This window comes from Pseudomonas sp. H9 (genome assembly GCF_004353925.1).
In the GTDB taxonomy this organism is placed as follows: domain Bacteria; phylum Pseudomonadota; class Gammaproteobacteria; order Pseudomonadales; family Pseudomonadaceae; genus Aquipseudomonas.
Genome location: NZ_SMOK01000019.1, coordinates 1 through 57542, shown reverse-complemented (window position 1 = coordinate 57542; position 57542 = coordinate 1). Strand labels below are relative to the sequence as shown.

Annotated in this window: 49 protein-coding genes, 2 rRNA genes and 1 pseudogene (1 of these 52 running past the window's edge); 19 read left to right on the top strand and 33 right to left on the bottom strand. The window is 57.6% G+C overall.

Annotated elements, in window-relative coordinates; translation table 11 throughout:
- Window positions 1-752 carry the 3' portion of a methyltransferase gene (locus E1573_RS15595; protein ID WP_133215237.1) on the top strand. Its footprint begins 373 nt before the window's first position, so the window shows 752 of its 1125 coding nt (coding positions 374-1125); the start codon falls outside the window, past its left edge; the stop codon is at window positions 750-752.
- A 300-nt stretch (window positions 753-1052) separates the two neighbouring features.
- Here E1573_RS15595 and E1573_RS15590 read toward each other — a convergent pair whose 3' ends face one another.
- Genes E1573_RS15590 through E1573_RS15580 form a run of 3 tightly spaced genes read right to left on the bottom strand, consistent with a single transcriptional unit; the run spans window position 1053 to window position 3671 of the window.
- Window positions 1053-1208, bottom strand: a complete 156-nt coding sequence (locus E1573_RS15590) for a DUF2474 domain-containing protein (protein WP_133215235.1) — start codon at window positions 1206-1208, stop codon at window positions 1053-1055.
- Between the two features lie 12 nt (window positions 1209-1220).
- Window positions 1221-2228 (bottom strand): cytochrome d ubiquinol oxidase subunit II, encoded by a 1008-nt coding sequence (gene cydB / locus E1573_RS15585; protein ID WP_133215234.1) that lies wholly within the window; start codon window positions 2226-2228, stop codon window positions 1221-1223.
- Between the two features lie 3 nt (window positions 2229-2231).
- A complete protein-coding gene (locus E1573_RS15580) occupies window positions 2232-3671 on the bottom strand; it encodes a cytochrome ubiquinol oxidase subunit I (RefSeq protein ID WP_133215233.1) in 1440 nt (479 codons plus the stop codon).
- A 355-nt stretch (window positions 3672-4026) separates the two neighbouring features.
- Between E1573_RS15580 and E1573_RS15575 the strand changes: the two genes are divergently transcribed.
- From E1573_RS15575 to trmA, 3 genes are all read left to right on the top strand, one after another.
- Entirely contained in the window at window positions 4027-5247 is a 1221-nt protein-coding gene (locus E1573_RS15575; protein ID WP_133215231.1) for an MFS transporter, read from the top strand.
- Between the two features lie 226 nt (window positions 5248-5473).
- Window positions 5474-6769, top strand: a complete 1296-nt coding sequence (locus tag E1573_RS15570; protein WP_133215229.1) for an NCS2 family permease — start codon at window positions 5474-5476, stop codon at window positions 6767-6769.
- Entirely contained in the window at window positions 6766-7851 is a 1086-nt protein-coding gene (trmA, locus tag E1573_RS15565) for a tRNA (uridine(54)-C5)-methyltransferase TrmA (RefSeq protein ID WP_133215227.1), read from the top strand. The genes E1573_RS15570 and trmA overlap by 4 nt, the downstream gene beginning before the upstream one ends.
- Window positions 7852-7919: 68 nt before the next feature.
- Here the strand turns inward: trmA and E1573_RS15560 are convergent, their stop codons facing one another.
- Window positions 7920-9092 (bottom strand): alkaline phosphatase family protein, encoded by a 1173-nt coding sequence (locus E1573_RS15560; protein ID WP_133215225.1) that lies wholly within the window; start codon window positions 9090-9092, stop codon window positions 7920-7922.
- Window positions 9093-9251: 159 nt separating this feature from the next.
- On the opposite strand from E1573_RS15560, the gene E1573_RS15555 reads away from it, so the two are divergent.
- On the top strand, window positions 9252-10112 hold the full coding sequence (locus tag E1573_RS15555) for a shikimate dehydrogenase (RefSeq protein ID WP_133215223.1): 861 nt from the start codon (window positions 9252-9254) through the stop codon (window positions 10110-10112).
- A gap of 54 nt (window positions 10113-10166) precedes the next feature.
- Here the strand turns inward: E1573_RS15555 and E1573_RS15550 are convergent, their stop codons facing one another.
- Window positions 10167-10835: a TetR/AcrR family transcriptional regulator gene (locus tag E1573_RS15550; protein ID WP_133215221.1), complete on the bottom strand. Its 669-nt coding sequence runs from the start codon at window positions 10833-10835 to the stop codon at window positions 10167-10169.
- 77 nt (window positions 10836-10912) lie between these two features.
- A complete protein-coding gene (gene quiC / locus E1573_RS15545; protein ID WP_133215219.1) occupies window positions 10913-12817 on the bottom strand; it encodes a 3-dehydroshikimate dehydratase QuiC in 1905 nt (634 codons plus the stop codon).
- A 301-nt stretch (window positions 12818-13118) separates the two neighbouring features.
- Between quiC and E1573_RS15540 the strand changes: the two genes are divergently transcribed.
- Window positions 13119-14459, top strand: coding sequence for an MFS transporter (locus E1573_RS15540; protein WP_133215217.1), 1341 nt, complete (start codon window positions 13119-13121; stop codon window positions 14457-14459).
- On the opposite strand, the gene E1573_RS15535 is transcribed toward E1573_RS15540, so the two are convergent.
- The 3 genes from E1573_RS15535 to E1573_RS15525 all read right to left on the bottom strand — a co-directional run bounded on the left by E1573_RS15535 (window position 14456) and on the right by E1573_RS15525 (window position 17044).
- Window positions 14456-15334, bottom strand: coding sequence for a DMT family transporter (locus tag E1573_RS15535; protein ID WP_133215215.1), 879 nt, complete (start codon window positions 15332-15334; stop codon window positions 14456-14458). The two genes, E1573_RS15540 and E1573_RS15535, sit on opposite strands and share 4 nt — an antisense overlap.
- Window positions 15335-15349: 15 nt before the next feature.
- Entirely contained in the window at window positions 15350-16165 is an 816-nt protein-coding gene (locus E1573_RS15530; protein WP_133215213.1) for a sugar phosphate isomerase/epimerase, read from the bottom strand.
- A 102-nt stretch (window positions 16166-16267) separates the two neighbouring features.
- Entirely contained in the window at window positions 16268-17044 is a 777-nt protein-coding gene (locus E1573_RS15525; protein ID WP_133215211.1) for an IclR family transcriptional regulator, read from the bottom strand.
- Between the two features lie 176 nt (window positions 17045-17220).
- On the opposite strand from E1573_RS15525, the gene E1573_RS15520 reads away from it, so the two are divergent.
- A complete protein-coding gene (locus tag E1573_RS15520; RefSeq protein ID WP_133215209.1) occupies window positions 17221-18939 on the top strand; it encodes an FAD-dependent oxidoreductase in 1719 nt (572 codons plus the stop codon).
- Window positions 18940-19001: 62 nt separating this feature from the next.
- Here the strand turns inward: E1573_RS15520 and pcaG are convergent, their stop codons facing one another.
- On the bottom strand, window positions 19002-19607 hold the full coding sequence (gene pcaG / locus E1573_RS15515) for a protocatechuate 3,4-dioxygenase subunit alpha (protein WP_133215207.1): 606 nt from the start codon (window positions 19605-19607) through the stop codon (window positions 19002-19004).
- Between the two features lie 10 nt (window positions 19608-19617).
- A complete protein-coding gene (gene pcaH / locus E1573_RS15510) occupies window positions 19618-20337 on the bottom strand; it encodes a protocatechuate 3,4-dioxygenase subunit beta (protein ID WP_133215205.1) in 720 nt (239 codons plus the stop codon).
- A 200-nt stretch (window positions 20338-20537) separates the two neighbouring features.
- Here pcaH and E1573_RS15505 point away from each other — a divergent pair, with 200 nt between their 5' ends.
- Window positions 20538-21419: a neutral zinc metallopeptidase gene (locus E1573_RS15505; protein ID WP_133215203.1), complete on the top strand. Its 882-nt coding sequence runs from the start codon at window positions 20538-20540 to the stop codon at window positions 21417-21419.
- Between the two features lie 200 nt (window positions 21420-21619).
- Window positions 21620-23539 (top strand): methyl-accepting chemotaxis protein, encoded by a 1920-nt coding sequence (locus tag E1573_RS15500; RefSeq protein WP_133215201.1) that lies wholly within the window; start codon window positions 21620-21622, stop codon window positions 23537-23539.
- A 71-nt stretch (window positions 23540-23610) separates the two neighbouring features.
- Here the strand turns inward: E1573_RS15500 and ggt are convergent, their stop codons facing one another.
- The 3 genes from ggt to E1573_RS15485 form a co-directional block, all read right to left on the bottom strand.
- On the bottom strand, window positions 23611-25278 hold the full coding sequence (ggt, locus tag E1573_RS15495) for a gamma-glutamyltransferase (protein WP_133215199.1): 1668 nt from the start codon (window positions 25276-25278) through the stop codon (window positions 23611-23613).
- A gap of 117 nt (window positions 25279-25395) precedes the next feature.
- Window positions 25396-26292, bottom strand: a complete 897-nt coding sequence (locus E1573_RS15490) for a LysR family transcriptional regulator (protein WP_133215197.1) — start codon at window positions 26290-26292, stop codon at window positions 25396-25398.
- 67 nt (window positions 26293-26359) lie between these two features.
- On the bottom strand, window positions 26360-26950 hold the full coding sequence (locus tag E1573_RS15485; protein ID WP_133215195.1) for an NAD(P)H-dependent oxidoreductase: 591 nt from the start codon (window positions 26948-26950) through the stop codon (window positions 26360-26362).
- A gap of 196 nt (window positions 26951-27146) precedes the next feature.
- Between E1573_RS15485 and E1573_RS15480 the strand changes: the two genes are divergently transcribed.
- Complete coding sequence (locus E1573_RS15480) at window positions 27147-27461, top strand: putative quinol monooxygenase (protein WP_133215193.1); 315 nt, start codon at window positions 27147-27149, stop codon at window positions 27459-27461.
- On the opposite strand, the gene E1573_RS15475 is transcribed toward E1573_RS15480, so the two are convergent.
- Window positions 27451-28215 carry a sulfite exporter TauE/SafE family protein gene (locus E1573_RS15475; RefSeq protein ID WP_133215191.1) on the bottom strand — a complete coding sequence of 255 codons (765 nt, stop codon included), beginning with the start codon at window positions 28213-28215 and terminating at the stop codon, window positions 27451-27453. The genes E1573_RS15480 and E1573_RS15475 overlap by 11 nt on opposite strands.
- A 77-nt stretch (window positions 28216-28292) precedes the next feature.
- Here E1573_RS15475 and E1573_RS15470 point away from each other — a divergent pair, with 77 nt between their 5' ends.
- Together E1573_RS15470 and E1573_RS15465 are read left to right on the top strand one after the other, a co-directional pair.
- Window positions 28293-29225, top strand: coding sequence for a LysR family transcriptional regulator (locus E1573_RS15470; protein ID WP_133215189.1), 933 nt, complete (start codon window positions 28293-28295; stop codon window positions 29223-29225).
- A gap of 133 nt (window positions 29226-29358) precedes the next feature.
- On the top strand, window positions 29359-29703 hold the full coding sequence (locus tag E1573_RS15465; protein WP_133215187.1) for a cupin domain-containing protein: 345 nt from the start codon (window positions 29359-29361) through the stop codon (window positions 29701-29703).
- Between the two features lie 88 nt (window positions 29704-29791).
- Here the strand turns inward: E1573_RS15465 and mmsB are convergent, their stop codons facing one another.
- Window positions 29792-30679 carry a 3-hydroxyisobutyrate dehydrogenase gene (gene mmsB / locus E1573_RS15460; RefSeq protein WP_133215185.1) on the bottom strand — a complete coding sequence of 296 codons (888 nt, stop codon included), beginning with the start codon at window positions 30677-30679 and terminating at the stop codon, window positions 29792-29794.
- Window positions 30680-30689: 10 nt separating this feature from the next.
- Entirely contained in the window at window positions 30690-32216 is a 1527-nt protein-coding gene (locus E1573_RS15455; protein WP_133215183.1) for a CoA-acylating methylmalonate-semialdehyde dehydrogenase, read from the bottom strand.
- A gap of 137 nt (window positions 32217-32353) precedes the next feature.
- Between E1573_RS15455 and E1573_RS15450 the strand changes: the two genes are divergently transcribed.
- From E1573_RS15450 to E1573_RS15440, 3 genes are all read left to right on the top strand, one after another.
- Window positions 32354-33298, top strand: a complete 945-nt coding sequence (locus tag E1573_RS15450) for a LysR family transcriptional regulator (RefSeq protein WP_133215181.1) — start codon at window positions 32354-32356, stop codon at window positions 33296-33298.
- 335 nt (window positions 33299-33633) lie between these two features.
- On the top strand, window positions 33634-34497 hold the full coding sequence (locus E1573_RS15445) for a nucleotidyltransferase (protein WP_133215179.1): 864 nt from the start codon (window positions 33634-33636) through the stop codon (window positions 34495-34497).
- Between the two features lie 5 nt (window positions 34498-34502).
- Entirely contained in the window at window positions 34503-35267 is a 765-nt protein-coding gene (locus E1573_RS15440; protein ID WP_133215177.1) for a hypothetical protein, read from the top strand.
- Window positions 35268-35289: 22 nt separating this feature from the next.
- On the opposite strand, the gene E1573_RS15435 is transcribed toward E1573_RS15440, so the two are convergent.
- The 3 genes from E1573_RS15435 to E1573_RS15425 all read right to left on the bottom strand — a co-directional run bounded on the left by E1573_RS15435 (window position 35290) and on the right by E1573_RS15425 (window position 37625).
- Complete coding sequence (locus tag E1573_RS15435; RefSeq protein WP_133215175.1) at window positions 35290-35493, bottom strand: hypothetical protein; 204 nt, start codon at window positions 35491-35493, stop codon at window positions 35290-35292.
- A gap of 146 nt (window positions 35494-35639) precedes the next feature.
- Window positions 35640-36539 carry an abortive infection family protein gene (locus E1573_RS15430; protein WP_133215173.1) on the bottom strand — a complete coding sequence of 300 codons (900 nt, stop codon included), beginning with the start codon at window positions 36537-36539 and terminating at the stop codon, window positions 35640-35642.
- 474 nt (window positions 36540-37013) lie between these two features.
- Window positions 37014-37625, bottom strand: a complete 612-nt coding sequence (locus E1573_RS15425; protein ID WP_133215171.1) for a recombinase family protein — start codon at window positions 37623-37625, stop codon at window positions 37014-37016.
- 213 nt (window positions 37626-37838) lie between these two features.
- Between E1573_RS15425 and E1573_RS15420 the strand changes: the two genes are divergently transcribed.
- Complete coding sequence (locus tag E1573_RS15420; RefSeq protein ID WP_133215169.1) at window positions 37839-39047, top strand: hypothetical protein; 1209 nt, start codon at window positions 37839-37841, stop codon at window positions 39045-39047.
- Window positions 39048-39229: 182 nt separating this feature from the next.
- Here the strand turns inward: E1573_RS15420 and E1573_RS15415 are convergent, their stop codons facing one another.
- A complete protein-coding gene (locus E1573_RS15415) occupies window positions 39230-39481 on the bottom strand; it encodes a helix-turn-helix domain-containing protein (protein ID WP_133215351.1) in 252 nt (83 codons plus the stop codon).
- Between the two features lie 153 nt (window positions 39482-39634).
- Here E1573_RS15415 and E1573_RS15410 point away from each other — a divergent pair, with 153 nt between their 5' ends.
- A complete protein-coding gene (locus E1573_RS15410; RefSeq protein WP_133215167.1) occupies window positions 39635-39988 on the top strand; it encodes a hypothetical protein in 354 nt (117 codons plus the stop codon).
- 72 nt (window positions 39989-40060) lie between these two features.
- Window positions 40061-40483 carry a hypothetical protein gene (locus tag E1573_RS15405; RefSeq protein ID WP_133215165.1) on the top strand — a complete coding sequence of 141 codons (423 nt, stop codon included), beginning with the start codon at window positions 40061-40063 and terminating at the stop codon, window positions 40481-40483.
- Between the two features lie 419 nt (window positions 40484-40902).
- Here the strand turns inward: E1573_RS15405 and E1573_RS15400 are convergent, their stop codons facing one another.
- The 4 genes from E1573_RS15400 to E1573_RS15385 form a co-directional block, all read right to left on the bottom strand.
- Window positions 40903-41712 carry a hypothetical protein gene (locus E1573_RS15400; RefSeq protein WP_133215163.1) on the bottom strand — a complete coding sequence of 270 codons (810 nt, stop codon included), beginning with the start codon at window positions 41710-41712 and terminating at the stop codon, window positions 40903-40905.
- 561 nt (window positions 41713-42273) lie between these two features.
- Window positions 42274-42753: a hypothetical protein gene (locus E1573_RS15395; protein ID WP_133215161.1), complete on the bottom strand. Its 480-nt coding sequence runs from the start codon at window positions 42751-42753 to the stop codon at window positions 42274-42276.
- Window positions 42754-42990 (bottom strand): hypothetical protein, encoded by a 237-nt coding sequence (locus tag E1573_RS15390; RefSeq protein ID WP_133215159.1) that lies wholly within the window; start codon window positions 42988-42990, stop codon window positions 42754-42756.
- Between the two features lie 761 nt (window positions 42991-43751).
- On the bottom strand, window positions 43752-44864 hold the full coding sequence (locus tag E1573_RS15385; RefSeq protein WP_256659545.1) for a tyrosine-type recombinase/integrase: 1113 nt from the start codon (window positions 44862-44864) through the stop codon (window positions 43752-43754).
- A gap of 288 nt (window positions 44865-45152) precedes the next feature.
- Here E1573_RS15385 and E1573_RS15380 point away from each other — a divergent pair.
- Window positions 45153-45287, top strand: a pseudogene (locus tag E1573_RS15380) (LysR family transcriptional regulator); the annotation flags it as partial.
- Here E1573_RS15380 and E1573_RS15375 read toward each other — a convergent pair.
- The 8 genes from E1573_RS15375 to E1573_RS15340 form a co-directional block, all read right to left on the bottom strand.
- Entirely contained in the window at window positions 45284-45733 is a 450-nt protein-coding gene (locus E1573_RS15375) for an OmpA family protein (RefSeq protein WP_133215349.1), read from the bottom strand. The pseudogene E1573_RS15380 and the gene E1573_RS15375 overlap by 4 nt on opposite strands.
- A gap of 54 nt (window positions 45734-45787) precedes the next feature.
- Window positions 45788-47059 carry a diguanylate cyclase domain-containing protein gene (locus E1573_RS15370; RefSeq protein WP_133215155.1) on the bottom strand — a complete coding sequence of 424 codons (1272 nt, stop codon included), beginning with the start codon at window positions 47057-47059 and terminating at the stop codon, window positions 45788-45790.
- A complete protein-coding gene (locus E1573_RS15365; RefSeq protein ID WP_133215153.1) occupies window positions 47056-47631 on the bottom strand; it encodes a YfiR family protein in 576 nt (191 codons plus the stop codon). Before E1573_RS15365 ends, E1573_RS15370 begins: the two co-directional genes overlap by 4 nt.
- Window positions 47632-47744: 113 nt before the next feature.
- Window positions 47745-49826, bottom strand: coding sequence for an exodeoxyribonuclease V subunit alpha (recD, locus tag E1573_RS15360; protein WP_133215151.1), 2082 nt, complete (start codon window positions 49824-49826; stop codon window positions 47745-47747).
- Window positions 49823-53503, bottom strand: a complete 3681-nt coding sequence (gene recB / locus E1573_RS15355) for an exodeoxyribonuclease V subunit beta (RefSeq protein WP_133215149.1) — start codon at window positions 53501-53503, stop codon at window positions 49823-49825. The genes recD and recB overlap by 4 nt, the downstream gene beginning before the upstream one ends.
- Complete coding sequence (recC, locus tag E1573_RS15350) at window positions 53500-56979, bottom strand: exodeoxyribonuclease V subunit gamma (RefSeq protein WP_133215147.1); 3480 nt, start codon at window positions 56977-56979, stop codon at window positions 53500-53502. Before recC ends, recB begins: the two co-directional genes overlap by 4 nt.
- A 222-nt stretch (window positions 56980-57201) precedes the next feature.
- Window positions 57202-57317 (bottom strand): 5S ribosomal RNA (gene rrf / locus E1573_RS15345).
- A gap of 136 nt (window positions 57318-57453) precedes the next feature.
- Window positions 57454-57542, bottom strand: a 23S ribosomal RNA gene (locus tag E1573_RS15340); the annotation flags it as partial.

Below are 57542 nucleotides of genomic sequence, written 5' to 3'. Positions count from 1 at the left end.
AACAACTGATTCGCCTGCAAGGCCATCTCGCCCCCGGCGCCCAAGTGATAGCCGGAGCAATGATCAAGCACCTGCCGCGCGCCGCCGGTGATCTGCTGGAAAAATACATTGGCCCGGTCCAGGCATCGCTTGCACGGAAAAAAGCCCGTCTGCTGATTGCCACCGCACAAAACAAGAACACATTCACCTCCCCCTACCCCAGCCGCTACCAACTGGACACACCACGCCTGGAGTTGCTCAACCATGCCAACGTGTTCTGCCGCGAAGGCCTGGACATTGGTACCCGCGCCTTCCTGCCGCACTTGCCCGCTAACCTGGGCAGCGCTCGGGTTGCCGACCTTGGTTGCGGTAACGGTGTGTTGGCCATAGTCAGCGCACTGAAGAATCCGCAAGCGCACTACACCCTGGTCGATGAGTCGTACATGGCGACCCAATCGGCGCTGGAGAATTGGCGGGCGGCGCTGGGCGACCGTGAAGTCTGCGTGCGGGCCGACGATGGTCTGGCAGGGCAGCCGGCACAGTCGCTTGACGTGGTGCTGTGCAATCCCCCCTTCCATCAACAACAAGTGGTTGGCGACTTTCTCGCCTGGCGCATGTTCCAACAGGCCCGCGAGGCGCTGGTGGTTGGTGGAGCGCTATATATCGTCGGTAACCGTCATCTGGGTTATCACAGCAAGCTGGCGCGGCTGTTCCGGGGGGTTGAGCAGGTGGCTGCAACGCCGAAGTTTGTGGTGCTCAAAGCGCGTAAGTGAGCGGTAGCCCAAGGAAAAAAAGGTTCAGCGGGGGAAGCGTTGGCTTTGGTTTTGAGAGCGGAGGGCTAATCCGTTCGGTGCGGCCCGCAGGCTCCTGCATCGGGCTCTACCAGTAGGAGCGGGCTTGCCCCGCGACTGGGCTTTGCATGCTAGATCGCTTCGCGGGGCAAGCCCGCTCCTACCGAGATTAGCCCACGGCACCCATCGCCCTCGACACTCCGTGAAGAACCAAAAAAAACCCTTCGCAACTGTCGTTGCGAAGGGTCAATCCGCTGTAAGGCGGGAGGTGGGAATGATGTATCAGGGGGTACTCAAGCCGGCTGCCGCCATGAACATGCGCATCAGCCAGGCCGCAACCCCCAGTGCCGCGACGCTGCAAACCCAGATCAGGGCCAGCCAGCCGAGTCGCTGCCACAGTGGCTTTTTCTCTTCATCGAAGGTGTGTTTGCCGGTCATCGCCAGGCCCTCCTAGTGATAGCCATCCTCGTGGGTCACCTTGCCGCGGAACACGTAGTAGCTCCAGAAGGTGTAACCCAGGATGAATGGAATGATGAACAATGCCCCAACCAGCATGAAGCCCATGCTTTGCGGCGGCGCGGCAGCGTCCCAGATCGAGATCGATGGTGGGATGATGTTCGGCCACAAGCTGATGCCAAGGCCACTGTAGCCCAGGAAAATCAGCGCCAGGGTCAGCAGGAACGGGGTGTAGTGCGCATTGCGTGCCACCGCCCGCAACAAACCGTACAGGGTCACCAGCACCAGGATCGGCACCGGCAGGAACCAGAACAGGTTCGGCAGGGTGAACCAGCGCGTGGCGATTTCCGGATGCGCCAGCGGCGTCCAGATGCTGACGATACCGGTCACTGCCAGTAGCACCAGGGCCAGTGGACGGGCCAGGTCATGCATCTGCAGTTGCAGCTTGCCTTCGGTCTTCATGATCAGCCAGGTGCAGCCGAGCAAGGCGTAGGCCACGATCAGCCCGAGCCCACAGAACAGGCTGAACGGGGTCAGCCAGTCGAAGGCGCCACCAGCGTAGCTACGGTCGACCACTTTGAAGCCTTCGATGAAGGCCCCCAGTGCTACACCCTGGAAGAAGGTGGCCGCCAGCGACCCGCCAATGAACGCCTTGTCCCAGAGGTGGCGCTTTTCAGCCGTGGCCTTGAAGCGGAACTCGAACGCTACACCACGGAAGATCAAACCGACCAGCATCAACATCAATGGCAGGTACAGTGCCGAAAGCACCACGGCATAGGCCAGCGGGAAGGCACCAAACAGCGCCGCGCCGCCCAGCACCAACCAGGTTTCGTTACCGTCCCAGACCGGCGCGACGGTGTTCATCATCACGTCGCGGTCTTGCTCGCCTTTGACGAAGGGGAAAAGAATGCCGATCCCCAGGTCGAAACCATCCATGACCACGTACATCATGATGCCGAAGATAATGATCACGGCCCAGATCAGTGGAAGATCAATACCCATGACTCAGTTCCCCTTGCTCAGGCTGGTGTGTTCGCCATCGTCATGATCGTCGTCAGCAGCAGACAGCGGTCGCGCTGGCGTACGGTGCTGGCCAGGCCCACCCTTGATGGTTTCTTTACCCTCGCCGGTTTTCGGCCCTTTGCGCACCAAGCGCATCATGTAGCCCAGGCCCGCACCGAACAGAGCGAAATAAACCACTACGAACATCACCAGCGTCACGCCCAATTGGGTGTAGCTGTGATTGGAAACACCATCGGCAGTACGCATCACGCCATACACCACCCAGGGCTGACGCCCGACTTCGGTGGTGAACCAGCCAGCGAGGATTGCGATCAAGCCAGACGGCCCCATCCACAAGGTCAGGTAAAGGAAAGGACGGGAGCTGTAGAGCTTGTCGCGCATACGCAGCCATACGCTCCACAAGCCGACCAGGATCATCAGCATGCCCAGGCCGACCATGATCCGGAACGACCAGAACACTACGGTGGAGTTAGGCCGGTCTTCCTTCGGGAACTCCTTCATCGCCGGAACTTGCTTGTCCAAGCTGTGCGTCAGGATCAAGCTGCCCAGGGCCGGAATTTCCAGTTTGTAACGGGTGGTCTCGGCTTCCATGTCGGGAATGCCGAACAGGATCAGAGGGGTCGGCTCGTCACCGACATTCTCCCAGTGGCCTTCAATCGCCGCGATTTTCACCGGTTGGTGCTTGAGGGTGTTCAAGCCGTGGAAGTCACCGATCACCGCCTGGATTGGCGCCACGATCAGGGCCATCCACATGGCCATCGAGAGCATTTTACGAATCGCCGGGTTGTCACGCCCACGCAGCAAATGCCAGGCCGCCGATGCGCCAACGAAGAACGCTGTGGCAACGAATGCGGCAGTGGCCATGTGCAGCAGACGGTACGGGAACGACGGGTTGAAAATCACCGCGAACCAGTCCACCGGAACCACCACGCCATTGACGATCTCGTAGCCTTGCGGAGTCTGCATCCAGCTGTTGGAAGCGAGAATCCAGAAGGTCGAAATGATCGTACCGATGGCCACCATGACGGTCGCGAAGAAGTGCAGGCCACGGCCTACGCGGTTCCAGCCAAACAGCATGACGCCGAGGAAACCGGCTTCAAGGAAGAAGGCCGTCAGTACTTCATAAGTGAGCAGCGGTCCGGTGATGGAACCGGCAAAATCGGAGAACTTGCTCCAGTTGGTACCGAACTGATACGCCATGACCAAACCGGAGACCACACCCATGCCGAAGTTGACGGCAAAGATTTTCGACCAGAAATGGTAAAGGTCACGGTAGACGCTGTTGTTGGTTTTGAGCCACAACCCCTCAAGCACAGCCAGGTAACTTGCCAGGCCAATGGTGATGGCTGGAAACAGGATGTGAAAGGACACGGTAAATGCAAACTGGATTCGGGCGAGATCTAGAGCCTCTAATCCGAACATAGTGCTTCCTCTGTCAGGTAATCCGGCGTCAGGCGATGCACCTTGGCGCCAACTGCCCCCACGGTAGTTCAGTGCGGCTAGTTGGAGTTGTTCTAAAACTTCACAACGCAGGGAATTCGGCCCTGAGGCCCAACCGTTGCAAATGAAACTATTGATCCAGATCAACGGCTGCCAGAAAAGGATAGTCCTGAAAGGCCTGCGAGGTTGTGTGGTTGATTGCCGCAGATCAGTTACGCTGTTTTTTTGCGCCCCAGAATGGTGCATGCGTACGCGTCACCCGGACACTCCGCAACCTGTTGTTACAAACAAGTGGTAATCTGCACCGCTGTTTCCTCGCCAAGGCTCTGCACTGCTGATGTCAGACCATCCGCCCCTGCTTTTGCGCCACCACCGTCCTTTTCTCGCTTTCTGGCTGGCGCGCGTCTGTACCGCCAGCGGATTCCAGATGCTCACCGTTGCCATCGGCTGGCACCTGTATCAACTGACCGGCAATGTCCTCGATCTGGGCCTGGTCGGCCTGGTGGAGTTCGCCCCACGGGTGTTGTTCATGCTGCATACCGGGCATGTTGCCGACCGCTACGACCGGCGTCGTGTCGCCGCGCTCTGCCAGAGTGCCCAGGCACTGATCGCCCTGGCGCTGGTGATCGCCAGCAGCACCGGCAATGTCAGCCGCGAGATGATCTTCATCCTCGCTTTTCTGCTCGGCAGCACCCGTTCCTTCGAAATGCCCGCCACCCAGGCGCTACTGCCTAACGTTGTACCATCGGCGTTGTTCCCGCGTGCCGTGGCGGCCTCGGCGTCGGCCATGCAAGCCGCCACCATCGTTGCACCGGCAGTGGGTGGCTTTCTTTATGCGTTCGGCAGTGTGTGGGTGTACGGCCCGACCGTTGCGCTGTACGTGACTGCCTGCCTGTTGACCTTGAGCCTCACTGTAAAGCCACAAGCGCCGCGAAACGGTCGCGCCAGCCTGGAATCGCTGCTGGCCGGCATACGTTTTATCCGCAGCCGCCCGGACATCCTCGGGGCGATCTCGCTCGACCTGTTCGCGGTGCTGTTGGGTGGGGCCACCGCGCTGCTGCCGGTATTTGCCAAAGACATCCTGCTCACCGGCCCTTGGGGACTGGGGCTGCTGCGTTCGGCACCGGCGGTAGGTGCGCTGTTGATGTCGCTGTGGCTGGCGCGCTTTCCCGTTGAGCGCAATGTGGGCCGGGTGATGTTCACCGCTGTCGGTATTTTCGGCGTGGCCACCATCGCCTTCGGCCTTTCCACCTCGTTCTGGTTTTCCCTGGCAGTGCTGGCTGTGCTCGGCGCTGCCGACATGATCAGCATGGTGATTCGTGGTGCCTTCGTGCAGCTGGAAACGCCGGATGAAATGCGTGGCCGGGTCAGTGCAGTGAATGGCTTGTTCATCGGCGCCTCGAACCAACTGGGCGAGTTCGAGTCGGGGCTGACCGCGCATTGGTTCGGCACTGTGCCGGCGGTGGTGCTCGGTGGCGTCGGTACGCTGGTGGTGACCGGAGTGTGGATCAAGCTGTTTCCGAGCTTGGCAAACCGCGACCACCTGCACAGCCGCTGAAGCGGCTGTCTGTAGGAGCGGGCTTGCCCCGCGATGCGTTGTGACTGCCATTACTCAATCGCGGGGCAAGCCCGCTCCTACCGTGATCGTGCAACCGCAAGCTTGCTGGTATGATGCGCGGCTTTTTTCCGACTCGATCACATTCCACACGCTGTCCGGTACGGTCTGTGCTTTGCTGATGGGGTCGATACATTCACGGCGCCGGGGCGCGCCACTGGGAGCAGGCATGCTGGAAAGGCTGTTTCAACTAAAAGCGCACAACACCAATGTCCGCACCGAAATTCTCGCGGGCGTGACCACCTTCCTGGCCATGGCCTACATTCTGTTCGTCAACCCGAGCATTCTCGGCGAGACCGGCATGGACAAAGGCGCGCTGTTCGTTGCCACCTGTCTGGCAGCTGCTATCGGCTCGACCACCATGGGCCTGATCGCCAACTACCCGATCGCCCTGGCACCAGGCATGGGCCTGAACGCATTCTTCACCTACACCGTAGTCCTGCACATGGGCCACACCTGGCAAGTAGCGTTGGGAGCGGTATTCATCTCGGCGGTGTGCTTCTTCCTGCTGTCGATCTTTCGTATCCGTGAGTGGATCGTCAACAGCATCCCGCTGCCACTGCGCTCGGCCATCGCCGCCGGTATCGGTCTGTTTCTGGCGCTGATCGCCCTGCATAACGCCGGCATCGTCGTCGATAACTCTGCAACCCTGGTGGGCCTGGGTGACCTCAAGCAACCAGCACCGATCCTCGCCACCCTGGGCTTCTTCCTGATTGTCGCCCTGGAAGCGTTGAAAGTGCGTGGTGCCGTATTGATCGGCATTCTGGCGGTGACCGTTGCCTCGATTGGGTTGGGCTTCACCCCATTCAACGGCGTTGTCTCGATGCCACCTTCGCTGGCGCCGACCTTCCTGCAACTGGACATCCGCGGGGCACTGGATGTCGGCTTGGTCAGCGTAATCTTTGCCTTCCTGTTCGTTGACCTGTTCGACAACTCCGGCACCCTGATCGGTGTGGCCAAACGTGCCGGCCTGATGCGCAAAGACGGCCATATGCCAAAAATGGGCCGCGCCCTGATTGCCGACAGTACCGCTGCCATGGCCGGCTCCCTGCTGGGCACGTCGACCACCACCAGCTACATCGAATCGGCTGCCGGGGTGAGTGCGGGCGGGCGCACCGGCCTGACCGCCATCGTGGTCGCCATTCTGTTCCTGCTGGCACTGTTCTTCGCACCGCTGGCCGGTAGCGTGCCAGCCTTCGCCACCGCACCGGCGCTGTTGTTCGTCGCCGTGTTGATGGCCTCGGGCCTGGCTGAAATAAACTGGGACGACATCACCGAAGCGGCGCCTGTGGTGGTGACTGCCCTGGCCATGCCATTGACCTATTCGATCGCCAACGGCATCGCCTTCGGCTTCATTACCTGGACCGCGATCAAGCTGATCTCCGGCCGTGGCCGCGACCTGAACGCCGCGCTGGTGATCCTCTCGGTGCTGTTCGTTATCAAGCTGGGCTGGTTCAACGCATGAGTGCTGTTTTCGACCCTTCGACCTACACCCAGCAGCTCGACGCCAAGGTCGAGCGCCTGCGCGAGCTGCTGGCGCCTTTCGATGCCCCGGAGCCTGCGGTGTTCGATTCACCGCGCGAGCACTATCGCCTGCGCGCCGAGTTCCGCCTGTGGCGTGAGAACGAGCAGCGCTTCTATGCGATGTTCGCTCCCGGTGAGAAGCACACCCCGATTCTGATCGAAGACTTCCCAATTGCCAGCCTGCGCATCAACGAACTGATGCCGCAGCTCAAAGCTGCCTGGCAAGCCAGCTCGGCGCTGAGTTTCAAGCTGTTCCAGGTGGAGTTCCTCACCACCCTGGCAGGTGATGCGATGATCACCCTGTGCTACCACCGTCCACTCGACGAGCATTGGGAAGCGGCAGCGCAGCAACTGGCTCAGGACCTGGGCGTGAGCATCATTGGCCGCTCCAAAGGCAAACGTGTGGTGATCGGCCGCGATTATGCGGTTGAGGAACTGCAGATCGCCGGACGCACCTTCCGCTACCGCCAACCGGAAGGCGCCTTCACCCAACCTAACGGCGCGGTGAACCAGAAGATGCTCAATTGGGCCTATGAAGCCCTTGGCGAGCGCCAGGACGATCTGCTGGAGCTGTACTGCGGTAACGGTAACTTCACCCTGCCCCTGGCTACCCGAGTACGTAAGGTACTGGCCACGGAGATCAGCAAGACCTCGGTCAACGCCGCCCTGCACAACCTGGACGACAACGCTGTGGACAACGTGCGACTGGTACGTTTGTCGGCCGAAGAGCTGACGGAAGCGCTGAATGAAGTACGTCCGTTCCGTCGCCTGGAAGGTATTGACCTGAAGAGCTATGAGTTCGGTAGCGTGTTTGTCGATCCGCCACGTGCCGGCATGGACCCGGACACCTGCGAGTTGACCCGGCGCTTCGACAACATCCTGTACATCTCCTGCAACCCGGAAACACTGGCGGCAAACATTGCCCAGTTGCACGACACGCACCGCATCGAGCGTTGCGCGTTGTTTGACCAGTTTCCGTATACCCATCACATGGAAAGTGGAGTGCTGTTGGTTCGGCGCTGAGTGGGTGTTACCTCTTTCGCGGGGCAAGCCCGCTCCCACAGCAGGAACATTCTCCCTGTGGGAGGGGGCTACACCCGCGATCCTCTGCACATCAGCAGCGGCACCAACTGATCGGCATCGGTCAATGCGCCATGGTGCCCACGCCACTGGCTGGCATGCTTCTCCACCTGGCTGCGAATAATTCCCCCCTCCCCGGTCGGTACCACAATCAGGTCACCGATCCGCGCTTCGGCCTGACTCAGCATCACATCACCAAACAGCCCCTTGGCAATCGCCTGGGCTTTGGACAGCACCCGGTATTCATCACCTAAACGGTTTTGCCAGCGCTCGTGCACGCGGTCTTGCTGTGCAGGCACATACAGATGGCGCGCACGAATATCACCGGCAATGGCCCGTACGCCCTCCTGCAAAACCGGGTCGAGGTCAAAGTCATGGACCTGAGCGCTGTCCAGCGCCAGCATGCCATGGTCGGCGATCACCATCAGTTGCACAGACTCTGGCAGTTTGTCGGCAATCGCCCGAGCCAACTGATCCGCGATTTCCAGCTGTTTGATCCAGCCTTCAGAGCCAGGGCCGAACAAGTGCCCGGCAAAATCCAGATCGCCGAAATAGGCAAAGCAGAAAGCAGGCCCGCCACCCGCCAAGGCTGCGTTGACCAGCGCCGGGTAGGCGTCATACGCCGGCGCTGGAAGTATCTGCCCTGCTTTGTAGATCGCCTGACTGAACGCTGAATTGGCATAACGCCCAAGCATGACCGTGCTGACGGCAATCCCCTGTGCGCTGGCCAGGCTCCAGGCATCAGGTGGCACGATAAACGCGCCAGGTTCGGGGGCAGCACCTGCCTGCACTTCGGCGTGCAGCGCTTCAGTGGTCCAGGACAGTGGCGACAGCTCGGTCTGTTCATCCAGGGCAAAACTGCAACCGACAATGCCATGAGCACCGCTACCCAGCCCCGATGTCACCGAAGCCAGACTGCAGGCGGTGGTCGCCGGAAAGCCCACGCGAAAACACGCGTCAGGCTGCATCAATGAAGCGAGAAACGGCGCATGCCGGGCATGGGCCTGCAATAGATTCCATCCCAGGCCATCAATCAGCAGCAAGCAGGTCGCCTGCGAGCGATCGAGGTGGAAACTGTTGCGAAAGCCCCGGCCCCCCAAGCTGGCGAAGATCGATTGGGTCAGGTTGGCCAGGCCCGGCCAGGTTTCCCCCATCAACTGCTGATTGTTAAACGGCATTGCCATGTCTCCCTCCGTGGTCAGGTGCAAGCAACAGGTTTAGCACAGGCTGTGCGATCAACGCACACAAAAGCATTGATCGCGGGGGCCACCGATTGACCTAATTAACCATTCGGTACATTTTCAATGCACGTGTCTTCCCAAGAACAATAGTGGAGTTTCCCCATGAATCCGGCTCACCCTACAGGCATCCTCGCCGGCCTGATCGGTGCAGGTATCCAGGCCTCGCGAACCCCAGCGCTGCATGAGCACGAAGGCCATGCCCAGGGCCTGACGTACTTGTATCGGCTGATCGATCTGGATCAGTTGAAACTCGACAGCAGCGCCCTTGAGCAGTTGCTTACGGCTGCCGAGTCGATGGGTTTCACGGGGTTGAACATTACCTTCCCGTGCAAGCAAGTGATCTTGCCGCTGCTCGATGAACTGTCCGCCGAAGCGCGAGGCATTGGTGCCGTCAACACGGTGGTGCTCAAGGATGGCAAGCGCATCGGCCACAACACCGACTGCCTGGGTTTTGCCGAAGGCTTTCGCCGGGGGCTGAGCGATGTGCCACGCCGTCAGGTAGTACAGATGGGGGCCGGTGGCGCCGGTGCGGCAGTCGCCCATGCACTGCTGGCAGAAGGGGTTGAGAACTTGAGCATCTTCGATGTCGAGACGGCCCGCGCCCAAGCGCTTGTGGATAACCTCAATGCTCACTTCGACGGCGGTCGGGCTCGTGTCGGCCATGACCTGGAAAGCGCCATGGCCAAAGCCGACGGTCTGGTCAACAGCACACCGATGGGCATGGCCAAACTGCCGGGGATGCCGGTGCCCAAGGCGCTACTGCGAGCCGGTTTGTGGGTGGCGGAGATCGTCTATTTTCCACTGGAAACCGAGTTGCTGCGCGAAGCCCGCGCGCTGGGTTGCCGTACCCTGGATGGCTCGAACATGGCGGTGTTTCAGGCGGTGAAAGCGTTTGAGCTGTTCAGCGGGCGGGAGGCGGATGCTTCACGGATGCTTGAGCATTTCCATCAAATGGGGAGTTGAGTAGCATCGCGGGGCAAGCCCGCTCCTACCGTGGGAGCGGGCTTGCCCCGCGATTCAGGCTTGCAGGAAGCGCAGCACCGACTCGCAGATCATCTCGCGATGGCGCGCCTTCAGTTCTGCATCTTCGAAATTGACCTGAAAGATCTCACCAAAGGTGTTGCGGTTCGATACTCGATAGAAGCAGAACGAACTGATCAACAGGTGCACATCCAAGGCCTCCAGGCCTTGGCGGAAAACTCCCTCGGCGGCACCGCGGCGCAAAATTTCGTCCAGCGCGATGAGCACGGTTTTGTTCATCGAGCGAATCGCCGCAGAGCGCTTCACATACTCACCGTGGTGCATGTTTTCGTTGCAGACGATACGCACGAAATCGACGTTGCGGTCATGGTGATCGAAGGTGAACTCGATCAGTCGGCGAATCCCCTGGCGTGGTTCCAGCTCGGCTAGGTGCAAGCTGCTTTCGGTGTTGCGGATGTCGCCGTAAAGCTTTTCCAGCACCTCGACATACAACTGCTCCTTGCTGTTGAAGTAGTAGTAGATCATGCGCTTGGAAGTCTGGGTGCGCTCGGCAATAGCATCGACCCGGGCACCCGCCAGCCCTTGCTGGACGAATTCGCTGATTGCCGCCTGGAGAATGTTCTCGCGGGTCTTTTCCGGATTGTTTTTGCGCCCCTTGCGCGCCCCCGCTTCAGGGGTCGGGCAGAGTGCTGGAATAGTGGTCATACGGGACTCGTGGCCAACAGTTAACCCGGTGATTATGAGCCCCGGCGGATAAGGAAGAAAGCCTGCTGCCCCCTCCCCTATAAACGGGCTTGCACCGGTGAGCCTGCCCGCGCCTTGGCCATTGCCGCCAGGCGTACAGCGACGTTGGCGGCACCATAACCGCTGTAGCCGTTGCGCCGTTGCAAGACTTCGAAGAAAAACCGCTCCTCGAACGGTTCGGTGTACACGTGAAACAACTCACCGCCCTGTGCATCACGGTCATAGAGCACGTTGTAGTACGCCAGTTCGCTGAGGAACTCGTCATCGAAATCAAAACGTGCAGCCAGGTCATCGTAATAGTTGAGCGGGATGTCGAGTAACGCCACGCCCGCTTCCTTGGCCTGCTTCACAGCGCTGAAGATGTCGTCGCAGTCGAAGGCAATGTGGTGCACACCCGAGCCACGGTAGTGCGACAGCGCATGCGCAATTGCGGTGTTTCGGTTTTCCGAAATATTCAGCGGCAAACGGATCGAGCTGCAACGACTGCGCAACGCCCGGCTCTTCACCAGGCCATAGGGGTCGGGCAGCACCACCTCATCATCGGCGGTGAAGTCCAGCACGCTCTTGTAAAACAGTGCCCAGCTGTCGAGTCCATCGGCTGGCAAGGCCAGGGCCATGTGGTCAATGCGCTTGAGCCCCAGGCTGTTACCTGCGCTTTGCACCAGGCTGAAGTCGGTGTCGTAGATCGTCCGCCCCTCAGCGTCCTGATCCACCAGATAAATCAGGCTGCCATCCGGCGCCCGCACAGCCGCCAGCTCACGCTCGTTCGGCCCGACCAGGCCACGATAAGGCTGGCCCTGATAAGCCACCGCCCGTGCCAGCGCTTGGGCGCTGTCCTTGACCCGAATGGCTGTGGCGCACAGAGACGGGCCATGGCTCTCAAAAAAGTTGTGGGCAAACGAATAAGGCTCTGCATTGAGAATCAGGTTGATATCGCCTTGGCGCAGCAAACTGACACTCTTTGAGCGATGAGTGCCGACCCGGCTGAAGCCCAAACGCTCCAGCCAGTTGCCCAGCTTGGCGCCGAGCGCATCATCCACGGCAAACTCGAGAAACTCGATGCCATCGTAAACACTGGCTGCCGGTGGCGTAAACAACAGATCGCCAGGCAACTCAACTTGCTGTTCAAGACGTTGACGAGTCTTCTCTTCAAGGTACAGCAACGAGCGCAGACCATCGGCAGCGTTGGCCCGCGGTGGCGCGGCGCGGAATCCATCGTTGAAGATTTCCAGCGACAACGGCCCGCGATAACCACTGGCCAGAATCGGTGCGAGGAAGCCCGCCAGATCGAATTCGCCCTGCCCCGGGAAGCAGCGAAAATGTCGGCTCCACTCCAGCACATCCATAGCCAGCAGCGGTGCGTCGGCCATTTGCACAAAGAAGATCTTATCGCCCGGCACCTGAGCAATGGCGCTGGGGTCGCCCTTGAGCGAAAGGGTATGGAAACTGTCGAGAATCATCCCCAGGCTGGGATGATTCGCTGCCTGAACGATGTCCCAGACTTGCTGCCAGGTGTTCACGTGTCGACCCCAGGCCAACGCCTCATAACCGATGCGCAAATCGCGGGCTCCGGCCCGTTCGGCCAGCAGGCGCAAGTCGTCGACCAGTACCTGGTGCTCGCCCAGCGAATCAGCCGCCACATTGCTGCACACCAGCACCAGATCGGTGCCCAACTCCTGCATCAGGTCGAACTTGCGCTCGGCGCGGTCCAGGTTGCGTGCCAACCGGTCACGGCGACAGCCTTCGAAGTCACGAAACGGCTGAAACAAGGTAATTGCCAGGCCTAGGTCAGCGCAGCGCTGGCGAATTTCCCGCGGGCTGCCGGCGTAGTAGAGCAAGTCATTCTCGAAGATCTCGACGCCGTCGAAGCCTGCGGCAGCAATGGCTTCGAGTTTTTCAGGCAAGGTACCGCTCAAGGACACGGTGGCAATCGAACGCTGCATTTTTATGGCTCCGATGGGTAGGCAAAACCCGGATGCTGCGATTATTGGCGGTGTACACTTTTTGCTCAATCAAAAAGGTACTAACTGGTTAGTTTTGTGTTCGGTTATCGCCCAAAATAGCATTCTGTGAATTGACCCTTTTTTGACCACAGGCGCACCATTTCGACACCGGGCAGAAACCTTCGACACGCCAAAAGCGCTTCGACACCTGCCATTCAAACGACAGCCGAACACCCCGGCGTCCTTTGCGTTGCATTACCCATGCTTGACCCATAAACATAAAAATACGGGTACCCCTCCCATGATCCATTCGCACAGCACCCGCATAGCCCAACCGCTTGCCAGCACCCCGCATGCCGGTATCGGCGATAAAATCCGTGGCGCCATGGCGGTCGGCAAGACCCGTTGGGTCATGTTGGCCCTGGTGTTTTTCGCCACCACCCTGAACTACATCGACCGTGCCGCCCTGGGCGTCATGCAGCCGATTCTGGCCAAGGAAATGAGCTGGACGGCGATGGATTACGCCAACATCAACTTCTGGTTCCAGGTCGGCTATGCCATTGGCTTCGTCCTTCAGGGCCGGTTGATCGACCGCATCGGCGTCAAGCGGGTGTTCTTCTGCGCCGTGCTGCTCTGGAGCCTGGCGACCGGCGCCCATGGCCTGGCCACCTCGGCGGTGGGCTTTATGGTCTGTCGCTTCATTCTTGGCCTGACCGAAGCGGCCAACTACCCCGCGTGCGTCAAGACCACCCGCCTGTGGTTCCCGGCCGGCGAACGTGCCGTGGCCACCGGCATCTTCAACGCCGGCACCAACGTCGGAGCGATGTTTACGCCAATGCTGCTGCCATTGATCCTCACCGTCTGGGGCTGGCAGGCCGCGTTCATGGGCATGGCCGCACTGGGCCTGGTGTGGGTGCTGTTCTGGGGCTTGAAGTATTTCAACCCGGAAGATCATCCAACCGTCAGCAAGGAAGAATTGGCCTACGTGCAAAGCGAAGTGGAGCCTGAGCAGACCCGCGTACCGTTCTCACGCATCTTGCGCATGCGCGGCACCTGGGCCTTCGCCCTCGCGTACTCCATCACCGCGCCGGTGTTCTGGTTCTACCTGTACTGGCTGCCGCCGTTCCTCAACCAGCAATACAGCCTCGGCATCAGCGTCACCCAGATGGGTATTCCACTGATCGTTATCTATATCAGCGCCGACTTCGGTAGCGTCGGTGGTGGCATCCTGTCTTCGTTTCTGATTGGCCGCGGCATGGCACCGGTCAAGGCACGCCTGCTGTCGATGCTGATGTTTGCAATCACTATCATCGGTGTGATCTTTGCCGCAGGCGCCAGCAGCCTGTGGGTGGCGGTGCTGGCCATCTCTCTGGCAATCGCTGCACACCAAGCCTGGACTGCCAACATCTGGAGCCTGGTGATGGACTACACGCCCAAGCACATGATGAGTACGGTGTTCGGCTTTGGCGGCATGTGCGCTGCCATCGGTGGGATGTTCATGACTCAGTTGGTGGGCTACATCCTGACCACCACCAATAACAACTACACCCTGCTGTTCACCCTGATCCCGGCGACCTACTTCATCGCCCTGACCTGGATGTACCTGATGGCGCCACGCAAGGTGCCGAAAGTCGAGGGTTAAGGCTTCCGCTGTAACCAGGCAGCACCCAACCCGCTCAGACAGATCAATGCAATCCCCACCAGCCCGGCCAAGTCCGGGCTGTGTCCGAACAGCACCAGGCCAAGCAACCCGGCAAACACGATCTGACAGTAGCTGAACGGTGCCAGCATGGCCGGCGGCGCGTGGCGGAAGGCCTGGGTCAGAAACAGGTGTGCGGTCATTCCACAGGTGCCAAGCGCCACCGCCATCAATCCATGGATGAAACTCGGCGTCTGCCAGAACATCGGCACAATCGCGCTCATCACCAAGGTATTGAGTACTCCGGTAAAGAAATTGCTGGTGGTCGGACTATCGACACCACTGAGCTTGCGTGTCAGCAGTTGGTAGAAGCAGAAACACAATGCCGAACCAAACGGCAGCAGCACTGCAGGCGTGAACAGCGCGCCGCCTGGGTGAATGATCACAGTCACCCCGACGAAACTCACCAGCACCGCCACCCATTGCCCACGCGTGACTTTCTCCCCCAGCAGCGGCAGCGACAACGCCGTCACCAACAAGGGCGCGAGGAAGTTGACGGCGGTGGCTTCAGCAAGTGGGATGTACTGCAAGGCCGTGGTGAACAACAGGCTGGTACCCAACAGGCACAGGGCGCGCAAAGCCTGCAACCCTGGGCGACGCGTGCGCAGCACCCGCAACCCGGACTGTGGCAGAAAGATCGCCATCATCAGCAGGGTGTGTACCAAGTAACGGGCCCAGACCACCCAGAGTATCGGATAGAACCCGGCCAAGTACTTGGACAAAGCGTCGTGGCTGGCAAACAGGAACGTCGCCAGCACCACCAACAGAATGCCCCGCAATGGCTGGCTGGCATCGTTGAGCGCAGTAGAACGGGGCATGTAGTCGGCTCGCGGTCAGTGCTGCACAAGCAGCTGGTGGGTCTTTTCCAGGGCCATTTGTGCCCGTTGCAGGGCACTGATTCCTTGCTCATACAACTGCCGGGTAGGAATCTCCAGGCTCAGGGGTATTGAAGGCGGCAGGCTGCTCAGCAGCCCTGGCAAGTCACAATCACCGTCCCCCGGAAAACGCCGTTCATTGCGCGCCTGACGCAAGATCTCGGCCATGTCATCGGGCCGTGGCCCTGCCACGTCGCACAATTGAGCATAACGCAGGCGCGACGGTGCAACCTTGCGCAAGTCTTCCAGCGACGATGCCGAGCGGTCGAAATGGAAGGCATCGACCAACACACAGCCATTGTCACGCCCGGCCTGCTCGACAATACGCAAGGCTTGGCCGAGGTTCTTCGCATCGGTCCAGGGCATGAACTCAAGGTGCGGGTGCAAACCGTATTGCCCGGCCAGATCACACAGCGCGGCAAAGCGCTCGCTCAGGCGTTGCTCGTCTGGGTCATTGCCGGCCACCAGCAGCTCACTGGCACCGAACTCAGCGCCCACCGCCAGCAAGGCTTCAAAGTCAGCGACACAGGTGTCTGGTTTCAGCCGCAGGATTTCCACATCGAGCACTTTGATGCCGGTATCACGCAGGCGTGCAGCCGTTTGCCGGCGCAACCCGGCATCGGTCACCAACGGGAAATGATGTTCCTCTGGCGTGGCCGGCTCAAGGCGCAGGCCGACATGGCTGTAACCCGCACGAGCAGCGACTTCGACCATTTCCACGGGCGACAGCTCGAGCACTGTCAGGGCAGCGAGGGACATCACGCGTTGACTCATTGTTCGGATCTCTGAGAGTGGTGTCCGGTTATTTAGAACTAGGTTCCACTTTCAGCGCAAGCAAAAAAGAAAGCATCGCGGGGCAAGCCCGCTCCTACTGTGTTAGGTGAATAGTTCGGATGCGGGGCTTGCCGCCGACAACTCTGCAGCGGCGGCCAACAGGATCGGTGCAAGTTCATGCAGACGCGCCTCGCTCATGCGTGCGCTGGGCCCGGCAATACTCAGCACGCCTACCGCATGGCCATCCACCGGGTTACGCACCACAGCGGCCAGTGCCGAGGTGCCGACCGCCGAGCTTTCGATGACCCAGGCATACCCATGCTCACGCGCCAGGCGCAGGCGCTCGAGCAGTTCGGCATTGGAACGCGGCGCATTGGGGCCGAACGCCTCAGGCTCGGCGATACCCTGGCGCTCGACCAGCAGCAAGGCTTGGGCATCGCTCAGGCTCGACAGCCAGGCATGCCCGGAAGCGGTGTAGAACAACGGCGCATCGCGTCCCATGTCCGGGTCGTAACGCAGGCCTGAGCGAGCGCCCTGAGCCTTGGCAATCCAGGTCTGGCGGTCGCCATCGATCACCCCCAGGCGCACCAGTTCGCCGCTTTGCTGCGCCAAGCGATCAAGGATCGGCTGGACGATATCTGCACCACTGCTGCCCAGGTAACGGAACCCCATGGCCACCAGGCGCGTACTCAGGTGGTAGCGCTGGCTCTCAGGGTTTTGCCGTACATAGCCCAGCCGCATCAGCTCGGCGAGCATGCGGTGGGTAGCGCTCTTGGGGATGTCCAACTCTTCAGCCAGGGTCTGCATCGGCAGGCCACGGGGTTCGCTGGTGAGGCGTTCGAGAAGGCTGAACGCACGTTCGATCTGACTGCCGGCCATGGTCACGGTCCTTGAAAAGTGTGCCGATTCTAAAGAGCCACGAGCAAAGCGCAAAACACTGTCCGATCTTCGCCCACTTTATTGCTTGAGTGCTTGGATGATCAGCGCTTCGATCTTTAGAATTCGGAATCTAGTTCCAGAATATAACAAAACCATTGTTCGAGGAGAGGCTGCCCATGGCTATCGATTCCCCCACGTCGTCACGCGTGGATTGCGATGTACTGGTCATCGGTTCCGGTGCGGCCGGTTTGTCGGCGGCGGTGACTGCGGCATGGCATGGGCAGAAAGTCATCGTCGTGGAAAAGGATGCAGTGTTCGGTGGCGCCACGGCCTGGTCTGGTGGCTGGATGTGGGTGCCATGCAATCCCTTGGCACAGCGGGCCGGCATCATCGAGGATCGTTCACAGCCGCGCACTTACCTGCAACACGAATTGGGCGAACGCTTTGACGCCCCCCTGATCGATGCCTTCCTTGAGGCAGCGCCACGCATGGTGTCGTTCTTCGAGCGCCATACCGCCTTGCAGTTTTCCGATGGCAACGGCATCGCCGATATCCATGGGCGAACTCCGGGCGCCGGGACCGGTGGACGCTCGGTGATTGCCGCGCCCTATGACGCACGCAAAGACGCAAAGCTGCTCAAGCGCCTGCGCAAGACCATGCGCGAGACCTCGTTCATGGGAATGCCGATCATGGCTGGTAAAGACCTGACCGCGTTCCTCACCCTGACGCGCTCATGGCGCTCCTTGCTGCATGTGAGCAGACGGTTCTGCCGCCACCTGCTTGACCTGGCTCTGCACGGTCGGGCAATGCAGTTGGTGAACGGCGTGGCGTTGGTGGCGCGCCTGGCCAAATCAGCGCAAGACCTTGGCGTATTGCTGTGGGAGTCGGCACCGGCCAAGCGGTTGCTGCAGGAACAAGGCCGGGTCACCGGCGCTGTGGTCGAGAGTGCGCGTGGAACTGTCAGTATTTATGCACGCAAAGCCGTGGTTCTGGCTGCCGGTGGCTTTGCCAACGACATTGAGCGGCGCAAAGCGCTGTTCCCACGAACGCCTACCGGCCACGAACACTTGGCCCTACCGCCGCTGGGCGCCAATGGTGATGGCCTGCGTCTTGGAGAAAGTGCTGGCGGCCAGGTTGCGGACGATCTGCACAGCCCGGTGGCCTGGGCACCCGTCTCGCGGATTTCCCATCAAGACGGCAGCACCGGGCACTTCCCGCACATTATCGAGCGCGGTAAGCCCGGCATCATCGGGGTATTGGCCAACGGTAAACGCTTCGTCAACGAAGCCGATGGCTACTACGACTATGTCAGCGCCATGGTCGCCCAGGCGCCCGGCGAAAAGGTTGAATCCTGGTTGATCTGCAGCCACGCCTTTCAACGTCGCTATGGCCTTGGCATGTCCCGGCCGTTTCCGTTGCCCGTCCAGCCGTTCATACGCTCGGGCTACTTGAAGACCGGTCACACCATTGAAGCGTTGGCTACTGCATGTGGTATTGACCCGCAAGGATTGTCGGCCACGCTTGCCGAGTACAACCGACATGCTCGCAACGGTGAAGACCCACTGTTCGGACGCGGCTCCACCCTTTACAACCGTAAACAGGGTGATGCCCTGCATGGCCCGAACCCTTGCGTTGCGCCGATTGAGCAAGGGCCTTTCTATGCGGTGAAAGTCGAGCCCGGCTGTTTTGGTACCTTCGCCGGGCTCAAAACCAACGAACATGCTCAGGTTCTGGACAGCCAGCGCCAGCCCATCGGCGGCTTGTACGCGGTGGGTACTGACATGGCTAGCATCATGGGCGGGTTCTACCCGGCGGGCGGGATCAACCTGGGGCCAGCGGCGACTTTTGGCTACATCGCTGGGCGGCACATTGCCGGAGTAACCGAATACGAATGATCGCGGGGCAAGCCCGCTCCCACTGTGGGAGCGGGCTTGCCCCGCGACAAACTCAACCCCAATCAGAAGTCGAAGAACACCGTCTCACCTTCACCCTGAATACGGATATCAAAGCGATAGGCCAACTTACCGTCCACTTCACAGCGGGTCGCCACCAGGGTCTCGCGCCGCTGCGGCTGCTCGATCAGGTTGAGCACCGGGCACTGGGCATTGGCCTGAGCCTCGTCAGCGAAGTACAACCGTGTGTGCAGGTGAATGTTGATACCACGGGCAAACAGGCTGATGTTGATGTGCGGCGCCATTGGCACGCCCGCGGCATTACGCACGACGCCCGGCTTGATGGTGTGCAATGACCACTCACCAGCATCAAAAGTGGTGGCGGTACGGCCAAAGCTGTTGAAGGGCTGTTCCAGGTCGAAGTTACCGTGGTACTGGCCATTGTGGTCGGCTTGCCAGAACTCCAGGAACGAGTCCCGGACCAGGTGGCCGTTGCCGTCATAGACATTGCCGAACACCAGAATGTGCTCACCCGGTGCGTCCGCGCGGGCCATGCAATTCCAGATTTCCTGGTCGCGGGTCGGGTTGCCGGCAGCCTCCAGGGCCAGGCCGATGTGTACGTAGGGGCCTGCGGTCTGCGAAGGCGTTTCCGGCAGCAATTGAATAGGCATGGGCACCTCCTCAGCAGTTTTCGAAGTGAGTCTTGCGCTGACCGCGCAATACGATGTCGAAGCGGTACGCCAGGCAATCCATCGGGTTGGCGTTGCTCATGTCCAGACGTGCGATCAGGCTTTGCACCGCATCCGGGTTGGCAATCGATTTGACGATCGGGCACATAGGGATCAGTGGATCACCTTCGAAATACAGCTGAGTAATCAGTCGGGTCGCAATCGACGGGCCGCTGATCGACACATGCACATGCGCAGGGCGCCAGTCATTCGGACCATTGCGCCACGGGTACGGGCCCGGTTTGATGGTGCGGAAGCTGTAGTAACCTTCACTGTCGGTCAGGGCGCGGCCAACGCCACCGAAGTTCGGGTCCAGCGGCGCCAGGTAGCGGTCATTCTTGTGGCGGTAACGGCCACCGGCGTTGGCTTGCCAGATTTCCACCAGGGTATGCGGGATCGGCTTGCCGTACTGGTCGCACACACGACCGGCAATAATGATCCGCTCACCGATCGGCAACCCGCCGTGGTTGAAGTTGAGCAACAGGTCATGATCATGCTGGCCAAACTTCAGATGTGAGAAGTCCGGCCCTGTGCTTTCGCTGATCGACTGAGGAATGCTCACCAGCGCCTGACGCGGCGAACGGGCAATGGAAGTTTTGTAATCCGGCGTGAAGGCCTTCGGGTGCCAGTTACGATCACGGATAGCGAAGCGACTATTGTCTTGCACAGACATGCCGTTCTCCTGTCTTGGAATTATTGGAACACCTGAACGTGGCAGGCGAGCTTGCAGTTTCCGATATGTTGGCGCAGGAGAACATTGAAAATAGCCCCCGCACAGATAACCAAATGGTTATGAAAGCTGCAGTAGTCTGACGTAGTGACGCCCGGTGAACTAATCTTTGAGCTCATGTTTCCAAGCTCTGGAGAGCACTCATGCAATGGCGAAAAGGCAGGCGTAGCGACAATGTGGTCGATGCCCGTGGCGAGGGTGGTGGCGGCATGCGCTTCGGCGGTGGCAAAGGCCTGAGCATCGGGGCAATCCTGCTGATCGTCGGCATTGGCTGGATAACCGGACAAGACCCGTTGCAGATCCTCGGCCAATTGACCGGGCAGATGGGCCAGACCAGCGCGCCGGTCAGCACAGGCACCAGCAAAGCCCCCCCGGCCAACGATGAACAGTCCCAATTCGTTGCCTCAATCCTTGGCGATACCGAAGACACTTGGCGGGCGATCTTCGCTCAGGCTGGCCGTCAATACAAAGACCCGACCTTGATCCTGTTCAGCGGTCAGATCAACTCAGCCTGCGGCTTCGCCTCGTCGGCAGTGGGCCCCTTCTATTGCCCGGCCGACCAGAAGGTGTACCTGGACATGAGCTTCTTCCGCGAAATGGAGCAGCGTTTTGCCGCAGCGGGCGATTTCGCTCAGGCCTATGTGATTGCCCACGAAGTCGGTCACCATGTGCAGACCTTGCTAGGCGTATCAGCCAAGGTTCAGGCGGCGCGCCAGCGTGGCGAACGTATGGAGGGCGACAACGGCCTGCTGGTTCGCCAAGAGCTGCAAGCCGACTGTCTGGCGGGTGTCTGGGCCTACCAAGCGCAACAGCGCCTGAACTGGCTTGAGCCGGGCGATATCGAAGAAGCCCTGAACGCCGCCAATGCTATTGGCGATGACCGTCTGCAACAGCAAGGCCAGGGTCGTGTCGTCCCCGACTCGTTCACCCATGGCACCTCGCAACAGCGCGTTCGTTGGTTCAAAACCGGGTTCGCCAAAGGCGACATCAACCAGTGCGACACCTTCACTAGCCGCGCGTTGTAAACCCTCGCTTTTGATCCGTGGCAGCGCTCGCCGCTGCCGCGGAAATACCCGGAAACCTCCCTCGTAAATTTTTGCTGAAAAAGCGTTTCAGCTCCGCCGTAACTGGCCGATACACCTTGCTCAAAGCATCGGCTGGCCATCAAAAACAACAACCTTCCAGCGATATGGATCAAGAAGCACAACGTTCCTGGAGGGATTACATGAATAGATGGTTTGCCAATATCAGCCTTAACCTCAAACTCGGCTTAGGCTTCGGCCTGGTGCTGCTGCTCACCAGCCTGCTGGCCTTGACCAGCTGGAACAGCTTGGGTGGGCTGATTGATCGCAGTAACTGGATGAGCGACATCACCCAACTCAACAGCGACCTGGCCGAACTGCGTGTTACCCGCCTTCAGTACATGCTGACCAACGGCGATGATGCCGCTGCCGGTAATGTCCAGGTCAAACTGAATGCCTTCAGTGAACAGCAGCAAAAGCTGCTTAAAAGCTTCAAGAGCCCAGAGAACGTCAAGTTGCTCCAGGAACTGGGCCAGACCATCAGTGAGTACCAGATTTCGATCAACAAGATGCGCGCGGGCTACAAAAGCAGCCTTGCCGCGCGCGACTCGATGAACCTGGCCGCTGCACGCGCCATCGAACTGGTCGAGGCCATCAACCGCGACATCCTCGCCTTGCCCGAGTCCGATGCCAGCCGCCTGGATCAGTTCCGCACCATCACTCAGGCCAAGGAACAACTGTTCCAAGTGCGTTTGGCCGTACGCAGCTACATCGCGGATATCAGTAGCGAAACCGAACAAATGGCACTGCGTCAGCTCGATGCCGCCCTGGCCGAAATTGTCAGCCTGAACCGGCAGATGCCGGGCGAAGCGGCACGCATTCAACAGTTTGAAAGTGCCGTACTGGCCTACCGTGACGCGGTACGCCAGTTCCGCGATGCCACGGCCGAAGTTGCCGTAGCTCGCCAGGAAATGACTGTGCAAGGCGCGACTATCGTCAAGATCAGCAAGGCGCTGTACAGCCTCCAGATTGAACGCCGCGACAACGAAAGCGCCCAGGCCCGTACCCTGCAAATCACCGCTACCCTCCTGGCCTTGCTGGTCGGCGTGCTGGCAGCAGTAATCATCACCCGCCAGATTACTCGCCCGTTGCGCGAAACCCTCGCCGTGGTTGAGCGCATCGCCAGCGGTGACCTCACCCACAACATGCATATCACTCGTCGCGACGAACTGGGTGTGCTGCAGCAAGGTATTCAACGCATGGGCGCGACCCTGCGCGACCTGATCAGCGGTATCCGCGATGGCGTCACGCAGATCGCCAGCGCCGCCGAAGAGCTGTCTGCCGTCACCGAAGAAACCAGCGCCGGGGTCAACAGCCAGAAAGTCGAGACCGATCAAGTTGCCACCGCCATGCACGAAATGGCCGCGACCGTGCAAGAAGTTGCGCGCAATGCCGAGCATGCCTCCTCCGCCGCCACAGACGCGGATGCACAAGCGCGGGCCGGTGATCAGGTGGTTGCCGAGGCGATTGGCCAGATCGAACGTTTGGCCGGTGAAGTGCACCGTTCCACCGAAGCCATGGCCCTGCTGCAACAGGAAAGCCAGAAGATCGGAAGCGTCATGGACGTGATCAAATCGGTGGCCGAACAGACCAACCTGCTGGCCTTGAACGCCGCCATCGAGGCAGCCCGTGCCGGTGAAGCCGGGCGTGGCTTTGCGGTGGTGGCCGACGAAGTGCGCGGCCTGGCCCAACGCACGCAAAAATCGACCGAAGAGATTGAAGAGCTGGTCGCTGGCCTGCAAAGCGGGACCCAGCAGGTTGCCCATGTGATGCTCGGCAGCCGCAACCTGACCGACAGCAGTGTCGAGCTGACACGCAAAGCCGGGGCTTCGCTGGAAAGCATCACCCGCACAGTGTCGAACATCCAGTCGATGAACCAACAGATCGCTGCCGCTGCTGAACAGCAGAGCGCTGTGGCGGAGCAGATCAGCCGCAGCATCGTTAATGTTCGTGATGTTTCGGAGCAGACGGCGGCGGCCAGCGATGAAACGGCGGCCTCCAGCGTTGAGTTGGCGCGGTTGGGTAATCAGTTGCAGACGCTGGTCAGCCACTTCCGCGTTTAAAAGCATCGCGGGGCAAGCCCGCTCCTACAGACTTCGGTAGGAGCGGGCTTGCCCCGCGACAGATTCACCGCTTACTTAACGACTTGCCCAACTCCACGTCCGCGTGGGTCAGAAGCCGTCTCCAGCGCCGTACCGTTCACGCGAATGGCCTGGATATCGCCCATTTCCCAGCCCTGATCCTCAAGGGTGTAGCCCATCTTCTTCAGCTCATCAGCGACCTTGCCGGTCAGCGGCGCATAAGCGTCGAAGTAAATGGTGTCTTTAGGCAGCAACTGATGATGCACGCGCTGCGCCGCCACGGCTTTTTCCAGTGGCAGGTTGTAGTCGTACAGGCCGTTCAGCACCTGGAAAATCGAGGTGAAGATCCGCGAACCACCTGGAGTACCCAACACCAGAGTGACCTGACCATCGCGGGTCACCAGGGTCGGGGCCATGGACGACAGCATGCGCTTGCCTGGCTCGATGGCGTTGGCATCGCCCCCGACCACACCAAAGGCGTTAGCCACACCTGGCTTGGAACTGAAGTCGTCCATCTCGTCGTTGAGCAGGAAGCCCGCACCTTTAACCACTACACCGCTGCCGTAGTCCCAGTTCAAGGTATAGGTGTTGCTGACCGCGTTACCTTGCTTGTCAACGATAGAGAAGTGCGTGGTCTGGTGTGGTTCCAGGCCCGGGCGCACTTTTTCGGTTTCGGAGATCGCGTTCGGGTTGACCTCTTGCGCACGCTTGGCGATGTAGTCCTTGGCGATCAACTTATCCACCGGCACCTTGGAGAACGCCGGGTCACCCAGGTAGTCGGCACGGTCAGCGAACACACGTTTCTCGATTTCCGCCAGCAGGTGAATGTAGCGCGCCGAGTTCAGCTCAACACCCTTGAAGTCGGCCGCTCGGTTTTCCTTGATGCCCAGCAGCTGTGCCAGGGCAACTCCGCCCGAGCTTGGCAACGGTGCGGTATAGACCATGTTGCCGCGCCACTCGATGCCCATCGGCTCACGCCATACCGCTTTGTAATCCTTGAGGTCGTCTTTGCTGATCAGGCCTTTGTCAGCCTGCATCTGCGCAACCAGCAGGTCGGCGGTTTTACCTTGGTAGAACTCACTGACGCCCTTGTCGGCAATGCGCTCCAGAGTTTGCGCCAGCTCTGGCTGCTTGAAGGTCTCACCCACTTTCATGGTGCCGAAGTAGTCGTTGAAGTTGGTGCTGTCCTTGAACAGGCCCAAGGCATCTTCACGGTATTGGTACTGCTTGGCGGCAATCTTGAAGCCGTTTTTCGCGTAACCCACTGCCGGGGTGATCAGCTCAGCCCACGGCAACTTGCCGAACTTTTGATGCGCCTCCCACAAGCCCATCACCGTACCTGGGACACCCGCGGCGCGTGCACCGACCAAGCTCAGGTTTTCGATAATTTCGCCCTTTTCATCCAGGTACATATTGCGGCTGGCAGCTTTAGGCGCCACTTCACGGTAATCGAGGAAGTAAGGCTTGCCGTCCATGTACAAGGTCATGAACCCACCGCCACCAATGTTGCCGGCTTCAGGGTAGGTCACGGCCAAGGTGAAGGCAGTGGCGACTGCGGCGTCTACCGCGTTACCACCTTTCTTGAGGATTTCAGCGGCTACCTGTGCACCATATTGATCGGGTGCAGCCACCGCGCCACCGTCCAATGTCACGGCGTAAGCCGATGAGCTGGCGATAATCGCGGCACTCAGGGCCAGGGATCGGAACATCACAACGCGCATGAGAGCTTCCTTGGTGTTGTTTTCGTTGAACAGCCATTAAGGCTTATGTGTGAAAACTAATCAAACACCTCAGAAAAGTTCGCCGTTTGCAGAAAGGTTTTGTCGCAAGCCGAACGCTCAGCAGGCGTACACCGCCAACTTGCGCTGGATGAAATCAAGGAAACACTGAATGCGCAGGGCAAGCTGCGAGTTGCGGTAATACACCGCGTTGATCGGCTGGCGATAACCGCTGTTGTGCTCGGGCAACACCACCTGCAGGCGCCCGCTACGGATATCTTCATGGGTCATGAAATGCGACAGGCAGGCGATGCCTTCACCGGCCAGCACCAGTTCGCGCAGTGTCTCGCCGCTGGAGGCCGAGACGCTGGGGCGGATCAGCAAGCGATCACCTTCGGCATGGCGTAACGGCCAGTGATTGAGGGTTTCGGTCTGGGTAAAACCCAACAGCGAATGCGCTTGCAAGTCTTCGACGCGCTCGGGCGTGCCATGCCGCGCCAGATACTCTGGGCTGGCCAACAGGTTCAAGGGGCTGCAACCCAGAGAGCGGGCATGCAGGCTGGAGTCCGCCAACTCGCCAATTCGAATGGCAACATCGGTGCTTTGTTCGATCAAGTCGATGATCAAGTCACTGGTATTGAGCTCTAGCTGGATCTGCGGGTACAACGTGCGAAACTCGCCGACCCACGGCACGATGGCATGCAACATGAACGGCAAGGCCGCATTGATCCGCAGGCGGCCTGAAGGGGTTTGATGATGCGCCGAGAGGTGCTCTTCAAGGTCATCCATTTGCTGCAGAATCGACTTGGCCCGCTCGAAGAAAAATCGCCCTTCTTCGGTCAGGTCCATACGCCGCGTGGTTCGGTTGATCAACGTGGTACCGAGCTTGGCCTCCAGCCGCGACAGCGTGCGACTGATCGCCGACGGCGTTTGCTCACTCAGCTCGGCGGCGGCGGAAATCGAGCCGCACTCGATCACCGAAACGAACACCTGCAATTCATCAGACCTGGCTTTCACGACTGCACCCCGGGTTGAGCAACAGCCGTGATAGATAGCCGCTTACCAAGGCCAGCGCAAGGCCCCATCAGGCCGGGATCTGGAAAACCCGGGCCAGGTGTTGCTCGTAGGCAGCCACGGCGGCTTCGACATTCGGGCGTTTCATCACATCGACGGCCAGGTAGGTAGGCAGTGCGCTCATGCCGAGGAACTCGTTGGCCTTGTGGAACGGGAAATACACCGCATCCACACCTTTACCTTCGAAGAAATCGCTGGGGTCATCGAACGCCTGCTGCGGTGCGTTCCAGGTGAGCGAGAGCATGTACTGTTTACCGTGGATCAAACCGCCGCTGCCGTACTTTTGCGAAGCATCGGAACGGGTACGGCCGTCGTTAGCGTACAGGCTACCGTGACCGGCGGTGAACACTTCGTCCAGGTACTGTTTGACGGTCCAGGGAGCGCCCATCCACCAACCTGGCATCTGATAGATGATCACGTCGGCCCAGAGAATTTTCTGCACTTCTTCGGCGTTGTCGTAACCGCCATCGATGTAGGTGGTCTTGATATCGAAACCGGCGCGATCAAGAAACGCCAGAGCGGCCTCGTGCAGCGTCTCGTTCAAACGGCCATCGGAGTGGGCGAACTTTTTACCGCCATTGAGCAGCAGAACTTTTTTCATCACGTGCCTCATCTGTCGTTCGATCCGCGGCGCTGTCTGGAACGGCCCGGCTCGGTGAATTGGAATGGCGGCAGATTAGGCAAAGCAAAGCGCTGGAAAAACCGTCGGCGGCGCAAAATACTTTTGACTGAAAAGCACGAATCACAAGTACATTGTTGAAATAAAATCAGCTCATCTTCCACCAGAGGTCAACCTCATGAGCGAACCCTACGGCTTCATTCTCAAAGCCAAGACCCGCCCGGAAAAAGCCGAAGCGTTCGAAACCTTGTTTCGTGCCTACGTAGAACCGAGCCGTGCCGAGCCCGGTTGCATCGAGTACCACATGCTGCGTGACAAGGAAGACCCAAGCCTGTTTGTGTTCTACGAGATCTGGGCCAGCAAGGCCGCGCTGGACGAACACTCCGCGCTACCGCACATGCAGGCATTCTTCGAACAACGTATGGACTACCTGGAACGCGACTTTGATATCCAGCTGATCGACATGCTCAGCCCCTCTTCGGCTAGCCGTTAAGCAGCAGGTGCGCGCCGAGCAGTGCCAGGCCGACGAAGAAGCAACGCTTGAACAGTACGGCACTGATGCGCTGGCGCAACCACTGGCCAGCGAGCATGCCCAGCAGGGCCGGCGCCAGCACCAACAGTGATGCACCCAGCGCCTCGGTACTCAGCGCATCTTGCCCAGCCAGGCCCAGCGCCAGCGCAAGGGTCGACACGGTGAAGGACAGGCCCAAGGCTTGTACCAGCTCGTCACGGCTCAACCCCAGACTCTGTAGATACGGCACAGCCGGAATTACGAACACCCCGGTGACCGCAGTGACCACGCCGGTGCAAAACCCGCACAACGGCCCCAGTACGTGCTCCCAGGTCGAGGGCATGCACATGCCTCGCCCGCACAAGCCATACAACGAGTAGGCCAGCAAGGCAGCCCCCAGTGCATGTACCGCCCACGCGCCGCTGTTGATGCCCAGCCCAGCACTGCCTACCAGCGTGCCGACGAAGATCATCGCCAGCATCGGCCACAGACGCCGCAGCAAAGGTGGCAAATGACCGCCCGCCGTTAATTGCCAGAGGTTGGTCAGTGTCGAAGGTACGATCAATAACGCCGCAGCCTGTGCCGGTGGCATAGCCAGCCCCAGCAAGCCCATGGCAATGGTTGGCAGGCCCAGGCCAATAACCCCCTTTACCATCCCAGCCAGCAGAAACGTGAATACCACCAACACTGACAGTGCTGGGCCGAGTGTCTGATAAAAGCCGAATAAGGTCGTCATGGCCCCATCCTGCCTGCGATAGGAGCCGCTGAAAATCTGCCATATACTGAGCCAGACTATTGCTCAGGCAGAGGCACATGCATTTCGATCTGATTGATCTGCAACTGTTCCAGCACACGCTGGAGTGCGGCAACATCACCGCTGGCGCTCAACGCAGCCACTTGTCGCTACCAGCCGCCAGTGCACGCATTCGGGCCATGGAAGCGTCTCTTGGTACGCCCTTACTGGAACGTAATCGCCGTGGCGTGCAAGCCACTTCTGCGGGCCAGGCGTTGCTGCAACATGCGCGCTTGATCGGCCAGCAAGTCGAGCGCTTGCAGTTCGATCTGGCGCAGTACGCGCAAGGTTTGCAAGGTCAGATACGACTGCTGTGTAACACCGCAGCGCTGAGCGAATACTTGCCGGAACGGCTCGCCAGCTTTCTTGCTGCCTACCCTGCCATCACCCTCGACGTTCAGGAACTGCCGAGCCTGCGCATCGTCCAGGCCATTACCCAAGGCGCGGCAGATCTTGGCATCATCTCCACCGCTGCCAGCCACGAGCACCTGCAAACGCTGCCTTTTCGCGACGACCCTCTGGTGCTGATCATGCCGCCGACTCATCCCATGGCGGCGCGCACTGAACTGCGTTTTGCCGACACCCTGGAGCATGGCTTCGTCGGCCTGTCGACTGACAGCGCACTAGCACTGCACCTGGAGCAACAGGCCTTGCACCTCGGGAGGCGTATGCAAGTGAGGGTCAGGGCGGAGAGTTTTGACGGAGCCATCCGCATGGTGGCCCACGGTGCCGGGCTGGGTGTCGTTCCACTGGCAGCAGTGCGTCGCTGGCAGGGTGTGCTGGCGTTGCATAGCGTGGCACTGGAGGACAGTTGGGCCAAACGTCAGTTGCTACTGTGCGCCCGTGATTTTTCTAGCTTGCCCGGTCATGGCCAGGCATTGGTACAACATTTGAGCGCCACGCCTGAAGATAGGAACGGGCTTACCCCGCGAAACGATGTGACTAGCGGATAGCTATCACAGGGAAAGCCTGTTCCCACAAAAGTATGGGTACGGCTTTTGAGCGCTCGACGTCGGGCCCAGACAAGTCCTCCCGCCAGATCGGCCCTATGGTGACAGGCCTCTCACCCAATCCTTTGGAGCTGACATGTCCGACTTCATCACCGTACTACGTGATACCTGCCCTACCCCAGTACTCAACGCGACCAAATGGAAACGCATTGGCGGCGACCCACATACCGTGAACCTCAACGCCTACCTGTCTGAAGACGGCAGCAAAATCATGGGTACCTGGATCTGCACACCGGGCAAATTCGAAGTGAATTACGAAAAGTGGGAATACTGTCATTTCCTCGACGGCTACTGCGTAATCACCCCGGAAGGCGAGCAGCCGATCCATCTGAAAGCAGGCGACGTGTTCGTGATTGAACCGGGCATGAAAGGTACCTGGGAAGTCGTAGAGACCGTACGCAAATACTTCGTCTTCGCCTGACGTTCTGTGGGAGCGGGCTTGCCCCGCGATTGCGGTGTGTCAGACACATCGCTTCGCGGGGCAAGCACGCTCCCACCGAGTCCGCCTCTTACTCTGGTTTACGGTAACCCTCGACAATCGCCGAGAAGTCCTTGCCGCCATCACCACGCAGGCTCATGGCCTGATACAGCTGTTGTGCCACGGCACCGAGAATCACGGGTTGATGCGCCTGACGCGCCGCTTCAGTGGCCAAGCCCAAGTCCTTGAGCATCAGCTCGGCACCAAATCCACCGGTATAGCCGCGCGACGCCGGTGCCGTTTCGATGATGCCCGGCCAAGGGTTGTAGGTGTCCGAGCTCCAGCAACGCCCGGTAGAACTGTTGATGATGCCCGCCAGCACTTTGGTGTCGATGCCCAGGGCGTTACCCAGGGCCATGGCCTCGGACACGCCGATCATCGAGATGCCCAGCAGCAGGTTGTTGCAGATCTTGGCGATCTGCCCGGTGCCCACCGCGCCGCAATGCACAATGTTGCGGCCCATCTGCGCCAGCACCGGTTGCAGTGTGGCAAACAACTCATCGCTGGCACCAACCATGAAGGTCAGGGTACCCGCCGCTGCGCCACCGGTACCGCCGGATACCGGTGCATCAGCCAGGTCTACGCCCTGTTTGGCCGCTGCGGCCGAAACTTCACGGGCGGTCTGCGGGTCGATGGTGCTGCAATCGACCACCGGCGTGCCGGCACGCACACCGGCCAATACACCGTCTTCGCCCAGGTAAACACCGCGCACATGGGCAGCGGCCGGCAGCATGGTGATCACCAGCTCGCTCTGCTGCGCGGCATCACGCGGCGAGCTGCTGATCTGCCCGCCCAACTCGGCCAATTCCGCCAGCACCGCTTTGTTCAGGTCGAACAGGTTCAGTTGATGCCCGGCCTTGATCAGGTTACGCGCCATTGGCGCACCCATATTACCCAGGCCGATAAATGCGATACGCATGTTGAACTCCTTAGCGCAGGCTGATGGTGGTGTTCACACCGTCGTTGACGCTGTCGTCGTCAAACCAGCGGCTGGTGACGGTCTTGGTCTGAGTGTAGAACTGCACCACTTGCTTGCCGTACGGGCCGAGGTCACCCAGTTTCGAGCCACGCGAACCTGTGAAGCTGAAGAACGGCACCGGTACCGGAATCGGGATGTTGATACCGACCTGGCCAACATCGATTTCGTTCTGGAATTTGCGCGCCGCCGCACCGCTTTGGGTAAACAGGCCAGTGCCGTTACCGAAGGGATTACGGTTGACTAGGGCAATCGCCTCATCGAGGGTATCGACTTCCAGCACCACCAGCACCGGGCCGAAAATTTCCTGGGTGTAAATCTGCATATCGGTGGTCACCCCGGAGAACAGGGTCGGGCCCACGAAGTTGCCTTGCTCGTAGCCTGGCACGCTCACGTCGCGGCCATCGAGTTCAAGCTTGGCGCCTTCCTTGATGCCGCTTTCGATCAGGCCCAGTACGCGCTCCTTGGCACGCTTGGAAATCAGCGGGCCGACATCCGTGCCCGGTTCGCTACCGGCGTTGACCTTGAGGTTGGCTGCCAGCTCTTTCAGTTCAGGCAGCCACTCACGTGCCTTGCCCACCAGCACCGCCACCGAGGTGGCCATGCAACGCTGACCCGCAGCCCCGAAACCGGCGCCGACCAAGGCGTTAAGGGTTTGCGTACGGTTGGCGTCCGGCAGCACCACAGCGTGGTTCTTCGCACCCATCATCGACTGCACACGCTTACCGTGCTGGCCGGCAAGGTTGTAAACGTGGGTGCCCACTTCGGTCGAACCGACGAAGGAAATAGCTTTGATATCAGTGTGCGTGCACAGGGCATCAACCACCTGCTTGCCACCATGGACCACGTTCAGCACGCCAGCGGGTACACCGGCTTCCATTGCCAGTTCCACCAACATCATGGTCGACAGCGGGTCCTGCTCGGATGGCTTGAGCACGAAGGTGTTACCGCACACGATGGCCATCGGGAACATCCACAGCGGGATCATCGCCGGGAAGTTGAACGGGGTGATACCGGCGCATACACCGATCGGTTGACGCAGGGTGTAGGTATCGACACCACCGGCGACGTTCTCGGCAAATTCGCCCATCTGCAGGCTGCCAATGCTGCAGGCATGCTCAACCACTTCCAGGCCGCGGAAAATATCACCTTCGGCGTCAGCAATGGTTTTGCCCTGCTCGGCGCTGAGCACCACGGCAATGCGCTTGGAGTGCTCACGGATCAGCGCTTGCAGCTTGAGCATAATGCGCATGCGCGCGCCAATCGGAGTATCGCGCCAGGTTTTGAAGGCACGTTGACCGGCGGCGATGGCGGCATCGACTTCTTCGGCAGTGGCGAACGGCACACGCGCCAGCACTTGCTGGGTGGCCGGATTGACCACATCACGCCATTCGCTGGTTTTCGACTCGACCCACTGGCCGTCGATCAGCAGCTTGACCTGCTCGACCTTGGTCTGATCGGGAGTAAGGGATGCGTTCATGTGCGTTCTCCTGAAATTGTTGTTAGGGAGAGATCGACGCCGCCGAATCAGTCGCGACGGACGCTTGGGTATAGGGGCTGATTTGGAGTATAGATGTGCAAAGATCCTATAAGAACGCACATAAAATCCGGACCAACATGCAAAAAAACATCACCTCCCTGGGCTCCTTGAACTGGGATGACCTGAAGTTCTTTCTCGAAGTGGCCCGTACCCGCAAGGCCAGCAGTGCGGCCAAACGTCTGGGCGTGGACTACACCACAGTGTCGCGGCGCATCAGCTCGCTGGAGGCTGCGCTGGGCACCCTGCTGTTCGAAAAGTCGCGGACCAACGGCTTTGTTCTGACCGCCGAGGGGCAGCGCCTGCTGAGCTACGCCGAATCGATCGAAAGCACCCTGCACATGGCCTGCGAGCAGGTTTCCGGTTCTGGTGTGGCCCTTTCCGGGCATGTGCGCATGGGCTGCACCGAAGGCTTTGGCAGTTTCTTCGTCACACCACAACTGAGCCATTTCGTCGACACCTACCCGGCAATTTCGGTAGACATCCTGCCGCTGCCACACTTCATCAGCCTGTCCAAGCGCGAAGCTGACATCGTCATTGCCCTTGAGCGTCCGGAACATGGCCCCTATGTGTGCTGCAAACTGTGCGACTACCGCCTGCGCTTGTACGCCACCCAGGAATACCTCGACAGCCACGAACCCATCACGCGCAGCAGCGACCTGGCCAACCATCAGTTCATCAGTTACGTCGACGACCTGGCCTTCAGCTCAGAGCTGCTGTACTTGGCCAACCTGATCCCAGCCGCCAGTGCCAACCTGCGCAGTACCAGCGTGATCGCCCAGTATGTAGCCGCGCAGCAGGGGCGTGGGCTGGCGATACTGCCGTGTTTTCTGGCCGCACAAGACCCTCGCCTGGTGGCGATCCTGCCGGAAGAAGTGGAGATTACCCGGCAGTTCTGGATGTACTGCCGGGAAGACTTGAGGAAACTCAAGCGGATCACCCTGTTGTGGGATTACATCCGCAATGTCACCGAGCGCAACGCACCGCTGTTGATGGGTGAGTCGCGCACAATGGCGTTTGCGTAGCTTAGATCGACAAGGAGTAAGGGTGCCTCATCGTACCTAACCCAAGAGGGCGTGAGCAACGACTTGTGACAGGGGTTGTGACAGTGCGGCAATCAATCCCAAAAGCAGCTTGAGTTTGCTATCTTCGAGGTGATGCCCTTTTGCCACTTTTCCGATTTCTACACAGCATTTCTCCTTAGAAGCCAGCGTGCATGCAGTTTGTGCTGCCTAGATGACGATGAGACAGATCGCGCATGGCAAGCGAGCGCTTTGGAATAGGTTGAAAATTTTCTGGTTTGTGCGAGTGTCCGGCGAGAGACTACATTTTTGATGACCCGAACAAAATCGAGGCGTGAATGCCATACACAGTTGCTGCTTCATTTGACCAGTTCTACGAAAAAATAAATTTAGCAGGTGACCACCGCGACACTGCAAATCGCCGCCGGGACGATATTATTAACAAACTGAGCAAGTCATTTGAAATAATCGAAAGCTTCAGCAGTGGCTCAATACCCAAATACACCGCACTAAGAGGCCATGCAGATTTAGACGTAATGGTTGTTTTGCACTATGGAAAACATGTCAAAGGAAAAACTCCGACCCAAGTATTACAGTCAATTCGCAGCTCCTTAGCTGAATGGAAAACTGGTGCACGACGCAACGGGCAAGCTGTAACACTGCACTATAAAACATGGCCGAACGTTGACATTGTCCCTGTAAGCAGAACTACTAATTCAGATGGCACCATATCGCATTACAACGTGCCAGACTCCAATACAGACACATGGATTGAGTCAAGGCCAAAATTCTTCGCCTCACAAATAGAGGCTAAATCCACCGAGTGCGGAAAAAATTTTAGACGCATCATAAAAATGGTCAAGCACTGGAATCGTTTTCATGGTGACTTTCTTCGCAGCTACCATATTGAAGTTCTAGCTTTAAAAGTTTTCACTGGGAATCTAGACGACACATCATGGCACGTACACAAATTTTTCGATGATGCACGTACGCTGCTTCAGCAGCCGCTCTGGTACGACAAAGGATATGCAGATGACTATCTATCTTGGGCTGACCGCCAAGAAGTACTCAAGCGATTCGATAAAGTAATCGAAAAAAGCCGAACCGCTTGGTATAATACATATGGAACAAACAGCGATCACAAAGGCGCTATCGAAGTGTGGCAACAAATTTTTGGAAACTCTTTCCCAAGCTATGGATGATAGGAATGTCTCGCTTTGATCCAATCCGAAAAAATTACTACGACTCAGTCGAGTCAGCCGACAAAGCCTCAGATCGGTTATTTTATGTCAGCGCGATTCTCTCCTTTGCCGCACTGCTATTAGACCGAGAGAAATATCCTGACTCCTATACTATTATTTCAATTTCCCTCGGCGTATCTGTTCTTGCACTCTGCATTATTGGACTAGTGTTGCGACTATACCTGATACCGCGAGCAGAGGACAAACGACGCCAGGATTTCTTCAGTAGCTCCTGCGGTATAAATTTAACCCATCAGAAAACCGACGGGTACTACAATAACAACCTTGTTGACCCAATGAAAAGAATTGCGGCACAAGTACTGGAAAATAGTCATTTCACTAAATCCATCACACTGGAAATGGCAAGAGCAGAGCGTTTGAGAATATCTGTTTATGCTATTTTATGGGTAGTTTGTTTAATGTTTAAGAGAAACGATCTAGGGATCGTACTTGTTGCATCGCAAGCAGTGTTCAGCGAGCAGGTTTTAGCGAAATGGTTTCGGCTTGAATGGTTACGCATGCGCTCTGAAAAGGTGTTTGATGATGTCTATACACTATTCCAGTCCCGGCCAGCAGACGCGGAATTTAATGCGATGACCTTAGCATCACTTTCAATGTATGAAACGGCCAAGGCTAACGCAGCAGTAACTTTATCCTCCAAGATTTTTGATAAACTTAATTCACCGCTTTCCAAGGAGTGGGACAAAATTCAGAAAGCATTAAAAATTTAATCGGCAAGTCAACAGCGACTACTCATTCCCGTAACCGCTCAATCGCTGAGCCGATGGCCTCGGCGCTGGTGTCCAACGCCTGCAATGCCGTCATCACGTTGTCGTGAACGTTGGTTGATCCTCGCTGACTTATCCATAGACTGATTTCCTCCAAGGCTGCACGGATTGCAGTCTGGTTAAGCAGCAGTAGTTCGAGCGTGTCGGCGGTGGCACTGGCTTTGTCCATGTGTAAGGCTCAGTGAGATGTTTTGCATAAGCGTAGCCCATGAGCCTCACCCCTTTCCCCTCAGTCTCGAAATTGGAATTGGACTCAAACCGCGAAAGTTTCGTAGTTAAAATCCTCCCTCCTGACTCGGAAGTTAAGCGAAGGAATTATTCCTTTTCCTTCAAAACCTTCTCCGTCTGCTTGAGTAAAAACGCTGAGCAAGCTCCCGCCAGATGATTGATGAGCTGTGCGACATCCGGGCCAGGTGGAGTGTAACCGTCGTTTTTGCCATGGGCGGTGCTGCTGGAATTTCTGAGAGTTCCGACTCCGTGGAAGATTGGGCCGATTCCATTCAGGGATTTCAGGGCACCTTCATCGAGAGTTCCAGCTTCACGCAACTTCTTCACAACCTGAGAAGTGAGCGTATGCACGGGCAAGGTTTCATATCCTGTGTCTCCGAGTTGCTTGAGACAGGTTTTCATGGCTGTTTCCGCATGTGAGCAACTGCGGGCGATGGAGTCCTCTGGATCGACCTCAACAGCCTTTTGAGCCTTCTGCCAAGACTCAAGCAGGGTCGGCTGATGCTGGAACTGCTCTTGAATGTCTGAGTCAATCGCTGCCTTCTCTGCTGAAACAAACTCTGTCAACCGTTCATTCGCGGTGCTGAAGGTGATGCGCTCTTCTTCCAAGCCCCGCAACATGCTCGCTACAAGAGATTCCAATTTCTCTGGAGTGCTCAACATCAACAGCCACTCGAGATTGGCCTCGTCAATCTCATAGTCTCGGCAGATGGGGTCGTCCCAGCCGCTCATGTGGTCTTCCGTTCTGACGGTCAGCTTTGTTCCATCGAAGAACAACCAGCCAATGAGGACTGAATTATCGTCTCTTTGCTCATAAGTCCACTGCTCCAGAGTTACGTACTGGCTAGAGCCACACCACCCGAGGCCATCGGAAGACACCACTAGCTTTTTCTCGAAAGCTCTCAGCCCGTCGAGCAGCCGTTGGCGCTCGCCCTTTACCTTCGCGGACAGGGCCGCCAACTCCGCCAACCCATCATTGCGCGCCATGGATTCCCCCGACCCAAATCGAAAGCGATGTTGTACAGGAGCCAATCAGAAAATTCGACGACCTTGTTGACTGAGGACGTGGCTGTGAGCGAGCTGCTTCTATGCTATGAAAGTCAAAAGATCGTGTTACAAGTCACGTCCTCTCAAGGCTTCAGCTAGACCGACTTACCACACTTTCATCAGGGCATTTCATCACGCTAGCTCACCACCATAATCCGCCCAGATTCAGCAGCAGGCTTTCAAGCCAAACCGGGAAGTGTGGCTGGTGACAATCCCAAGCGATACAGCGACTCTGCTTGACCGCCTTGCCAACTCAGGCTATCAGGATCACCTAAGATAAATGAAATCCCTACCTGATGAAGATGAGCGGGAGACACAATCACCCCCACAGAAGCCCTGTTAAGAGTCGCTGTGAGGCTAGATTGAAATAGCCTGTGACTTTAACTGCGCTACCGAAAGCTCTAATCGAAGCTGTTATGCGGCCTTCACACGTTGCACTGTAGACACTGCACAGCCCACAATTTCGGCAGTCTTGCGGATACTCTTGCCCGCATCGAGACATTCTTTGATTCGATTATGAAGTGCCTGATCGGCCTGTCGGCCCCTGTACACCTCTCTGGTCTTCGCTTTCTCAATGCCTTCTGCCTGACGACGGCGACGATCCTCATAGTCCTTACGTGCGACCACAGCCAACATATCAAGCAGCATGCTGTTAACGGCAGCAATCATCCCCTTAGTGAAGTCATCCATGTCCTGCTGAGGCTTCAGTACCGAATGACTGGTGGAAAGGTCGAGGGACACGACCGTTACCCTCTTAGCACCGATGCTTACCTTCAACATATCCCAATCTGAGGCTGTCAGCCGAGACAGACGGTCCACACCTTCAATTAACAGAACATCACCTTCGTGGCTGTCATCCAGTAGACGGAACAGTTCGGGGCGGTTCAATTTACTACCTGATTCATTCTCGATGTAAAAGGCAGCGATCTTGTGACCATGCTCAGCAGCGAAGGTAACCAGCGATTGCTTGGCACGGCTGGCATCCTGTGAACTTGTCGAAGCGCGAAGGTAAGCGCGGATAAACATGGTGAGACCTCTCCGTACCGTTTTAGGTGTACCGATTTTAGGCGTACTCGTTAAGGTGGTCAATTGACTTATACAGGTACAAAAAAGCCACCCGTAGGTGGCTTGTGCTCGTACTCGCTGACGTATACCCAAATCGGTAGAAGCACCAAGCGGTGACTCCACACCAACATGAACACGCAGGACAGGTGCGATCATCGTCATCATGGAATTGGAATGTTGACACCACCTCCGATCACAATTGAGATTGGTAGAAAACCGTATCCGGATGTAGCAGCATTGATGTGTTACTTTGGTCTATCGTGTGATGCTGGTTGCTTGGCGACACAAACCGAAATCATTAAGGAGAGTCTCATGGAGTGGCTAGCGGCACGCGAAGTTCATATCAGTGGGGGTATCAGGGTTCTAAGTTATGACAAGTCGTGTAACTTTCTCTATCCAGGCGACATGACTGGCGAAAAGAAAGCCATTGAAATTAACAACTACACCTCTCTATTTTCAGACATTAGAAACCTCGGATTAGAGGTCGTAGGATGCGATTTCTTCACCGGACCACACGCACACGCACGGCCTGAATGGCGCGTCAAACCGTCTTTAGGCTCCGGCTGGCTCACATGGGATCAAGGTAGAGATTGGTCCTTTATTGCAAATGGTGCTTTTAAAAAAAATGATAGCCAACTTTATGACATAGCCACACGTATCTCTCATCAGTTCAGGAGCTGTGAGTGGCGAGTCCGACAGCTATCAGAAGCGTATATGGATCAGTTGAACTCCAAATTACAGTCGGGAGACTTCAAGGATGGTCAACGGTTCCTTGACGGCTATACAGAGCTCTGCTACCTAGCAGCCCAAACTTTTCTGATTGATGCTTGCACTCTCCGAGATTATCTCATCGAATTTTACTGGTATGTTAAGCCTACAGGTTCAGCAAACATTACAAGCATTGGCGCTCTATGTAGCCACTGGAGAAAAAATCCTCCAACTGACCCACATGGGGTGGAAATTCAAGAAGTGTCCTCTCCGGGAAACTGGCTGGACACCCTTGGTAGTTACCGGAATTTAATAATTCATGCAGCGCCATTAGCAACAGCGGGAGCAACGCTCTATGCCATTACAGGAATCGTCAAACTACCTAACGCGGAGTCATTGCCTTTCGTAAAGTTACCGTTGCCTTCTGACCCAGGCAAATTAAAAGCTGACCGTACTTCAGGCAAGCACTTTGACGACCCTTCACTCCGACGGGCGCGCTTTCATAACATTATCGAAAAAGCCGAAGCGGTTACGGCCCTAGACTCGCTGAGTTATGCTCATTCTTGTATGGAAAAATTAAGCATTTGGGCGGCTTCGCTTGCCGAATTGTCTCCAGTGGAGGCCGAGATTCCAGTTATTGTCCCTATCCCAGGATCGTTCAAAACTAACAGTTAAAACCGCTTACCACAGATTCCCAGGATTGAAAGTAGGTATCGCACCTTTCGAGCTGAATGGTGGTGCCGAGACGATAGTCAGGCAGTACATTCTGCATTCAGTTCGGAGTTCCTATGGTATTCCCATCCAAGCGTAGTGTCACTTGATCGACGTTGAGCCTGCACTTTGGCGTGTTGACTCATTCAAGAGCCTGCTTTTATTGCTATCTCTAGCTCCTGTACCAGTTCCATCAGACTGATTCCAAGCACCGCACATAGGTCACGAAGCTGCACGATGTCCAGACGCCGTGTTCCGTTCTCCACATCGCTCATGAACGATTGAGGGCGGTTCAGCGCCTTTGAGCACTGCACCTGTGTCAATCCAGCCTCTGCCCGGTACCTCTTCAGGAGGTTCAATAGGGCTTGGTGCTCCGGTCGATAGATCGTTTTGGGCATGGTCGAATGGCTACAAGGGGTAGCTCGCCAAGCTATATCCCCTTTTCGGATATCTGAAAAAGGGATAATCTTACTTTCTCCGTTTCTATGACCAGATGCGGCAGCCACCAATGGACACCTCACGGCCAGAGGTCTCTTTAAAAAGGAGTTTTTATGAAAGCAAAAAACGCGCTCTTACTGGCTATTCTCTGTATAACCAATGCCCCGGTGTATGCCACTCAAAATAGCGGTTCTCAATCTGAAACTGAAGCGGTGGCAGCACTGTGTGACGCAATGCGCTACCAAGCATATAGTACGATGGAGCTTCGCCAACTCTCCACGCCAAAATATAAGTTGAAGGAGATGGTAGACAATCATATGGCAGATATTAATAGTCGTATGACTCAGTACAGGTTGATCGACGAAGCTTTCACGGTAGAACTTTCAAGTCCTGAGCGTGCTGGTCTTGTCGCTCATGACTTCGCAGAAAGTCAGCGCGCAAAGTGTATGAGGGAGAAAAACATTTAATCGGTTTTTACGACTTCCTATGTGTGATAATCAAATAGTATTTGTATATTTATGATCAAAAGGAAAGGATTCATGCGACCATTGATTACCGCTGTCATTATTGCAACGCTGAGCGGCTGTGCAGCCCCGCCAACGGTTGGTGAAGCTTTACCTGCACCGGGCAACCGATTGCTGGCACTTCAAACCGAAGAACATGGTAAGGACGCGACTGTCACTGTTGTGCGTGAAAGCGCTGCCCAAGCCGGTCACTGTTTTTTCGGGATATTCGTTGACGGGCAACTCGTTGCACGACTGGACAATAACGAAAAGGCAAGCTTCCACATAAAGCCGGGTAGAAGACTTATCGGTGTAGGAGCGGACCCACAAGGAGCGGGGCCATGCTCACAGAATACCCAATTCAAAAGGGAAGTTGCGACGTGGTTGCAGATTGGTGAAAACCAAACGTTCCGAATTGCCTTCCAACCGATGTTGGACATACGTCCATCGTCTTACTGAAGAATAGTAGATTTCTTGCATGCGCAAGGAAGGTGGCAGTCATCACCCTGTGCGGTAGAGGTGATTCATTGACCGTAAACGGTCACATGGCTGCCACTATAGACCTAGTGTCCGCAGTGAGCCGACAGGCGAATGCTCTAGGAAGACAGATCAGCGAAGCCTGTCCTGCTCTTGATCTTCTTCTGTGCTATAGCACAGAAACTTCAACCATCCTGTGTGTACACACAGAGTATTCATGCTTTTAGGTTCTGATGGGTTTCTTACCCATCTCTCTTTTTATGACCCGTCACACATCTACACAGGGTGGCCACCCTGAAGAAAACCTACCGTCCGTTCAACGGACAAGAAACCAAATCCGCTTCGCTCACACCTTCTCGCCCACTCTAAGGTATGGGGGGCGCGACTGGGTGAATGGGCGATCATGCCGCCACTCTCAACCACCCTTGTTCCTGAACGAAGTCAAGGAAGTAGTCACGTGTGTTGGGTTCAGGAATGAATTTATCGACAGACTTCCGCCGAACGGCTTGCTGCAAAGCTGGGCTGTCAAAGCTACTATCAAGAGTATCAGTGACATTTTTTGTTCGTTCGAGCAGTGCGGGGATAGGTTCTTGGCCAAGCCCGCTCATAAGCTTGAGGACATGACGCCGAGCTGCGAATCGTTGCTTGCTCACAGCTTCGCTGCTGTCATTGTCGCTAAACTCAAACATGAATTCATTCATCAGTTCATCAAGGCGGGAAGAAAGCACGTTCGCAGCTTGCTCAAGAGCTACGCGGCTTGCAGTTGGAGCTGAATAATCAATCCAGTCGGGAATGAACTTGGCATTTTGGCCATTGGTGACCGCCTGATCCCGAACCTTCCCTTTGACTCGCTTGATGTTGTCTTTGTCAAACCGGCTTTCGTAGCGCCCTTCAGAAGAGTTCCACGTACAACCATATTCAGAATGCAAAACACCACGGAGTTCGTAATCTTTCACCCCTTGCTCTCGGGTGGAAAGTTCGTAGGCTCGCTTTACTGACTTGTCGAACGCCGTTGTCGGTAGCTTGTCAGTTACAGGAACCCCTTCAACTACCTTGCGGATGAAATGTTCAGTTTCACCTGTGGCGGCAGAAATTTTCCGACGAGACATACCTTTCAAGTGCAATGCCAAGACTTTCTCGGTGCGTGCTTCATCGTTTGCAGCGCGCTCGCTGTCAAAGGATTTTGAAGCAGCGGTATTTTGAATCTCCATTGTAGCTCCTCTATTGTCGGTTTCAGTTCATAGGCATTCCTCTCGGTGGTGCCGTTTGGTGTGGGTGTAATTGCTCAAATCGCAGGCACGGCAAAACCCCTACGATGCGCAGTTCGTTTAACGAAAGCGGTCGCGTGGAGAATGGTGTGCCGGAATGAGGGTGCGCATTATACAGAATCAAAGCCATGGATGCAAGCAATTATCAATTAGATTCAGGTTCTTTCCTTTGATGCAAAGCTAAGCCCATTTAGCGACGCTAACCTTTCCCCGCTACCCTAGGGTGTCAAATCAAAGAAAAGCTCTCCTAGCCTCATCAGCGAGCGTTACAGAGCCATCATCCATAACAATCCCTAAAGAACTGAGATTAAACGTCTTATCCGTTGAGGAATAACAAAGTTTTCAGTGCGAACATCATGTGTGGTTAACACCATCACCATCTTCTCCAATGGTTATCGGGGTGAAACGAATGTTCTTGAGAAACAAATAAGCTTCCTACAAGCGTTAACCAGTAGGAAGCCTCCTGTTTTGTCCATTGTTATTGACCCTAGCTCTCGTTGATCGTCATTTAGGGATGACCAATGGTTTGTAGCAAGCCAGAACCTCTTTTTCGATCTCGGCTAGCTTCTTTGCCTCTACTAGTTCGGCGGCCTTAGCTTCCTTCTCTTGCCTCGTTTGAATCAATTGCTGTCTGAGCAAGTCCTGATATCGTGCATGTTCAGCTTCTAGGTGAGCAACGTATTTTTGCTTTTGCTCTACCCTAATATTGGCAATATCCTCTTCTTGCATTGACTGAGGTTTCACCATGAAAGTAGAGTGGTAAAGCTCTCCGTGGTTTAGACGTTTGGTGTGAGTGATTGTGTAACCTTGGTTTGCTTTGTCGATCACCGCTTGTAGAAATTCATGACCGAGACTCCCGCTCACAAGTTCCATTGACTTCTCAGTACCTCGATAAACCCTAACCCACTCCTCCACCCGACGCTCATACTCAGCTTGATCCCATGCAGGGGGTGTTCCTTTGATAATGATTTTTTCTTCTTTCATTTATTCATTTCCTTCTTGTTGATTGTTCATGATGTGTGCAATAGCTTTGCTAATTATTTCAATACGGTATAGCTCCAGATCAAACGTGGGCGCGACAGCCAACACTGATGCATGCTCACTTGACACTGGCTCAACGCTGGCTGGCTTGCTCACAGTGTTTGTGTGTTGCTTGGACTGCCTTTTTTCACGATTAGCGTTTGCACGCAGAACTCCTTTGATTAATGAATCAACGTTCATACCTTGCTCCTGCTATAATCTGCGTAGACAACAGTTCGAGAACATCATTGCATCGTTGATGCTCACTTCTATTGCCTGTACTGGCTGCTGCTGACCGAAGGCTTTTGTAGTACTTCATTCGCTGGTAAATTTCTTTGTTAGTCATTGTAGGTTCCTTTAAATGTTGCTGGTCAGGTGATTGCTCACCAATGAAGTCAAGTAGGCGTCTATGCCTTGGTTAGCTGCATAGGCCGCCAGGAACAAACCAACGTGTAAAGAAGTAGACAAACGAAAGGGGATCAACACTGATTGTTCCTTCAATGCCCTCCACTTCTGACTCCTGCATTTGCCACTGCAAGTAACAGCGTCAGACCGTTTGTTGATTAGTGGTGCCCTGCATTTCAGGCACAGTCGAGCGTGTTCCATAATTGAAACCTCCATATAATTAAGTGCAATAGCATCTATCCTAACGAATATTCCGAAAGACAATAGAAAACCTCTCGCCACAATAAAGTGAACGAGAGAAAAAAGGAGAAATGTGTACCACCATGGTGAGAACCATGGCAGAAACAACCGTAGGCCAGAAAGGAAAGGCCATTAACTACAGTTGTTCAGCAACACCGGTGAGCGGTGCAAGAGAATATTGAAAGGAAGGCTGGGCAACCCTGTAAAGAACTTAGGTTTAATCTATCAATATATGCATATTTTATCAAGAAACATTCCAATTTGTCAATACGTTACATGCGTTCTTTAAACTTTTAGTCAACTATTTTTCCCGACATTTACTCAAGATTAGCTTGGGTAAACACAGCTTTCAACATCTTCTCGATCACGTCCACAGGAACCCCAGCCCCATAAGTATCAAAGGTGATTGTCCCTGAAGCGTGCCCAAGTAGTGCTTGAGCATGGAGTACTGGCACTCCCTTTACTTGCATGAGGGCTGCCAATGAATGTCGCATGGAGTGATATGTCAGACCAACCTTGTGATCACTACCAAGAGCCTTAGGGATTGCTTGTTGGTTTGCCCATTCACCACCACCTCTATACCCAATCTGTGCAAGTACACCTGGGTTGTTGACTTTACATGATTCAACATAACGTAAGAACGTGGCAAGGTTGAATCCATATGCACCATCAATCAAAGGCACCATTCGCTCGCTTTGCTTGTTTTTTATCGACTTACCTTCCCCGTTCTCGTTGATGTGGATAGCAACGATCCCTGATTCAAGTGTCAGGATGTCAGAAGTGGTTAGTTGTGAAATCTCGTTCAACCTTGCCCCTGTGATTGCCCCTAGGGTGAGCAGCCAGCGTTTCCAAGATAGCTCAGGCAGCTTGTTGGCATATCCCATTAGCCTAGTCATTTGAGCCTGCGAGAAGGCTTTACGTGTGGATTCCAGTCCTTTGGTCAGCTTCAGCTTTTTGTCATAGGTCCTAGTCAGGTGGCCATTCTCTACCGCCCACGCAAATACCGCCGAAAGCTTCACAATCAGTTTGTTCACAGTCGAAGGCATCCGACCTTTCGACAAACGCTCCCGGAATTCCACAAGGTCTGCTCTGGAGTGGCTTCTCAAATCCAACCCGTCCAGATGCTCTGAGATGACTTTGTGGCACAGGGTCGTCTCCTTCAAGGTCGTGGGCTTCTGCTCCCCACCACGATCAGCCATGTAAAGCTGCGAAAGCACATCGAAGGTCATCGGGGCAATCACCGGTTCTGTTGCTGCATTCAACGCCTCACCATGAGTTGCGAACACGGGCGAAGGGGTAAACCGAACGTTCCGGTACAAGCCCCCCCAATGGCGTAGTGGGTGGCCGTCATCAGCAGTCACAACGGTGCTACTCACCAACGCCAGCAAATGCTCCCGTAGGTCGTACCATGAGGCATCAGGTCGGTCCATGTGGAATGCCTGGATCGACGACGTGAGATGACCAGATGTCTGCATTGCCCATCTGCGATCAGTGGTCTTCAGAGAGACGGAAACTGACCTGTTCACACTGCCAGTCACACGAAGGCGTAGGTAGTAGATGCCATGGCGTCGGTAATGGTAAGGACTCGCTAACCGGCAATTTGGCCTCAAGGGCAGCGTGTGGGTTGTGACAGCACTTGTGACAGGGTGCATTTGTGGAAGGACGTTCATAGCGGTTAGCCCCCGTAATCATTGGGTTAACCCTTTCCCTCCTTGTCGTTCTGGATGTACTGCCGGGAAGACTTGAGGAAACTCAAGCGGATTACCCTGTTGTGGGATTACATCCGCAAGGTCACTGAGCGCAACATGCCGCTATTGATGGGCGAGTCACGCCAAATGACATTCGCCGATTAGTTGGAGGCCACCACAATAGCGACGCGGCGGTTTTCCATGCGCCCGGCGCGGGTGTCGTTGCTGGCCACCGGCACGCGGCTGCCCAGCCCACGGATTTCGATGTTTTCCGGGCGCATGCCGACAGCGCTCAACGCATTGGCTACGCTCTTGGCCCGGCGTAGCGACAGTTCCTCGTTGTACGCGGCACGCCCCGAAGAGTCGGTGTGCCCATCAACCCGCACGCGCTGGATATCCACCGACAGCAGCGACTTGCCCAGACGCTCGACAATGGCCTGGCTCTCGCGGTTCAGTGCATCCAGGTCGCTGCCGAACAACACCTTGCTCGACAGGCCAAACTCCCACCCCTCGTCAGTCAAACGAAAGCCTTCATGCTTGAGCAAAGCGATCTGTTCAGGCGTCAGGCCTTTGGGCGGCACGCTTTGGCAGCCAGTCAACGCCAGCAGCATCAAAACCAGCCAGGCGAAGTGAAAGCGTAAAGATCGACTCAGGTAAATCACGGTTCAGCTCCTATTTTCTACTTGATTGGCAGCGTTCTCCGACGCTGCCGTTTGCCACTGTCCACGGGTGTTGCGTTTGGCCTGATACATCGCTGCATCGGCGGCGTTGAGCAAGTCTGCCGGCGTCGTGCCGTCATCCGGGAAAAACGCAATGCCGACGCTCAGCGACGTGGTGATGCTATGGCCTTCGGACAGGCGAATCGGCATTTGCATGCTGCCTATAATTTTCTCGGCAATGCGCTGGGCATCTTCGCGGCTATGCAGGGGCGTCAGCAGCACGGCAAATTCATCACCGCCCAGACGGGCGACCAGATCACCCTCGCGCAATTGCGAACGCACTCGGGTGGCGACGCTCACCAGGACTTCATCTCCCGCCGCATGGCCATGGCTGTCGTTGATGGCCTTGAAGTTGTCGCTGTCGAGAAACAGCAACGCCATGTGCTCCTCGTACTTGCTGGCGTTGCGCATCGTACGGCTGAGCCGACCTTCGAAAAACGACCGGTTAGGCAACCCGGTCAGGCTGTCATGGCTGGCCTGGTGAGCCAGGTTTTCGTTCTCGCTCTGCAAGCGGCTGTGCCAGCTTTCCAACTCATCGAGCAGCGCGTTGAAGTCGTTGCCCAACTCATTGAGTTCGGCGATCTGCGCCTCAGGGACGCGGCGGTCAAAGCGGCGTTCACGGCGTGCGGCATGCGCGACCGTAGCCAGGCTGCGCAAGGGGCCGACAATATCGCCAAACATACGCCGCGACAGGTACAACGCGCCGACCGCACTGAGCACCGTCGAGAAGATGATGCCGGCCAGGCCGCTGAGCAGAAAGCGCACCAGGCTGCCCCCCTGACCTTCCAGCTCGATTCGCCCGACCTGCTGGCCCTGATGCAGCACCGGCATGATGATGGGCTCTTCCAGCAGGCTGCGGGCCACCTGTTGCTCCACTTGAGCGAGCAGGCTGTCGTTGTTGCGTTGCCAGCGGGCGAGTAGCTGGTCGGTATCGTCGAAGACTTTGACGTCTGCCACTTCTTCAGTGGAGGCGATCATGGCCAGGGCTTCATTGGCAGCACTGCTGTCGTTGAACACCACCGCAGCTTCGACGGTGTAGTTGATCGAGCGGGCAATCAGGTGCAGATTGTGGTTGGCATACACACGCAAGGCCAGTACGCCGAGCACGGTCAACGCCACCCCTGCCAACCCAACCGCCAGCAACGCCACACTCAAGTGACGACGCCCAAGGACTGCACGCAAGGTTGGGCGCTGACGTCCCCAGCCGAACCCGATCATGGCTGCGCCGCCCGTCGTCGTGATAGTTGCAAGACTGAAGGGTGAATGCGCACACCACTGCGCGCCACCGAATCAAGGTTGACCTCGAATGCCACCTGACGGTCTGTGACTCGCAAGCAGAATACGCTGCCCACCGTACAGGGGTCATCGGCTTCACTGATGCTCAACACCGGATGGCCACTGATAGCGGTAAACAACTGGCTGCGTTCGTTCTGGCTCAGTTCACCGAGATAGATCGCGTCGCATTCACTGGTGATGCGCGAATCGCCGGCCAACAGGCGCCGAACCAGGACCGGACGCCCCGTAGGTTGTGTTGTGCCTTTGACCAGGTCATCGGCGTATTCCGTCGGGCCGACCAGGCACAGGCGTAACTGCTCAGGCTCCACTGGCCAGCGGGCATAACTGAGGATTCCGAGTACTACCTGAGTGACGGCAGCAGCACGTTGTTCGGCCAGCGTAGCAGTGGCGGGCGCCTCACCGTGGGCGAACGGCCCCAGCAGCAACAGTAACGCCGCGATCAGCGAGCGCCCCCGGCGCGTCACACGTCCCGGTGCCGGGGCCGCCACTTTCATGAAGGAAATCTCTTAAATCCCAGCGGGATGATGCCGTAACGATAGCACAATGGCCGATTTTCCAGCGAGCACACAGGTCTCTTCGCGTCCGGAAAATGGCCGAATTGCCCTGCTCACACTTGCTCCAACATCAAACCGGAAAGGCGCTTGACCTTGCGCCGTACCGCGTCTTCGAAAACGCCCAGCCGAGGTTCGATCAAAGTGAAGCAGTTTTTCGCCCGGGTGATACCGGTGTAGATCAACTCCTTGGTCAAAACCGGGTTCAGCGCATCGGGTAGCACCAGCGCGGTATGGGCGAACTCCGAGCCCTGCGACTTGTGCACGGTCATCGCATACACCGTTTCCACGTCGTTGAGGCGGCTGGGCAAAACAAAGCGCACACCACCACGACCATCGTTGCGGGCAAACGCTACCCGCAATACCTGCTGGCCCGGTTGCTGTTCGTCAGGCAAGCGCAAGGCAATGCCGATGTCACCGTTCATCAAGCCCAGACCATAGTCGTTACGGGTCATCAGCACAGGGCGGCCTTCATACCAAGGCTGCTCGGCATCAATCAGACCGGCAGCGCCAAGCACGCGGCTAACCCGCTGGTTAAGCCCTTCAACCCCCCAGGGGCCCTTACGCACCGCGCATAGCAACTGGAAGGTTTCGAACCCTTGCAGCACCGCCATCGCCCAAGCCTCCCAGCGTGGATCATCAACCGCTGTCGCCTGCGCTGGACGTTGTCGGCCGATCACCTGCAGGTAGCTGCGATAGCCCTGCGGGCCCTTTTCACCGCGGCCAAGCCCCTCCAGTAGCAGACGGTCCAGGGCACGATCCTGCTCACCACGCAAGGTCAGGCCGAACACATCATCCTGCGTTTGCTTCAGCAAGGCTCGCGCCTGTTCGGCATCCTGCAGGTTGACCAACCGCGCCAGTCGACCAATGCCACTGGTCTCACCAAAGCGTCGGGAAAAGCGCAGCATCACCACCTGCTGAGCCAGTGGGTACTGCTCGGCCGTGCCCGCCTGCAGTTCGCTGCCTGCCAATGTTTCGCCACTGACCTGCTCAAGCCAGGCTTGCGTCTGTGGGCTGTAGCGCCCGGCTTCAGCATCCCTGCACAGGTCACCCAGCACCGCACCGGCTTCCACCGAGGCCAACTGGTCTTTATCCCCGAGCAGCACCAGACGGGCATGGGGTGGCAGCGCCGCCAGCAGGTTGGCCATCATCTCCAGGTCGATCATCGAAGCTTCGTCAACCACCAGCACATCCAGGGGCAGCGGGTTACCCGCATCGTGGCGAAAATGCCGCGAGCCCGGGCGACTACCCAGTAGCCGGTGCACCGTCGAGACGTCAGTTGGAATGTTTTCCCGCACCTCGGGGGCAACCGCCAGACGCTCGACCTGCTGGCCGATCGACTCGGTCAGACGCGCGGCGGCCTTACCGGTCGGGGCTGCCAGACGTATACGCAAGGGACGACCCGCTTCCACCGCTGGCGCCTGCAACAAGGCCAGCAAGCGCACCACGGTGGTGGTCTTGCCGGTGCCGGGGCCACCGGTAATGATGCTGAAGGCCCCACGGGTGGCCAATGCACACGCCAGTTTCTGCCAGTCCACCTGCCCCGGCTGACCGCCACCCGCGAACAGTTGCGCCAAGCGCGCCGGAAGATCCACTGGGGTCGGCTCGCCCTGTTCCAGGCGCTGACGCAAAGCGCTGTCGATCTGCCGTTCGTAGGCCCAGTAACGGCGCAAGTACAAGCGCTGAGCACTGAGTACCAAAGGCCGTGAGGCCTCTTCTACACGCCCACCTTGGGCAACCAACCGACTGCTGGCCAAACGTTGCAGCCAGGTGCTCAACGCCAGTTGCTCCAGCAGTTGCGACGGCAACAACAGCGGGCCTGCCAAGGCATCACCCTCTGGCGGCAAGGACAAGGCAAAGTCCGGTTCAGCCAAGGTCTCCCCCAGGTCCAGGCAGACATGCCCGTGCCCCAGCTGATGGCTGGCCAGAGCGGCAGCCAGTAATACCAACGGATCGCCGCCGGGATCACGCTCCTCAAGAAAGCCGACAAAGGCCCGGTCAAGCGCGCGCAACCAGCCGCGCTCAACCCAACGATCAAGCAGCGCCAGCAAGTCGGCGCTACGACTCAGCGGCTCAAGTGCTGCCAGATGCCCGGCATCCAGCGGCGTCGGCAACAAGTCCTCGAGGGTACGGCTCATGGTGCTTCTCCCAGGAACAGGTCGTGTTGCTGCGGCATGCTGACGCCACGGAACAGGGCATCGAGGCGCTCAATCAACTGCCGTGGAGGCTTGACGAAATACACGCCGCCAGACGCCGCATGCACACCGCGTAGAAAGATAAAGGCCGCGCCCCCCACATGGCGGTCGTAATCGTAATCGGCCAACCGTGCGCTCAACTGGCGATGCAGGGCCAGCAGGTAGAGCACATATTGCAGGTCGTAGCGGTGGCTGAGGATCGCCGATTCCATGGCCAGCTCGCTGTAGGCCTGGTCGTCGGGGCCGAGCCAGTTGGATTTGTAGTCGGCCACGTAGTAGCGCCCGTCGTGTTCAAAGGCCAGGTCGATGAAGCCTTTGAACATGCCGTTAAGCTGGGCCGGTTGGGCGGCCACCCGCGCGGCGCCCTCGTGTGTGTATTCACACACCAGACGATCCAGCTGGACGACATCGACCTTGCGGCTGGCAAACCAGAATTCCATTTCAATCTGGTACTGCGAAAGTTGATTCAAGGCCACCTGTGGCTGCTCTGGCGCCAAGGCCATTGGCCGCACCAGCACTTGCTGCAACCAGTCGCTGAGGGTCGTGATCCAGCCGGTCCAGTCCCGACGATTGCAGCGCTGGCCTACCGTGCGTTTGAGTGCTTCATCGCTGGCCGTCACCTGAGCAAAGCCTTCCTGCCCCGCCCATTCAAGCAGGCCGTGGAGAAAGGTTCCAGGGTTGGGGCCGCGCGGGAAGCGGTGAATGTCACCACTGCCCGGCATCACTTCGCGCAACTGCTGTGGGTCGGGGCGTTCGTCGTCCAACAACTGCTGGGCTTGAGAGCTGTCTTCAGCCAAAGACAACAATTCCTCTCCAATGCGTAGCGCACTGTAGGAAGCGATCCACCAATTTTCTGCCGCACGACGTTTAGGTTGGCGCGCCGGCAGCAGCTCGTCTTGATTGCGCGGCGCGTTGTAACACTGTTCGTCTGGCTCAGGCATGGCGCTGCTGGCAATGGCCTTGCAGCCGACTTGCAAGGCTTGCAGCCAGTCACTCAACTGGCTGGAAGCCGCCAATGGCAGGCCACCGCCGAGCAGGTAACCCAACGCCGAGCGGTGCAGCAACGAAGCCTTGCCCGTACCGCGTTTGAGGTCGGCGACCCCGAGCCAGCACGCGTGCTGGGCGCGGGTCAGGGCAACATAAAGCAAGCGCAGGTCTTCAGCCAGACGCTCGTCATCGGCCAGGGCGATCTGTTCGGCATCCGGCGTCAGGGTCAGGTGCGCCTGGCCCTCACTGTCGTGCCAGGCCAGCGGCAGACGTTGGCCGTCCACCGGTTTGCTGGTGCAGATGAACGGCAGAAACACCAGCGGGTATTCCAGGCCCTTGGATTTGTGGATGGTGACCACTTTGACCAGTTGTTCATCACTTTCCAGGCGCAGGATCTGCTCCTCGCCAGCCTGGCCTGCGTTGGCCAGATGCTCGCCCAAGTGACGGATCAAAGCTTGCTCACCATCCAGCTCGGTGGCCGCCTGTTGCAGCAACTCGGCAAGGTGCAGCAGGTTGGTCAGTACCCGCTCGCCGTCACTGCGGCTGATCAATACCTGAGGCAACTCAAAGTCGTGCAGCAGTCGACGCAGCATCGGCAGTACGCCCTGGCTGCGCCAGATCAGTCGGTACTGGCGGAACTGCATGACCCAGCGTTCCCACACCCGCTCGTTCTGGTTCAGTTGCTCCAGCGCCGACAACGGCAGGTTCAGGGTGATACTGGCCAGCGCAGCCTTGAGTAATCGTTCGACATCGGGCTCGGCACAGGCCTTGAGCCATGCCAGCAAGTCCTGGGCTTCTTGAGCAGCGAACACCGAGTCTTTGTCCGAGAGGTACACACTGCGCACATCGCGAGCAGCCAACTCGGCGCGAATCAACTGCGCTTCGCGGCCATCACGAACGAGGATGGCGATGTCAGAAGGCATGCAACCACGCAGCGTCTGATCGGCCTGAAGGAAGCCGCTGCGCCCCTGTTGTCCGCCGTTGAGCAAAGCCACGATCTGGCTGGCACAACTGGCAGCAAGCTGTTGACGGTAAACTGCGCCCGAGACCGGCTCTTCACTATTGAGCTGCCAAACGTTGAGTGCGGCAAGCGCCTGCCCGTCGACTTGAAACTGCTCATTGCGGCCTTTGGCCTTGACCTCTACAAAAGGTACCGGGTTGTCATCGACGGTGCGAAACAGGAACGCCCCGCGCCCCAGTTCACGCAATTCGGCCTGCATGAACACATGGTTGACCGCACTGACCATCGCCTGGCTGGAGCGGTAGTTGGTATCCAGGCTGTGCAAGCGCCCACGGGTGGCGCGTCGGGCGCCCAGGTAGGTGAAGATATCGGCGCCCCGAAACGCATAGATCGCCTGCTTGGGGTCACCGATCATGAACAGGCCCGTGCTCTGTTCGTTGTCTTCAATGCGGTAAATGCGCTGGAAGATCCGGTATTGGACGGGGTCGGTGTCCTGGAATTCATCGATCAAAGCGACTGGAAACTGCTCGCGAATCAGGCCAGCCAAGCGCTCACCAGTATCGCCATGCAGGGCGTGGTCAAGACGCACGAGCATGTCATCAAAGCCCATCTCTGCACGACGGCGTTTTTCCTGCTCAAAGCGGGCGCCCACCCAAGCGGCGGCATGCTCCAACAAACAAGCATCCGGTGTCGGCAAAGCCTTTAACTGCTCCTGCAAACCTTCCATCACCTGCAAGGCGGGGTGGCTCGGTGGCTCTCCCTTCCAGGCTTCGGCCATGCCGGTACGTGTGAACCGGGTAAAGCCGGTGCCCAGGTCAAGCTCCAGCGCTTGCTCATCGCTCGCCCAGGCCGCCAGTTTCTCGCACCAGGGCTCGAAGTAGCGAGCTTGCATCTTGCGCCCATCCACCTGCTTGGCAGCCAGACCCTCGCGGCAGATCTGCAGCAGGTCAGCGGACCATTGCACCCACGGCGCCTTGAGGCTGCGCAGTTGCTCAGCGCGCTGTTGCAGCACCGCATCAATCAGCGCCTGCGGCTCTTCAGCCGAGCTCTCGATGCTCTGGCGGCCAAACAATGCGCGCACTCGCGGCAGAAGCGCATCCGGACTGACCCACTGGCTACGCACCCAGGCCAGGGCGTCGCCTTGCATGCTGTAGCAAAAGCGTCGCCAGTAGTCGCGCATGACTTGGCCAAGCAACTCACTGTGGTCGGTTTCCAGGGTTTGCGTGAATAGGCTTCCACTGTCGAACGCGTGCTCGCGCAGCATGCGTTGGCACCAACTGTGGATCGTCGAGACCGCCGCCTCATCCATCCATTGCGCCGCCACGTCCAGACGGTTGGCGCATGCAGGCCACAACGCTGGTTGATAGTCATCACGCAATTGCTGCAGCAGCGGGTCAGCCTCATTCAACTCGCCGCGGAAGAAGCGCGCAGCTTCTGCCAGACGCGTACGAATGCGCTCACGCAGCTCCTTAGTGGCGGCGTCAGTGAAGGTCACCACCAGTATCTGAGGGGGTAACAGTTCGCGGCCAAAACCCTGCTCGCCGCCATGGCCGAGTACCAGGCGCAAGTACAGCGCAGAGATGGTGAAGGTCTTACCGGTACCCGCACTGGCTTCGATCAATTGGCTGCCATGCAAGGGAAACGTCAGGGCCAGAGGTGCGTTGCGACTCATTGGGCGTTCTCCTCATTGCCCAAGGTCTGCCAGGGCGCATCCAACATCGGGCGATACAAGGCTTCACACCACCCTTCGAACTCTTCACTGGCCGTGAGCGCCGCGAAGTCATTGAATTGGCGGGCCAGTGCGGTACTTTCGCTGCGCTCGCCGAAGCTGTTCTGGCCATCGCCTTCATAGGCCTTGACCGCCGCAGCCAGGGCCTTGTCAGGGTCGCTCTGAGCCAGCCAGGCAATGGCCGTCTTGACCGCCACCGGTAGCGGCGCGCACATACCGGCCTGGCGAGCCAGCAGCAAGTCTCCAAGCAACTCGGCAGCGCGCGCTTGCTCAAGGGGGGCCAACAATAGCGTGATATCGGTGGCGACCACCGCACTGTGCAAGGGCAGACCAACGGCACAGGCGGCCAGGTGCATGACCCAGGTCGACGTCAGTCGGTGCCACTTCAGCGAACGGCCGCTGCTGATGCCATTGGGTAAGGTGGTAATGCTCAACAACGACTGGTCGTCGCGCTGATAGACCCGACCGAGCCAACCTTCTAGCTTGAGCTGGCGGAATTCGAAGCGAATTGGCAAGGCGCTGTCCAGGGCATCGGGCCACTGGCGCAGCAACTGTTGATGACGCAGCAACAGATCCGGCAACGGCTCGACCAGTTCCGCTTGCAGGCATTGACCAAAGCCGGCCAATGGCAGCATGCCGCTCCCCTGCAAGCGTCGGGCTTGAGCGCCGAGTGCCAGGGAGGCATCGTCTGGTGCAGCCAGCGCTGCGGCCAACAGGCTTTCGCTGAGGCTGTAGCGTTGCAAGGCGTCGAGCACGAAAGGCTCTTCATCAGCCAGTGGCGCCTGGGCCGCCTCGAAGAACACTTTCAGGCGCTGGCTGAAAAAATGCCGCACCGGATGACGCAGAAAGTCTTGCAGCAACGTCAGGCTCAAGGGCTCGTCACCGCTGTAAGCTGGCAAATCATCGTCGACGTTAACCTTCTCTTCGCCAGGCAAGTGCAGCGCTCGCCATTCAACGGCGTAACTGAACAGGTTGCTGCCTTTGTGGAAATAGCGGGTGCTGAACGGTTGCAACGGATGCTCCACGGTCAGGGCGTGCAACAGCTGCTCACCTTCATCGAATTTTTCACCGACTGTGGCACCGTCGAGCCGCCAACCGGCGGCAAGGTGATCCCGCAACTGCCCGATCAGTACCGAAGCAGGCCGCTCACTGTTATCGCGAATACTGCGACCTACCCAACTGACGTAAAGCTGGTCACGCGCCGAGAGCAGTGCTTCAAGCAACAGGTAGCGGTCGTCTTCACGACGTGAGCGATCACCGGGCCGATAGTCACTGCCCATCAGGTCGAAGTCCAGCGGTGGCTGTGCACGCGGATAGTCACCGTCGTTCATACCCAACAGGCAGACCACCTTGAACGGGATTGCACGCATGGGCATCAACGTACAGAAGTTCACCGAACCGGCGAGGAAACGCTGCGACAAACGCCCTTGATCAAGGCCTGCCAGCCAGGCCTCACGGACCACGGTCAGCGGCAGCAAATCTTCCAGGGCGACCGACTCGCACGTCTGCAACCAGGTTTCGCGCAACGTCTGCAGCTGCACCAGCAGGTAATCGTCGTGCTCGGTTTCAGCCAGGAAGAAAACCTGTAGCAGGGCATGCAGACGCTCACCCCATTGCGTAGCCGTCGCAGGGCTGGACAGCTGCCGATAGGCAACTTCCAGGGCATCGAGCAGCGCTACCAGCGGACCGATCAGTGCCGCATCCAGGCCACCGATTTCATCAAACGGCTCGATCCCGTCGCAGCTCTCACCAACGCCGACGGCATAACCGAGCAACATGCGTCGCAGGCCGAATCGCCAGCTATTTTGCTCAAGATCCGCCGGCAAACCCAGGTTAGCGCGTTGCTCGGCATTCAGCCCCCAACGAATACCTGCGCCTTCGATCCAGCGGTGCAAGGTCGGCAAATCGCTTTCTTTGATGGCGAAACGGGCACGCACGGCGGGTACGTCGAGCAGATCAAGAATTTCGCTGACGGCAAAGCGGCTGTCAGGCAGCTTCAGCAAATGCTCCAGGGCGATCAACAGCGGGTCCCGACCACGCTGCCCCTGGTCCGTCAGGGTGAAGGGGATGAAGCGCGGGTCATCGCGGCCCAACTGGCCAAAAACCGCGCGGATATGCGGAGCATAGGTGTTGATGTCCGGCAGCATGACGATCACATCACGTGGGCGCAGCTGCGGATCGGCACTGAAACGCGCTAGCAGCTGGTCATGCAATATTTCAACTTCGCGCTGCGGGCTGTGAGCGATATGAAAACGTACAGAGCGGTCCTTGTTGGGGTTGACTGCGGGCCACAGGGCACGCGTCTCGGCTAACGGACGCAGCTCCAGAATGTCGTCCTGTAGTTGATTGAGCAAGGTTTTGGGCTCGCTCTCACTGAACAAGTCGATACGTCCATCCGCGAATGCTGCTTGATAGCTTCCGGGATCATCATAACTGTCGAGCAGGTTGATATAGTCTCGGCCCTGCTTACCCCAGGCAGCCAATAATGGATGAGCATGTTGATGCAGAGCCTGCGCATCGATCAGGTTGGGCATACCTTGTTTGCGTTGCTGACGCTTGTACTGGTGGCGTAGCAAGTCTTTGTCGGCCACGATGTCGGCCCAGTGATGACGGCAGGGGTTATGCACACAGAGCAGCACCTGACTGAAACGTGCCAGGCCAGCCAAGGCTTCCAGCGCCTGAGCGGGCAACGAGGAAATACCAAATACAATCACCCGCGAAGGCAGCCCGGGTGGTGCTTGCTCAAGGCGGTTGATGCGCTCGATAAAACGTTGGTGAACACCGGCCCGGCTCTGTGCCATGCCCTCCTCGCCGACATCCAGTAACAGCGCTCGCCACAATTCGGCTTGCCAGCAGTTGGCCGCTGGTAGTGGTTTGTTCTCACCGCGTGCGGTGTTGAGCACATGCCGCCCGGCTGCCCAGTCCTTCAACCAGTCAGCGCGGTACACCTGGTATTGGTCAAACAGGTCGGCCAAGCGCTCGGCCAACTGGTAGCGCTTGCGCAAATCGGTGTCGTCAGTGAGAAAGCGTTGCAGCGGTTCGAAGTGAGGCTTGTCGATCACTTCAGGCAACAACCGCATCAGCCGCCACGTCAGTGGCGCCTTGTCGAGCAGAGACACTTCCGGGATCTCATCTCGTCCCAGCACTCGTCGGTACAGCTGCCACATAAAGCTGCCAGGCAACTGCACTTCAACCGCAGCAGCAATGCCACAGCCGCCCAAGTCGTCATCCTCAGGGTCTTCGGCGAGAGCCAGCTTGAGCCACTGGGCGATGCCGTTGCTTTGCACCAGAACGACTTCATTTTCCAGCGGGGCCAAGGGATAACGCCGCATCCAACTCACGACCAGACTGCGCAGTTCATCCAGGCGATTGCCGTGGACCACCATGAATCCGGGTTGGAGTGGGTTTGCATGCGACATTGGACATCCTTGAGGCTGTGCGGACAGGGAGAAACCATATCATGAGCGGTGTGGGAGCAGCGGTGTGGGAGCGGGCTTGCCCCGCGAAGCTATTTCACTGGCACACCGCTATCGCGGGGCAAGCCCGCTCCCACACCGGCGCTCCCACAGCCTGGTCTTTTCCAGTGGGCGGAAAAGACAAAACCCCTACCTGCGTGTGCAGATAGGGGTTTCGGAATTTAATCTTGACGATGACCTACTCTCACATGGGGAAACCCCACACTACCATCGGCGATGCATCGTTTCACTGCTGAGTTCGGGATGGGATCAGGTGGTTCCAATGCTCTATGGTCGTCAAGAAATTCTGTTGCCAGAAGGTCTTGTGCAGACACTCCAGCGAATCGGGTATGTGATATTTGTGAATTGCAAACTTTCGGTTCGTTTCGTCTTCACAACACCGCAATCTGGCTTTCGCTCAAATTGCTTGGGTGTTATATGGTCAAGCCTCACGGGCAATTAGTATTGGTTAGCTCAACGCCTCACAGCGCTTACACACCCAACCTATCAACGTCGTAGTCTTCGAC

Excerpts from the sequence above, each read along its gene's own strand:
- pcaG (WP_133215207.1), bottom strand. The coding sequence starts at position 19,607 with ATGCCTATTCAATTGCTGCCGGAAACGCCTTCGCAGACCGCAGGCCCC.
- E1573_RS15455 (WP_133215183.1), bottom strand. The coding sequence starts at position 32,216 with ATGAACGCATCCCTTACTCCCGATCAGACCAAGGTCGAGCAGGTCAAG.
- E1573_RS15400 (WP_133215163.1), bottom strand. The coding sequence starts at position 41,712 with ATGGAGATTCAAAATACCGCTGCTTCAAAATCCTTTGACAGCGAGCGC.
- E1573_RS15405 (WP_133215165.1), top strand. The coding sequence starts at position 40,061 with ATGCGACCATTGATTACCGCTGTCATTATTGCAACGCTGAGCGGCTGT.
- E1573_RS15530 (WP_133215213.1), bottom strand. The coding sequence starts at position 16,165 with ATGAGTCAACGCGTGATGTCCCTCGCTGCCCTGACAGTGCTCGAGCTG.
- E1573_RS15390 (WP_133215159.1), bottom strand. The coding sequence starts at position 42,990 with ATGAACGTTGATTCATTAATCAAAGGAGTTCTGCGTGCAAACGCTAAT.
- E1573_RS15580 (WP_133215233.1), bottom strand. The coding sequence starts at position 3,671 with ATGTTCGGATTAGAGGCTCTAGATCTCGCCCGAATCCAGTTTGCATTT.
- E1573_RS15570 (WP_133215229.1), top strand. The coding sequence starts at position 5,474 with ATGCTGGAAAGGCTGTTTCAACTAAAAGCGCACAACACCAATGTCCGC.
- E1573_RS15560 (WP_133215225.1), bottom strand. The coding sequence starts at position 9,092 with ATGGCAATGCCGTTTAACAATCAGCAGTTGATGGGGGAAACCTGGCCG.
- E1573_RS15480 (WP_133215193.1), top strand. The coding sequence starts at position 27,147 with ATGAGCGAACCCTACGGCTTCATTCTCAAAGCCAAGACCCGCCCGGAA.
- E1573_RS15415 (WP_133215351.1), bottom strand. The coding sequence starts at position 39,481 with ATGCCCAAAACGATCTATCGACCGGAGCACCAAGCCCTATTGAACCTC.
- E1573_RS15410 (WP_133215167.1), top strand. The coding sequence starts at position 39,635 with ATGAAAGCAAAAAACGCGCTCTTACTGGCTATTCTCTGTATAACCAAT.
- E1573_RS15450 (WP_133215181.1), top strand. The coding sequence starts at position 32,354 with ATGCAAAAAAACATCACCTCCCTGGGCTCCTTGAACTGGGATGACCTG.
- E1573_RS15465 (WP_133215187.1), top strand. The coding sequence starts at position 29,359 with ATGTCCGACTTCATCACCGTACTACGTGATACCTGCCCTACCCCAGTA.
- E1573_RS15535 (WP_133215215.1), bottom strand. The coding sequence starts at position 15,334 with ATGCCCCGTTCTACTGCGCTCAACGATGCCAGCCAGCCATTGCGGGGC.
- E1573_RS15555 (WP_133215223.1), top strand. The coding sequence starts at position 9,252 with ATGAATCCGGCTCACCCTACAGGCATCCTCGCCGGCCTGATCGGTGCA.
- E1573_RS15550 (WP_133215221.1), bottom strand. The coding sequence starts at position 10,835 with ATGACCACTATTCCAGCACTCTGCCCGACCCCTGAAGCGGGGGCGCGC.
- E1573_RS15365 (WP_133215153.1), bottom strand. The coding sequence starts at position 47,631 with ATGAAAGTGGCGGCCCCGGCACCGGGACGTGTGACGCGCCGGGGGCGC.
- E1573_RS15435 (WP_133215175.1), bottom strand. The coding sequence starts at position 35,493 with ATGGACAAAGCCAGTGCCACCGCCGACACGCTCGAACTACTGCTGCTT.
- quiC (WP_133215219.1), bottom strand. The coding sequence starts at position 12,817 with ATGCAGCGTTCGATTGCCACCGTGTCCTTGAGCGGTACCTTGCCTGAA.
- E1573_RS15430 (WP_133215173.1), bottom strand. The coding sequence starts at position 36,539 with ATGGCGCGCAATGATGGGTTGGCGGAGTTGGCGGCCCTGTCCGCGAAG.
- E1573_RS15375 (WP_133215349.1), bottom strand. The coding sequence starts at position 45,733 with ATGCTGCTGGCGTTGACTGGCTGCCAAAGCGTGCCGCCCAAAGGCCTG.
- recB (WP_133215149.1), bottom strand. The coding sequence starts at position 53,503 with ATGAGTCGCAACGCACCTCTGGCCCTGACGTTTCCCTTGCATGGCAGC.
- E1573_RS15505 (WP_133215203.1), top strand. The coding sequence starts at position 20,538 with ATGCAATGGCGAAAAGGCAGGCGTAGCGACAATGTGGTCGATGCCCGT.
- E1573_RS15440 (WP_133215177.1), top strand. The coding sequence starts at position 34,503 with ATGTCTCGCTTTGATCCAATCCGAAAAAATTACTACGACTCAGTCGAG.
- E1573_RS15590 (WP_133215235.1), bottom strand. The coding sequence starts at position 1,208 with ATGACCGGCAAACACACCTTCGATGAAGAGAAAAAGCCACTGTGGCAG.
- mmsB (WP_133215185.1), bottom strand. The coding sequence starts at position 30,679 with ATGCGTATCGCATTTATCGGCCTGGGTAATATGGGTGCGCCAATGGCG.
- E1573_RS15500 (WP_133215201.1), top strand. The coding sequence starts at position 21,620 with ATGAATAGATGGTTTGCCAATATCAGCCTTAACCTCAAACTCGGCTTA.
- E1573_RS15525 (WP_133215211.1), bottom strand. The coding sequence starts at position 17,044 with ATGGCCGGCAGTCAGATCGAACGTGCGTTCAGCCTTCTCGAACGCCTC.
- ggt (WP_133215199.1), bottom strand. The coding sequence starts at position 25,278 with ATGCGCGTTGTGATGTTCCGATCCCTGGCCCTGAGTGCCGCGATTATC.
- E1573_RS15475 (WP_133215191.1), bottom strand. The coding sequence starts at position 28,215 with ATGACGACCTTATTCGGCTTTTATCAGACACTCGGCCCAGCACTGTCA.
- pcaH (WP_133215205.1), bottom strand. The coding sequence starts at position 20,337 with ATGTCTGTGCAAGACAATAGTCGCTTCGCTATCCGTGATCGTAACTGG.
- cydB (WP_133215234.1), bottom strand. The coding sequence starts at position 2,228 with ATGGGTATTGATCTTCCACTGATCTGGGCCGTGATCATTATCTTCGGC.
- E1573_RS15385 (WP_256659545.1), bottom strand. The coding sequence starts at position 44,864 with ATGGACCGACCTGATGCCTCATGGTACGACCTACGGGAGCATTTGCTG.
- E1573_RS15425 (WP_133215171.1), bottom strand. The coding sequence starts at position 37,625 with ATGTTTATCCGCGCTTACCTTCGCGCTTCGACAAGTTCACAGGATGCC.
- trmA (WP_133215227.1), top strand. The coding sequence starts at position 6,766 with ATGAGTGCTGTTTTCGACCCTTCGACCTACACCCAGCAGCTCGACGCC.
- E1573_RS15395 (WP_133215161.1), bottom strand. The coding sequence starts at position 42,753 with ATGAAAGAAGAAAAAATCATTATCAAAGGAACACCCCCTGCATGGGAT.
- E1573_RS15445 (WP_133215179.1), top strand. The coding sequence starts at position 33,634 with ATGCCATACACAGTTGCTGCTTCATTTGACCAGTTCTACGAAAAAATA.
- E1573_RS15370 (WP_133215155.1), bottom strand. The coding sequence starts at position 47,059 with ATGATCGGGTTCGGCTGGGGACGTCAGCGCCCAACCTTGCGTGCAGTC.
- E1573_RS15470 (WP_133215189.1), top strand. The coding sequence starts at position 28,293 with ATGCATTTCGATCTGATTGATCTGCAACTGTTCCAGCACACGCTGGAG.
- E1573_RS15520 (WP_133215209.1), top strand. The coding sequence starts at position 17,221 with ATGGCTATCGATTCCCCCACGTCGTCACGCGTGGATTGCGATGTACTG.
- E1573_RS15540 (WP_133215217.1), top strand. The coding sequence starts at position 13,119 with ATGATCCATTCGCACAGCACCCGCATAGCCCAACCGCTTGCCAGCACC.
- E1573_RS15575 (WP_133215231.1), top strand. The coding sequence starts at position 4,027 with ATGTCAGACCATCCGCCCCTGCTTTTGCGCCACCACCGTCCTTTTCTC.
- recC (WP_133215147.1), bottom strand. The coding sequence starts at position 56,979 with ATGTCGCATGCAAACCCACTCCAACCCGGATTCATGGTGGTCCACGGC.
- E1573_RS15420 (WP_133215169.1), top strand. The coding sequence starts at position 37,839 with ATGTTGACACCACCTCCGATCACAATTGAGATTGGTAGAAAACCGTAT.
- E1573_RS15485 (WP_133215195.1), bottom strand. The coding sequence starts at position 26,950 with ATGAAAAAAGTTCTGCTGCTCAATGGCGGTAAAAAGTTCGCCCACTCC.
- recD (WP_133215151.1), bottom strand. The coding sequence starts at position 49,826 with ATGAGCCGTACCCTCGAGGACTTGTTGCCGACGCCGCTGGATGCCGGG.